This window comes from Mesorhizobium sp. M0500 (assembly GCF_040321165.1).
Lineage (GTDB): Bacteria > Pseudomonadota > Alphaproteobacteria > Rhizobiales > Rhizobiaceae > Mesorhizobium.
Window position 1 is genome coordinate 614,695 of sequence record NZ_JAMYRB010000002.1, and the last position, 57,671, is coordinate 672,365.

Here is a 57,671-nt window from a genome sequence, read left to right on the forward strand (position 1 = left end):
GACGGTAAGTCCGCAGCGAGCCGGTAATGCGCGTTTCCCGCCTGCACCTCAATCCTCCGATCGCTTTGTCAGGAAGCGCACCAAATCCGTCTCCTCCCGGCCGGCACAAGGCGCAACACCGGAAACCTGAAATCGAACGCCGTCCGAAAACCTAATCTGGCGCAGCCGCGGCCCACCGCAAGCCCGCGCGACAAAACAGTCTGCGCCGGCTCAGGAAAACAGCAGCGACGACAGTTTGCGCCGTGCCGACAGCGTTGCTTCGTCGGTCATGCCCCATGCCTCGAAGAGCTGCAGCAACTGGGTTCTGGCGCCGTCGTCGTTCCACGAGCGGTCGGCCTTGATGATCGCCAGCAGATTGTCGGCCGCCGCCATGCGATCACCCTTGGCGTTCTGGATCATGGCAAGCTCGAACCGTGCCTGGTGATCCCCGGGATTTTCGGCCAGCCGCCGTTCCAGTTCCGCCGGATTGCCGAGCACTGCTGCTTGCGCGGCGAGCGCCATCTTGGCCCGCAGCGCGGCGAGCTGGGGCGCATCCTTCTTTGCTTCCGGCGCCCGCGCCAGCACCGCCTCGGCACCTTCGGCATCGCCGGCCTCGAACAGCAGGTCGCCCAAGCCAGCGATCGCCTCGATCGTCTCCGGCGCCTGTTCCAGGATGGCATCGTAAATGTCGGCCGCCGTCTGCACGTCCCCGGTGTCGCGCGCTTCGGCGGCCGCGGCCAGCGCCTCGGCAACTTGCGGCGCACCGCCGTTCTTGCCGCCGACCTTCTGGATGAATTGCGTGATCTGGCTCTCGGGAATGGCGCCCATGAAGCCGTCGACCGGCTGGCCGTCCTTGAAGGCAATGACCGCCGGTATCGACTGGATGCCAAGCTGGCCGGCGATCGATGGATGGTCGTCGATATTCATCTTGACCAGCTTGACCTTGCCACCGGCGGCTTTCACCGCCTTCTCCAGCAGCGGCGTCAATTGCTTGCAAGGGCCGCACCACGGCGCCCAGAAATCGACCAGCACCGGCTGGTGACGCGATTCCTGGATCACGTCGGCGGCAAATCCAGCGGTCGTTGTGTCCTTGATTACGTCGGCCGGCGCCTCCGCAAGCGCGACCTTCTCACGCGCGGCATCGGTGCCGCCATATTGCACGGTGGTGGCATACCGGCCGCCATTGCTGCCAAATGGGCCGCCAAAGGGGTTGCTATCACTCATCTCGTCGCCTTTCGGTCGCGCCGCCGGCCAAGGGACGGGCGCAACATCCTTCTTTAGAACCCGGTTTCAGTCACCCATGTGGCGATCATGCCGAGACTTTCAAGATAACAGCATCATGTCCGGTTGCCTCGACGAATTTGACCAGGTCCGCGGCAGCGATGGAAGTCGTCGCTTCGTTGGTCAGCGGGTGGGCATTGACCACCGCATGGCTCATCAGCACCTCGTCCAACACGACCTTGATCCTTCGCTCGGTGTCGTTGATCAGCCCGAACACCGTGACCGCGCCCGGGACGACGCCGAGAAGCTCCATCAGCATCTCCGGCCGGCCGAAGGACACGCGCCCGGCAGCGCCGATCAGATGGTGTATATGCTTGAGATCGACCACCGCCTCCTCGCCGACGCTGACCAGGAAGAAATTGTCCTTCTTGTCCTTGAGGAACAGGTTCTTGGTATGGCCGCCGGCAATCTCGCCGCGCAGCGCCTGCGAATCGGCGACCGTGAACAGCGGCGGATGCCGCCGCGTCGATACTTCGATCCCGAGTCCGGCGAGAAAGGCGAAAAGTTCGGCTTCGGTCTTCGGCATCGGTCTTTCTTCTGATGGCCCGCTTTCAACTGCTTGTTCGACTAACGCCGTTTACGGCCAATGATGCTGCCAAGACAAGCCCGTCGCGCAACGCGGGGGCGATTGCCTTGCGACGTCTCGCAGGAGGCTTGTTCGCATTGCCGACGAAGCAAAAAGCCTGCGAATTCCCTGTTGCAATCGCCGCGCTCTTCAGCCATATAGGCGCGGCTTGCGGCCCAAAAGCCGCGCGAGCGGGTGTAGCTCAGGGGTAGAGCACAACCTTGCCAAGGTTGGGGTCGAGCGTTCGAATCGCTTCACCCGCTCCAGTTTCCTTGAGGGGAACCAAGCGATTAAGAGGCGCCTTTCGGGGCGCCTTTTGCTTACGTGGCGAAAAGAGTGTCCCTGCCATGGGCGATGCGCGGAAAGCCGCACTGTGACCAGCAGGTGTCGCAGCTTTTCTATTCCGTTGTGCTAGCTTTTTTTCTGCGCCGAATAGTGTGCGACTGCGCGACGGCCATTTTCAACTCGGGCGTGATCTCCAACGGTGCATTCTCTGCCCCATGTTGGTTCTGTAGCCCCTGGACCTGGACGGTCGGAAATGGGAGTTCGATTCCCTGCTCCTTGAAGACCTGGCGGAGGCGTACATAGAATTTGCGTTTCATACCGAAGGCGCCTCCCGGCTTGGTTGTGGCCTTGACCCTCAATACGATGCCGTATTCGCCGAACTCCTGTACGCCCTGCATCTTGATCGGGTCGAGCACCCAGTGTTTGAACTCGGGATCTTCCGCCAGTTCGAGGCCGATCCGCTTGATCAGCTTGCGAGCGAAGTCGATATCAGTGTCATAACCAACGGTGATGTTGAATTTGTCGATAACCCAGTCACGGCTCTGGTTCTGGACTGCCCCGAGTTCACCGAAAGGTATCGTGAACAGCGGACCACGATGGTGGCGCAGCTTCACCGAGCGCAGCGAAAAGCTTTCCACAGTACCCTTGTAATTGCCCGATGAAATGTATTCGCCAACACGGAACGCATCATCGAGCAGAAAAAACACGCCTGAAATGACGTCCTTGACAATGGTTTGTGCCCCAAAGCCCACGGCGACGCCGACGACGCCAGCGCCGGCGATCAATGGGCCGATCTGGATACCCAGCGAGGCGAGCATCATAAGCACCGCCATCACGATGATCGATGCGAGCAGAATATTCTGGAGGATCGGCAAGAGCGTGTGCAGCCGCGCCTGCTGCGGATCGAGGATCGGGACGTCCTCGTCGCTGATCACAGGGTGCGGTGTTTCGATGCCCAGCTTTCGTTCGATCAAAGCTTTGATGATCGACCAGCCGAAGTCGGCGGCGAGGGCAATGACCACGACATTGATCAAGCCGCGCAATATGAACGTCGTCGTCGTATCGCTGTCCCGCATGGATTGCATGTCCAGACCCCAGACACGTGCGAGAAGGTAAGCCGCCGCCAGGATGAAAATCATTCGGATTCCGCGATCGATGACAGCGATCGTCACCGCCGGGATCGTGGGCCGGCCGACATCTTCCGAACCTGGCCGCAGAACGAAATTAACCCCGCGCTGCGTCACCACGATTGCCAAAGGCAGGAAGAATGCGGCGAAGGTGAACCAGAAGTATGTATAAAGGCCGGCGATACGCTGCAGGAACAGGACGACGAAATAAGCAGTCAATAGCCATGTCGCTTCCGTGTGACCGATGTGGCGCGCACCGTCTCGCTGCGTTCTTGGCCGACGCCAAATGGCGAGCAGCAGGAGCAACAGCAGCACGAAATCGGCGCCCAGTGACAGGACCATCATTCCGTCCTGATCGATGCCGAGACCTGGCAAGAGGATAAACGCGGCGCCGAAGAAGGCGAAGACGCCGACGATCCGGGGTAGCCAATAGGACCAATGGTCAGCCGCTTCGTTGGTGATCGGCAAAGCACGAACCTCGACGGCGTTCTCGACGTTCATGAAGGAAGGGACGAGCATCGCCATGACGTACATGCGCACACCCCATGTAACGACTGCCGCCATCAGAAATGTCAGTACAATCTCGCGGATAAGCATCGGCCAGTCGAACAACATGAACGCGCCGGCGCTGCCCAGTGCGAAAGAGACTATCAGCATGCTGGAATAAAGCAGGCGGCCACCAATCTTCTTGGCTCGCCCAACGGGCGTATCCTTCGGTTGCGCGATAATCCAAAGACGAAATGGACGGGTGAGCTTGAACGTTGCCCAAGTGAGTGCCAGGCCGGCAGCGATGAACATTGCAATCAGCACAAATACGCCGGCAGGCCCCTTGCTGGACATATCCTCCATCGTCTCTGCCCGAACGCGCGCGAACTGGCCTGGCAGCAAGGGCAAAGTTCGCACGATTCTTTCGATATGATGCCTGATTCCATCGAGCGTCGAGGATGCCATCGTATTCATCTGGCCTGGTGCGGCCACGGCGCCGGACGATGCGTCGGTCGGCGAAGCCCCTCTCTCGGCGGGCGCTCCCGTTGACCCGGCGTCCTGATTTCGCTGTTCGGCCACCCAGGCCTTCACTGACGGATCGTCGAGAAGCTCGAACAACTGTTTGACCCTTTCAGGCGGGACGGTCGCCGGCGCCTGCGCCTGCGCCTGACCAGCCAACAAAAGGGCGATCCCAAAGACGAGCGGCCTGGCAATCAGGGCAAACATCGCAGTCAGGTCTCCGAGACGCCGTGCCGGGCGCGCCAGGTTCCTGGCTCCCAATCGTCGAGTCATGAGTGGCATCGTGCTGTTAACCTTCCGGTCAGATTGGCGAGCAACGACATCTATGTCCGTTGTTGCCCTACCTTGAAGAAACCGATGTTGCGGTGCAAGACGTCATCGTTCCGAGCCAGACCGTTGCGCCGGGTACTTGGCGGTGTTTATTTAGCCGCGGGGGCAGGGCATTCCGACCTCGGCCCAGGCCTCCGGCCAGTTCTATGAACTGGGCATCGACGTTAAATCTCAGGAACTGATTTCCTGAGTTGACCAGGACAGACCTTTGGCGGTCGCTCGGTGGTCAACTGCTTCGCGCACCGCTGCGGACATTCGAAACCATGATGTTGCTTGAGATGCAATGCGCTTCCGGGTCGGCACTGCCATGCGGCAAATCAGGCCGGGAGCCGCCACATTCGCACACGACCTGTACCACGCAATTCCGTTTCCTCGAGCGGGTCGCAAGCAAAATTTGGTCCAAGCAGTTGATGAGTTGCATCCGAAATACGGATTTCATCGGGCTCCGCGGACGTTTGGATACGTGCGGCGAGATTAACGGTGTCGCCCCATAGGTCATAGGCAAACCGCCTTTTGCCTATGACGCCCGCCACGATTGGTCCTGAGTGAATTCCAATTCTGAGTCTTATCGGTTCTCCTGCGAAGCGTTCGAGCTTAACCGCCTTCCGCAGTTCAAGCGCATAGTGCGCAAGGGCTTCCGCATGATCGGATCGCGCGGCGGGCAGGCCAGCGACCACCATCACACAATCGCCGATTGTCTTGATCTTTTCGCAGCCGTATCGCTCCGAGAGCAGATCCGCCGCTTTGAAGAAGTAATTTAAAATAGCGAGCGTCGTCACGGCTCCGACGTTCCGCGCTCTTTCCGTAAAACCGACGATGTCGGCAAAAAGCACACTCACCTCTGCGTAGTTGTCTGCAATTTCTTCGTGCGCTTTTAGCCGCTCCGCGATAGACGCCGGAAGAATGTTGAGGAGCAGGGCTTCGGCGCGCTGGTATTCACGCGACAATCCCTCTTGGCTCGCCCTCAACGCCTCGTTCATCGATTGTAATTTCTCGTTGAGTTGACGCTCCCTCTCTTGCAGGAGCGTCATTTCATAAGCCTTCTGTTGAAGCCGCTGCCTATTGTCGCGTTCGGCATTGGCGTCAAGAAAGAGCAGCCACACGCAGGCATTGTCAGCAAAAAGATGGAGGTCCGCGACACGCCCGCTGGGAAGTTCGACCATGGCCATATCATATGGAAGCTCCGGGCAGGGCAACAAACCTTCCATGAATTCAAGCTGCTCGGCAACAGGCTTACCTATGCGAACTGACGAGAGTCCGTAATGTTTAACGTTACCGCCCTTCGCAGCTATGCAAAGCTGGGCGTCGATTTTCAGATATGCGACCGAGCGCTCGTTGTAGAAGAAATCGTAAATCCAGCTTCTAACTTCTCTTGGCAAGACATGCATGGTTTATTTGCTGACCATCGAAGCAAGTTGACGAAACGCATCATCAACATGTTCACCCGAAAGCGCACTTGTTAGATAGATTTGCCATCCAAGTTGCCTCAGTTCGTCAATTTCACTATCCGATATTGCCCACCGATCGGCCAGATCGGATTTGTTGAACAGCAATACAAACGGCATAGCGCCGAATTCAGCCTCGGCCCGCTCGCGCAACGTGAGCGCCACGGCAAGAGTAGCAGCGCGTGTTCCATCGACGACAAGCACGAGCCCACTCGCACCTCGCACATAGCTGACGCGGAATGAGCCGATATCGTCTTCGCCGGCCAAATCCCACAAAATCAGATCCACGGTTTTGTCCGGGAATGCGACACTCTTCTTGTCGATTTTCACTCCCACCGTGGTCAAGTAGGTTTCTGAAAAGATGCTTTGCACAAACCTGCGAACCAGACTCGTCTTTCCGACAGCGAACCCGCCCAACATGCAGATCTTCTTTTGCAATATCCTGGGCTCCGCCTAGTGGAAGTTTACCGTAACCGAAACTCTGCGGTTGGCGGAGTTCCCGGTTCGGCTATTTTCAATCTCCGCTGGCTCAAAGGTGCCCGCGCCGCGAACCAAGAGCAACTCCGGATCGACGCCGCGCTTCTTGAGAAGCGCACGAACTGTTTCCGCGCGCGCGGCGCTGATTGACAACTTGGCCGTTTCACGGCCCGTCTCGTCCGAATGGCCGGTCAACATGAACTGTGCTGTTACGCCTGCCTTGCGGGCGTCCTTGGCCAATTCCTTCAACTGATTCGCCAATTTGTCGAGAACCGGCAGTTGCTCCGGTCCCGGTACAGCCTTGCCAGAATCGAACAAAATGTCGACCGCTTGAATAGCCTCCCTCAAATGCGTGAGTTGCGGAGGGGTCAACTCACGCAGCTCGGAGATTTCTAGAGAGAGTCCGTCCGCGGACAGCTGTTGGGCGGCGACCCGCGCCCGATCTATCCAGGCGGCAGGAGCCTCACCCTGGGCAACGATGCGATCCTTGATGATCGAAAGCCGTACTGAATCCGGCGGAGTCAGCGACGCCATCAGCCGCTTCACCACGAACTTCGGATCAAGGCTTTGATAGAATTGCCACTGTGAATGAACGCGAGCAGGATCGACCCCTGTTCCGGACAGCAGAGCCTTCGGGTCGGCGGCCTGCGGGTCTCTCAGGCCGGAAATATAGAAATGTCCGCCCCTCGCCGTTTGTTGGCCGATGATGATTCCCGCTTGGGCCTCCAGTCGCGACACATAAGTCTGCCAGTGCTCCGCCGCGCGTGCTTCGGGGCTCACATCACGAACCTTGGAGATGTCGAATTCCGGTCCGCCTGCCGAAAGCTGTCGGGCCGCTGCGCGTGCGCGATCTATCCAGGTGTCGGGAGCCTCACCCTCGGCAACGATGCGATCATTGACGATCGAAAGTCGTACTGAATCCGGCGGAACCAGCGACACCATCAGCCGCTTCAGGACGAACTTCGGATCAAGGCTCTGATAGAATTGCCACTGCGAATGAACGCGGGCGGGATCTACCTCCGTTCCGGACAGCAGAGCCTGCGGGTCGGCGGCAAGCGGGTCTCTCAGGCCGGAAATATAGAAATGTCCGCCCCTCACCGTTTGTTGGGCGACGATGATTCCCGCTTGGGCCTCCAGTCGCGACACATAGGCCTGCCAGCGCTCCGCCGCGCGTGCTTCGGGGCTCACGTCACGAACCTTGGAGATATCGAATTCCGGTCCGCCTGCCGAAAGTTGTTGGGCCGCTGCGCGCGCCCGATCTATCCAGGTGTCGGGAGCCTCCCCCTCGGCAACGATGCGATCATTGACGATCGAAAGTCGTACTGAATCCGGCGGAACCAGCGACGCCGTTAGCCGCTTCAACACGAACTCCGGATCAAGACTCTGATAGAATTGCCACTGCGAATGAACGCGAGCAGGATCGACCTGCGTTCCGGCCAACAGAGCCTGCGGGTCGGCGGCAAGCGGGTCTCTCAGGCCGGCAATATAGAATTGGCCATCGCGCACCTTTTGTTCGGCAACGATGATGCCCGTCTGGGTCCCCAGTCGCGACACATAGGCCTGCCAGCGCTGCCCGGATTGCCAGGAAAGAAAGAACCAACCGCCTGCCGGAATCAAAACCAGCAGGACTGCAGCGACTACCAGCCACGGAAATCCCTGGTTTGATTCCTCCTGCTTCAGTTCAACGCAGGTCTGCAACTGCGTCTCTACGCCGGCCAACTGCGAACTGTCGCCGTCAAACTGCTCTAGAGCCTGTGAGCATTCATCATGGATGCGAAGCAATACATCGCGAATTATTTCATGTAATTCCTCCGGCGGATTTCCCCGGATCACCGCAACCAAGGTCGCAAACGGTCCAACTTCCGACCAGAGACGAAGCTCTCCGAAACGAATAGTGTCCAGGCCACTCTGTTCTTTCTCGTTAAATGAGTCTTTTACAAAATCTTGAATTGCACTAAGCATAGACGAAATGAGTTGAGGATCTTCGCTAGTTGCATTATCGGCAGTTACATGCGCTATCAAAAGCCCGGAATTGCGATTGATGAGAAACACATGCTCCACACGATAGACAAGAGAATGCTTAAGAACAACTTCTGAGAAACTTGCACCTGTTCTCCAAGCTTCAAATCTCCACTTGAGTCCATGCCAGGTAAATATATGTCTTAAAGTTTCATTCAGCGATTGAAAGGTCTGGTCGATCTTTTCGCCGATCGACTTGCGAATAGCCGGCAGAAACACCGGGTACAATATATCCGTCAGCGTACGCGGGCTCTTCTGGATGGACCGTTGCACGGCCCTCTCGACAGCTGGCGCAAGGGCCTCTCCGAGTTGCGCATGAGGCGCACGTGTGGCTGCACTGGGGAGAACGCTCCCCACTGCAGCCGCAAGCTGCTCGGGTTCGTCGAGCAGGTGCGTAACTCGTGAAAGCTCCGAAATTTCGCGGCCGACCAGCAACTGGCGCAGCGTTTCCATGCGAGGGTCGGCGGTTGGGATTCCGTCGAGACGCGCACGATAGTCCGGATCAACGTTCCGGGCAATTTCGATCAAAAGGCGAGCCAGAGCCTCGCGATCAATCTCTGTATCGTTCGAAGCTGCTCTTTGAGGGAGGCTGATTGGGTCGACAGTCGACGTCAAGTTCCGATCAACTCACTTTCCAGGTACGCTCCGAGTTGTTCTTGCTGCCGACGGGATCCTGATTTAGACATTTTGCAACCTCGACAAACAGGCCAGCCAAAAGATTTCGGTCGGTCTTGACATTGCCGAGATCGGAAAACATCTTCTCCATCAGCATCTGAATGCTTTCATTCTTTTGCTTGATTTCCTCACGCAGCAAATGATCATTTCGATTTATCCGGTCCGCAACTTCCCGCTCAAGCTCGCTCAACTGATCCGACAACGCGCGCACCTGCTTTTCGAGCGCCTGATTTTGCTCGCGAAGATTCCGGTCAATCTCCTTGTCGGCGTCGGCTCGCGCGTCTTTTTCGTTCCGCAATTGCGCCGCAAGCGAGTCGACCTGCTTCTTTGCATTTGACTCGTACATTTCAAGATTGCGCTTGGCCTCGGATTCGACATCCTTGAAGCGCTGCAAGACCCGTTCTTCAAGCTTGGAAAAGCGGCGGTCATAGTCCTGCATCTGGTTGCCGAACAGCAGATCACGTATCTTGTCGACACCTACAGCGTCGCCGGGGGCCCCGCTCTCGCGAGCCTGGCCCGCCATGAAGGTCAGCCCGCTTCCGTCTGCATTACTTATCAGATTTGCGTCCGCTTTATTTGCTGAAGAAGCGGTATTCGAAGATTCCTTGGCCATCTTTATGCCCCCTTCTTTGAACAATTGCCACAGTGCACCACTCAGAAACCAGCAAGCATGCCAGCAAAATACCCGGCTAGCAAGCCGGAATCTTCTTGGCTTAAGCCAATTCGTGCCTCCCTTTTACATCTCTTGGACTAGCAGCAAATGCACGAGTTCCGATTGATGTCGCTCTCGCATCTCTTTGTGATAGCAGCCATAACCGGCTAATCTAATCGATCATTGGACGCAATCTACTATCGAAATGAGTAATACAATGTCAGGCTATAGCTACTGGAGCGCAATTAAGTAGCGCAGATTCATTAGACGTGTCTAAAGTAGCTGGTCTGGCGGTGCACGTACCGTCTCGCACCCGACTGTATACTGCGACGATCAGCTTCCGATGCGGGCCCAACGGTAGAAGGAAGGTCTTCTTTCGCACGGAGAATGGCTGTTCGAGAATGCACCTCGGAATCGAGGCGTTTCGGTCGATAGGAGGGGGGCGACGGTCCCAATAACTGCAGTCATTCACACCAAAGCTTCAGTGGGCGGCATTTGTTGCGCCCCCAATTGCAAAAGACGTCAGGTTGCCATAGCTATTGCACTCATACGGTGCCCGGGACCGCCGCCTGTGGTCATGGCGCCGACTCCGGGGATCGACATGAGTATGCGGCATGCTTGGCTTTGACGTGCATCTGCGACAGCTGGCGCCCAAGCTCGGCGGCACGGATGCGAATGCTGTGCCAGGCTTCCAACTTCGGTAGCACGACAGGAGCAAGCTCGCTCTGCAGCCAAATGGCGGCGTCGCGGCGGCTCGGAAGAGGTCGCAGGAGACTGTTTGGACGCAGCGTCCCTGAGGACCGTTTCCTTTGGCAGGAAATCGCCGGCTATGTTTCGGGACTCTTGTTCTACCTTCGAACCAACGCGCGGGTTACACGGCGTGGCGCATAATCCCTTGGTTTCAATCGTGGTTCCTGCGCACAACGCGGAGGTAACGCTGGCGCGCGCACTCGATTGCCTTCTCGATCAGGAAATAGTGGATTGGGAGGCGATCATCGTCGACGACGCCTCCACGGACCGCACCCCCGCGATCATCGCCGGTTATGTGGAGCACGATGCCCGGTTTCGGACGTTGAGCTCTTGCGCGTATAGCGCCGCCGGCGCGCGCAATATCGGGATGTCGACAGCGCGCGGCCACTGGCTCATGTTTCTGGATGCGGACGATTGGGTGGATGCCAGCTTCCTTGCCAAAATGCTGGCCGCACTGAAATCCGCTCCCGATGCAGTGGCTGCCTATTGCGGTTCCCGACGCGTGATGCCCGATGGCGAACTCACGGCGTCGAGCATCGCGATGGAGGTTGCGATCCAGCCCTTCGAAACATTCGCCCGCCGGTGTGCCGTCCGCACTCACGCGCTGCTGGTCGATCGGGAGATAATTGTCGAGTTGGGCGGTTTCGACGTGTCGCTGCGCACCTGCGAGGACTGGGATCTGTGGCAGCGCCTCGCACGTCTAGGCAAAAATTGGGTGATGGTCGACGAGCCGCTCGCTTTTTATCGGGTCAGCCCCAACTCGCTCAGCCGCAATTCGACGCAGGTGCTGGCAGATGCGGAAATCGTGATCGCCCGCGGCTTTTCCGCCGATCCCAGGGTCAAACACCCGGCATCGGCTCACGCCAATGGAGCGACCGACGCGAACGGCCACACCGCTTCAGAAGCACTCGCGTGGTTCGCGTTGTGGAACGCCGCATCGGATTGCGGCTGCGGCTCGCGCTCGATCAACCCGCAGTCCCTGCGCACGCTCCCGGCAGGACGTAAGTGGGCGCGTGAGATCGCCAAGGTGGCCGTCGATGGCCTTATGGTAGGAAGCCTGTCGGTGCCAGCGCAATTGGCTGCCAGGTGGGACAGGTTCGGCGGCTCCCTCACCGAGTTGATCATCGAACTCGGCAAGGTCTGGAATAATCCCGACGCGGCTCGCCGCGTGCAGTATCACTTTGAGCAAATGCTGCTCGATGTCGACGATCTTGCCGCGCCGCGCAGGCTGGCGCGGACACTTGGAATTCGTGTCGACGCGCGAAATCCGGCCTCGATCGAAGTACCGGAAGGAATCGATCAAATCTATGCCCATCTGATAATGGATGGCCAGATCGAGGCTCTCGTGCAGTTCGGCGTACTCGGGAGAGTGACAAGGCGTCATTGGATTGAATTGATCCTGAATTTCGTGCCCCCTGAGCGGCCTATGCACAGTGCCGCGCGACTTGCGAGGCGATCGCCTGTAGATGCACCGCAAAAGGGCGCCGGTGCCGACAAGTCAAACATGTTTGCAGCCGAGGCATTGTTGTCCATGGCGGGACGCCGGTCTGATCGGGACAGCCATTTCGGCAAACTCGCGGGATTGGCCGCGGAAGCGCAGGCGCTGGTTCGGTCGAGCGCCGAAACTAAAGAGCCTTTTACAGCGCCGCGCCGTGCACGGGCCGCGGATGGGCGCGACAATGATCGCACATCTTTTTGGAATCGCCATTTCGCGACCGAGGATCCCTGGAACTACGGTTCGCCCTATGAGCAGGAAAAATATGAGCGGCAGCTCGAAATTCTGCCTGCCGGTCCCATCGGACGGGCGCTTGAGCTGGCCTGCGCGGAGGGCCACTTCACGCGGCAGCTGGCGCCGCGCGTGGGCCATTTGACCGCAACTGACATCTCCGCCGTAGCCGTCGGACGGGCGCGCGCGCGATGCAGCGATCAGCCGAATGTTGAGTTCGGCGTACTGGATTTCTCTGCGGACACGCTGCCGGGCGAAATGGATCTGATTGTGTGTTCGGAAGTGCTCTACTACCTGGATGATCTCGCCGATGTGCGGCGCATCGCCAAAAAACTCATTGAGGCGTTGGCGCCTGGCGGCAGTTTCATCAGCGCACACGCATTCGTGCTACGAGACAATGTTGGAAGGACGGGCTTCGACTGGAACACATTCGGTGCACAAGCGATCTCAGAGACGCTGGCAGCGACCGACGGCCTCGTCCTCGAGCAATCGATCCAGACCGAGCTCTATCGCATAGACCGCTTCCGCCGCCTGTCACCAGGCGACGTGGCGACGGAACCGATGGTAGATCATATGCCAATCCGCGCACCCGTTGAAATCGGGGTAGCGCGAAATATCGTCTGGGGCGGGGCGCGGGCCTTGCGCCGCGACGTGGCACGTAGCGAGCGGCGGCAGCGTATCCCCGTCCTCATGTATCACAGCGTCGCCGATGATGGTCCGGCCGCGCTCGCCCGTTTTCGGCTCGCGCCCGCCGCATTCGCCAGCCAAATGGCATGGCTGCGCGCCAATGGCTTTCACGCGATTAGGTCCGAGCAGCTGGAATGGTTCATCGTCAACCGTCAGCCTTTCGTTGGCCGCCCAGTGCTCATCACGTTCGATGACGGCTTCCAGAACTTTGCCGACCATGCCTGGCCGGCCTTGCGCACGAACGATCTGACCGCGGAAGTGTTCCTGGTGACGGACCTGGTGGGTGAAAGTGCACAATGGGACGCCTACAGCGGCCCGCCGACGCAGCTTATGGACGCCGGGACGGTGCGACGCCTCGCCGGCGAAGGTGCGTTCTTCGGAAGCCATCTGGCGACGCATCGCGCGATCGATGGTCTGTCGAGCTCTGACTTGGCCGCCGAGCTCCTGCGCTCTCGTATGTTCATCGAACGATGGACCGGTCGGCCAACCACGGCGTTCGCGGCACCCTTCTCTGTCACCGACCGACGGCTTGGCAGGCTGGCCAAGGAGTGCGGCTATCGAATCGGCTTCGGCGGCAGACACGGGCCGGCGGACCTCGATTGCAATCCCATCGACCTTCCGCGCATCGAGATTCGCGGAGATCACTCGCTCGATGACTTTGTTGGCAAAGTCGAGGCCGTGCTCGCATGAACGGTGAACTTGTCAGTATCTAGATTTGTAACAAATTGGTTCCGCTTTTTATTCGGTGTCCCGCCCGCTTACCTCGTTCGCAAGTCTATTGGGCGACTTGGGATACGGCTGACATCAGCTCCTGCGGGCTTGGCGCCCCAAACATGTATCGCCCACCCTCTGGAACCTCCGTGAAGCTCCAGCGGACGATCCCCTGCCGGTCCAGCAGGAACTGACCGACCAATTGTCCGTGTCCCGTTGCTAGCATCTGCTCGTCGGCTTCGGTCAGCTCGTAATGGTCCCTCTTGTTAAGGATTTCGCTGGCCGCAAGAGGATCCATAGGACCGGGCAACTCGCCTGGTATGTCGACCCGCATATCCTTTGCCGCTGCCATCGAGACCTTGTATGGCCAGTTCGTCTCGTTTTGGGTGAATTCGAGATTGGGCAGTCCAAAAGCACGATGTGAAGCGCGTTCAGGATCGGAGGCCGCAAGCAGATTCGGCATCGGATGGTAGCGGAAATAGAGACGCGCCCGTTCGATCGGCGTGTTGACCACCGTCAGGCTCTCCACGCCCTTTTCGCGCAGCTCCGGATCAAGCCGCGCCTGGGCGGCGATATGGCGCCGGCAAAACGCGCAATGCAGACCTCGAAACAGGCCGACCAGCACCGGTTTTTGGCCGCGAAAATCGTCAAGCGCGATCTTGCCTTCCTGGGTAATGGCGTCGAGTACCACGTTTGGCGCACGGTCGCCCGGTTGAAGCGGCACCAAGTCACTACGCGCGGACATTTCCAACCTCCAACCCCGGCTAGTCGAGAAAAGGCAGCACCACAAGCGCTTCCGGGTCGAGCCCGTGCTGGGCGCATATACCCTGCGCCAGGGAAAAGTAGCGTTCGGCCTCGGCCAGATTGTCGAGGTCGAGATTAAGCGTTGCAAGACCATCATAACACGGAAACAGCAGTTGGGGTTCGCCCGTTTCGCGAGCTACGTCCAGTGCTTCGTGGAACAACCCAACCGCCAGGTCCGGACGGCCGTTGCACTGATGGATCTGCCCAAGCACGATCAACGGCACCGGCAGGTGCTCGCGCTGGTCGAGCGCCCGGTCGATCTCGATGGCCTTCTCGGCAGCAGGCACGCCCTCCGTTGGACAGCGATCCGTGAAAGTACAACAAGCGACCGCCAGATTGGCGAGGAGGCGCGCCTGGAAACCCAAATCACCAATACGGCGCGCCACTTCAAGACCGCGCCGACAGACCTCCATCGCCTTTGCGGGATCGATGGTCGTGTAAAGCACGCCGAGATTGGTGTAGCCGCGGCAGGCCGCGCCCAGCAGACCGGCGGCTTCGGCCAATTCAATGCTACGCTCAACCTGACGCACGGCCTCACGGTTTCGCCCAAGGCGAGCCAGCGCGACAGCCTTGGTATTGAGTGCCTCGGCGGTCACAAGAGTGGCATCACACCTTACCTCGGAGACATGCTCCGTTGTCAGTGTGCCTACGCAATCCAGCGCCGCGTCTGCCCATTTTGCCGCGAGAGCGTGATCTCCGCTACGGAACGCCTGTCGGCCACGTTCTTGCCACAGATGCGCCTGCTCGATCGGGGCATCCGCTCCATCGAGGAGCGCTGCCGCCTCAGCATAGCGGGGTTCTGCCTTGTCCCGCTTGCCGACATCCCAGAGTAGCCGACCGATCTTACGCAAAACTCGCGCCGAGGCGACGCGATTGGCCGACTCGCGGTATGCCTGCAACACCGTCTCGTAGTGGTGGTGCGCGATCTCGCGGCGGCCTGCCGGGCCGCTCAAATCGGCAATGCGCTCTGCAATTGCCAGTTTGAGCGGTGTTTGCCCGATCGCGCCCAACGCAGTCAGTGCTCGCTCGTAGAAACGAAGGGCGTCGTCGTTGGCATATATCATGCGAGCGCGATCGCCTGCCGCCTGCAGGTAATGCGCGCCCTTCTCCCGCTCGGCGCTCTGTGCAAAATGATGACCGAGCACGGTCAAATCCTCGAGCCGTTCCGGCTCGTCGCCGCACAGTTGCTCCAAGGCAGCACCGATCCGCCCGTGGATTTCGGTCCGGCGTTGCAGGAGCAGATTCTGGTAGATCACGTCCTGCAGCAATGTTTGCGTAAAGCGGTAGCTTTGAGACGAGACCGAGCCTGATCCAGCAACTTCCTCGATGATTTCCGCATCGCAAAGCAGTTCGCAGCCGGCTTCGAGCCGGCCGGGGTCGGCTGTCACGGTTTTCAGAAGTGTGGCATCGAAGCGCGGGCCGATTACCGCGGCCTCCTGGGCCAACCGGCGCACCTCTTGGGGCAGCCGGTCGACGCGGGCAAGCAACATTGCCTGGATAGTGGCGGGGATGCCGGTTGCGACTTCGCCTGCCACAGTCCGCCATCGCTGGCCCTCTCGCATCAGTACACCGCGATCGATAAGCCCGCGAACGATTTCCTCTACAAAAAGGGGGTTGCCGCCCGCGCGCTCGAGGATCTGGTCGAGAAGCCCTCCCGCGGAGCTTACCCAGCTCTCGCCGAAAAGCGCTGCCAGCAGGCTGCGTCCGTCATCATTGTTGAGTGGCGGAAGCCTGAGCGCTGTGTGACTGACCCGACTTGAGTCGAGCTGGTCGTTGTCCGGCGCCGGACGATGCGTGACCAGCAACATCAACCGCGTGCGTTCCAACCTGTCCATCACGAAACGTAGTGCCTCGAGCGACACGGCGTCGGCCCAGTGTAGGTCTTCGACGACAATCAATAGCGGCGACAACGCAAGCCGCCGTTCGATGATTGTGCGGACTGCGTAGAGAATTTGCCGCCGCAGCTGCTCGGGCTCGACATGCTGCAAGGTGGCATCGGGGTCGCCAAGGCCAAGCACATGGTAGAGCAAAGGCATCAGCCGCTTCGCCTCCTCGCCCTGCAGGCCGAGATCGGCAAGCAAGCCTGCGAGCTTCCCCCGCATTTCGTCCCCATTGTCGTTTTGCATCATCCCGGCAGCGCTGCGCACCACTGCGCCCAAGGCGCCAAAAGATTGTTCACCCAGCGGTGAGCACGTGGCCTGCCGCACGGCGACGTTGCGAAAACGCTCCTCGTCGCCGACGCGGGCGACGAACTCACTCACCAGCCGCGATTTCCCGATGCCGGCTTCTCCGACGAGGCGGACAAGTTGGGCCGAGCCGCCACACGCCTGGTCAAGGCTCGCCATCATTCTATTGAGCTCCGCACCACGACCTATTAGCGGCGCACTGAGGCCGAGCGCCTCGAGCCCGCGCGCTGCACGCGGCACCGCTAGCGGTGCGTCCAGTCGATGAACGAGCACGCTGCCAGCCTTGCCGCGAAACACGACATCACCCAGCGACTCGTAAGAGAAGGCATGCCGGGTCAGCCTGTGAGTGAGCTCGCCTACCAGCACCTCACCCGGTGCGGCCAGCGATTGCAGGCGTTGCGCCGTATTCACTGTGTCGCCGGTCACGGAATAGGATCTGGCGGTGCCGATGCCCAATCCGCCAGTAACGACCGGACCAGTGTTTATGCCGATGTGGAGTAACAGAGGCGAGCCGGAGTGGGGGGTGCTTTCGCCGAGCCGCGCCGTCCGGGCGATCATGTCGAGAGCGGCGCGAAGCGCACGTTCCGGATCGTCCTCATGCGCGACCGGCGCACCGAACAAAGCGAGCAGTGCATCGCCGATGAATTTGTCGACGAAACCACCAAAGTTTCGCACGGCCGCCGTCAATTCCTTGAACAGTTTGTTCTGCAGCGCTTGCATGACCTCGGGGTCGAGCTGCTCGCTGAGTGTCGTAAAGCCGCAAAGGTCGGCGAACAGGACCGTTACCGTCCGGCGATCGGCGTCAGAGACGGGATGCAGCCCTTCTTCGCTTTCGATGTTCGGAAGCAGCGACGGAGTTCGAGAAGGCGGCACAATGGTCCGGCTTGGTGCCGGAGCAGGCCGTTCGACGGCTCTTGCGGGCGCACCGACGCTTGCCCCACATTTCGGACAGAACTCGAAATCAGGTGCGCAGGTGTAGCCGCAACTGGCGCATGGCACGGGCTGGCGCCTGCCACACCTCGGACAGAAGGCGTAACCGCCCTCAATCTCGAAACCGCAGCCCGAGCAGTCCATCGAACAAGACCTCACTAGTGGCCGTGACGGCGTGATCTCGCCCGCACTTCACGGCCAGACTATTCACAAGGATGCACCGATAGTCGTCGACGGGCAAGCGGCAGCGAGCGATCCGTGTGGGTCCGGTGGCAGAGCGCTGCCCTGCGTGGCCGTCGTCTGCGAAAGTTCCCTCTTACCCTCCGTCTTCCTGCTATCATGAAGATGAGGAGGCCGTTGACCTCTTGATGCAACGGGCTGACTCGCAACGCTGTCACCGACGTCTCGCGCGCTTCCGGCCCGCAGCTACGGCCATCTGGGCCGTTTCGCCGAAGCCAGCGCGGCATGGCAGGAGGCGCTTCGCGTCAATCCCGACTATTCGTTGGAATACCGTCGCAAAGTCTTGCCCTACAAGAACCGGTCGATTTCGAACACGTGGTGGATGGGCTCCGCAAGGGGCGGTGCGGTGCAATGACAGGTGAGGCCTATGCGGCCGGATCAGACGCCAGAGGCTCCCCGATAGATCGCCGTCGCTTGCGGTTGCGCACTAGTCTCAGGTCGGCTTGATCTCTGCCTGGCCGATCTTGCGCCATCTGGCGTTTTCGCGAACCAGTTTCAGGTCGTCGGTCGTCTCGGCAAATGTCCGCAATCGGTATTGCCGGAGCAGGTTTGGGAAGAGCGCCACTTCCGGCAGGCCGGCAAGCTGCTCGCGGACTGAGATCTTTTCATCGATGACCCGCATGCCCCAGGCATTTTCCCGAACCTGCAGCTCCGCGGCCAGATCGCGCTCTTCCGGCGCGTTTTCGTCCAGCACGGCCAGAAGGATCGAGTGGAAAAGCGCTACGTAGCCAATCTGTCTCAGGCCGCCCACGACCCGCACGCGCGGCAATATGGCAAGGACGAGGAACGTCAGGAACAAGTTCGGCAGCAGCACGCCTTCCAGCAGCGCCCGCCTGAGATGTGGCCGCTCGAACGGGATGGAAAGACCTTGCGGCCTGTCAGGCTCGATCAGGTGCCCGTTCTCGAGAACGAGCTTGCGCACGCGCTCCTCGCGGATGCCCCAAAAATAGTCCGTGGCATTGGGCAGGAATCTGCCAAATGGGCTCGATGCGGCCTCTTGCCAGGCATGTTCGAGACGCTGGCGTCTTGCGGGTTCAATGAGCAGCCTGGAAAGAAGGCTGCCGTCATATTCCAGATGCCGCGCCATGGCAGCCGCGGCGGCCCGATCATCGGTGAAAACCGGCAGGGCCATGCCGGCACGATCCCAATTGGCGACCAGATCCTGGTTCATGGCAGTCAGCGCATCGGCGGCGGTTTCAAACACCTTGTCCTGGCTGGCAAGCAGTGTGCCCAGCCAGCGGCTGCCATCCGTTTCGTCGCCCACCGCTTCGAGCGCGCGCTTGTTGAGTGAGACGGGACCGGCCACGCAGGCGCTTTTGCGGCACAGTTTGTGGCGCCCCATGCCAAAGAGGTTGATCTTGTCGTCGCCGACGTCGAGCCATCCCGGCCCCTCCCGGCCAACTGTCTCCATGGTCATCGTCGTTCCCATGAAGCCGACGAAGGCCGACAGCCCGTTTTCGACCGCGCCGAGCCAGGCAAGCAGGAGGGCATCGAAGGTGATCCGGTCCATCAGAAGCAGGCAGTGCAGGCCGGACTGAATCACCGGTCTGTGCTCGAACTCGTCGAGGGCTTTGCCGATCTTCTCAGGCTGCATGATCATACCGAGGCGCTGATGCAGGATTTCGCGCAGGATCGAGCGGGCAGCGATCGCCGGGCCCGATGCAGGCCTTGCCACCGGCCGCCAAAGATGGCGGGCGTAGTCGGAAACCGGTGCATTCCAGTTCTGCTCGATGTCGCGCACGACCTCCGGGCAGAGCAGCGACAGCACAGCCAGAATTTCCAGCGGAGGGGTAGGGGTTGGATCAAAGACGGCGGTCATTGGTCCCGTCTAGCCGCTTGCGGTGTAAACGCCAAGCGAGACCAGACTTGCTGGATGCGGCCGGCCCACACATAGATCGTCAACTCGATTAAGATGGCGTGAGACGAAATGGCCGTATCCTACGCAGCTCTCCATGAGCAATCACCTGTTCGCTCGGCACGAATTGTCAGACTGGCTAAACAGCTAACGCCAAACAGCGGATCTTAGAACCGCAGCCGGGCCATGCTCAGGAGGTCGTGGTACTGCCCGTCGGTAAAGCCGGCCTTCACATGCCGGCCTTCGACCTCAAAGCCGTGGCTCTTGTAGAGACGGAGGGCCGCTTCGTTGTCGGCATAGACGGTCAATTCGACCCGCTTCAGGGCGCGCCAGTTGTCGGCCACGTCAAGCAGCGCGCCAAGTATGGCAGAGCCGATACCTTTGCCGACAAAGGCATCGTCAAGGCCAATATTGATCTCGCCGATATGCGAACGGCGCGGTGAACCCTGCACGACCAGGCTGCCATGGCCGACGACCTTGCCGTCCAGTTCGGCAACGATCCAGGTGGTTTCCTGGCCGGACTTGGCGATGCGCCGCTCCACCTGCTCCACCATCTCGAAAGGCATCCTGAGCGTGCCCCAGCGGAAGCCCGGCATGTTGAAGATAGCGCAAAGCGCCTCCGCATCGCTTGGCCGGACGGACCGGAGCAGCGGCTGGATTTTCTCGGAGGGTGGCGAGGTCGTGCTGGTCATGGCGTTCCCCGGCGATGGCAATCGGGCCGGTACGATGCACCGGACGTGACCTGAAAATCCAGCGGTCTCTGCAACCTATGATACCGATTGCGAGCTAAAATACCGGGAGGCGGCGTAGAGTTTGAACACGCCGCTGATGCCTATCCAGCCGAAAAGGGCGAGCCAGCACAATGTCCCGGTCGCCGTCCAGTCGATCCGGTGCACCGCAGCGTCGGTGATGACGACGCCGAGGATGGCAAGCAGGCCAACCAGAAACTGCGCCAGCCCGAGCACCAGCAGTTCCTCGCGCGGCGCGCTTCTCCAGACGAGATATATGCCGCCCGCACCGGCGAGGAAGATGGCGCTGTAGACCTGAGCGTGGAAGGCATCGATCGGCCATGGCCAGATGCCACTGAATGTCAGGGGAAACAGCAACAGGCCGACGCCATAGAGTCCAAGGATCGCGGATTCCGCCGGCATGTAGCCGCGCCATGCGGTATTTAAGGTCACGCCTTTTGCAGAAGGACGGGCCCTGGCCCGCCACAGGAACAGCCCGGATACCGCGACCGAAGCAAGATAGACCAAAAACCACAGCCAGGGCGCTTTGCGCTCGAAGTTGAAATAGCCGAGATTGATGAACGAAGCCACCGACACGATGACGGTGAAGATGAAGGCCATGACGAGCACGAGCCTGCCGGGCGACCAGCGATTCCAGACCAGCAGTGCCGCCATCACGACCATTTCGGCGGTGTAGAAGCCACCGAGGAAGCGCGCATTGAACGGCGTGACGGCCCAAGGCCAGCCCGGTTTCACCAGCGCAGGCATGAAAAACAGGCCGGCGCCTACGATCAGGACGATGATGACCACCGCAGAAAAAAGGCGCAGGGCCGCGGGAAATGGCGGATTGTCGGATGTCGGCATGGGAGAAAATCCCAAAGATGAATGCTCCATGGACCATCATAGTGCTGCTTGCGGCCGGTTAAAATCCGCCGAATGGAAATTGAACGGTCACCAGGCTTATCCATTCGAATGGCCGTACGGTCCGTTTCGAAGTAAGATGGAGCACTCGGACCAAAGACCGGTCCGGTCAAAACGCCTCGGGGTGCATTTTCCGGAGCCTGCACGATGAACGAAGCTCAGGATCTGTTCTCACTTCTGCGACAATCGGCCGATGTCGATCCGCAGGCGATCGACGCGATCAAGCGAACCATCGCGGAGGGCGAGGACCACGAACTTTGCCGCATCAATGCGCCAGCCTTCGCCAGCAAGCATGGCCTCGACGAGGAGCGCGCAATAAGCGCCTTTCTCCATGCGGCGCGGGTGGGCATCTTCGACATTTCCTGGAATGTTCTGTGCCCCGGCTGCGGCGGCGTGCTCGACACCAACGCCACGCTGAAAACCCTGCAAAAGGACGAATACACCTGCGCGCTGTGCTCCGAGGGCTATTCACCGACCCTCGACGAGATGGTCGAGGTGACATTCACCGTCAGTCCCCGCGTGCGCAGGATTGCCGCCCACAATCCACACGAACTGCCGGTGGCGGAATATTTCCGCCAGATCTACTGGGCGTCCGGCGTCGATCTGCCGGAAGAGGATTTCGCGAAAAAGCTGGAAGCGTTCTCGCTGGAGGATATCGAGCTTGCGCCCGGTGAAAAGGCGGTTCTGCCCATACAGCTTCCGTCCGAATTCATCATCGTCTTCGAGCCGGTCACCCATTCAGCGCAGTTCATCGACGGGAAGGGCGAACCAACAAAGGAGCGCCGGAGCCTCTCTTTGGCCTTCGACCGCGACCATGTCCAGAACCAGACGCTGGAGATGCAACCCGGCCCGTTGCGCATTTCGCTGGAAAACCGGACCGACACCCGCGTGCTGCCGACGGTCTTCATCGCCGGCCAGGCATTGCATGATTTCCTGGGAAAACGCCGGCCCTTCCTGACCGCCAAGCGCCTGCTCACCAACCAGACGTTCCGCGATCTCTATCGCACGGATACACTCGACATCAACCAGCGCCTGAAGATCACCAGCCTGACGTTCCTGTTCACCGACCTGCGCGGATCGACCGAGCTTTACGAGCGGGTGGGCGACCTTTCAGCCTTCGATCTCGTGCGCGAGCATTTCCAGGTTCTGCACGAGATCGTCACGGCGGAGGCAGGCGCGGTGGTGAAGACGATCGGTGATGCGGTGATGGCGACCTTCGCGACGCCTGATCGTGCGATTGCTGCAGCCCTCAGGATGCGCGATGCCATGCGTACGCTCAACGACAAGAGCGGGCGCGAGGATCTGCTGCTCAAGATCGGAGTCCATGCCGGCCCCTGCATCGCCGTGTCTATGAATGAGCGACAGGACTATTTCGGCCAGACGGTCAACATTGCTTCGCGGGTCCAGAACCTTGCCAACGCACAGGCGATCTTCGCCACTCGGGCGGTGGTCGACGACAATCTCACCGCCGATCTCTTGCACAGGAACGCGCTGACGCCCGTGCCCCACGAGGTCTCGCTGCGCGGCATTGACCGGGAGATAGCAGTATATACGATCCCCTGAAGGCTTGGCCCCTGAAGATTTGGCTCATCCCGGCCCCTCACACGCGCCTACAGATAAAATAACGATCGGCGGGAACCGAAGGTGGCGGCGGGAGGCGTTGCAACTGCGGGTGATCGAGCGGCGTGCCGCTGACCGCGATGCCGCCGACGCGAAGCAGGCGCGCGGTCAGATCGGGAAGCCAGGTAGAGGTCACTGCATCGCGATCTTCATAGCCGGTGCCGATGTCGGCATGAACAAGAGCGGCGTCGATGCCAATGAACCTGCTCGCCGTCTCGCGTATTTCGCCGAGCACGAGGTTTTCAGCTTCGGGAATTGAGCTGGCGTGTGCGGCAAGTGCGCGGTCGAACGCTACGATCCGGCGTCCGGGCAGGCGCTCGCGCAGATGGTGGAACGTCCGGCCATTGCCGAGGCCGAGCTCGAGCACGGGCCCCTCCATCTTTGCCACCTCGGCGCAGACATGATCAAGTATGTCGCGCTGTGCGGTCATCCTCCGGATGAAACTGTCAAGGCGACTCATGTGCGATTGTATGTCCAGAACCAGTTCACGAAATCAACTGCCCCCGACCAGAGCGTTTCGCGGCTGAAACCCGAGGCCGACGTGTTAAACCCCGATCGAGTCTTGCCGCGTGTAGAGGCGGACGATGAACACTGCAACAAGCGAACAGTTGCCAACAAGGATCATACGGGTGGAGTCGGCGGCACTGCGCGCGGCGGAATAGCGCTGTCACTTGTAGGGGTCCGCGGCGTCCCGCAACCCGTCGCCGAGGAAGTTGAACGCCAAGATGACGAGAACGACGGGGAGCATCGGCAAAAGCAGCCATGGATAGAACGCGATCACGCTGACGCTGCGCGCCTCGGTGAGCAGGATGCCCCAGCTGGTTATCGGTGCCCTCAGCCCGAGCCCGAGGAAGCTCAGCGCCGTCTCGCCCAGGATCATGCCAGGTATGGAGATCGTCGCCGTCGCGATCAGATGCGACATGAAGCCGGGAATGAGATGCCGCCCGATGATGCGGCTGCTTCTGGCGCCCATCAATTGCGCGGCCAGAACGTAATCCTCCTCGCGCAAGGCCAGAAGCTTTGAACGCACGGCCCGCGCCAGTCCGGTCCAGTCGAGCAGCCCGAGGATGACGGTGATGCCGAAATAGATCAGGATCGGACTCCAGGTTATCGGCATAATCGCCGCCAGAGCCAGCCATAGCGGAATGCTGGGGATCGATTGCAGAACTTCGATTATCCGTTGGACGATCAGGTCGAAGATACCGCCGTGATAGCCGGCCAGTCCGCCGATGACAATGCCGAGCAGGAAGCTGAAACTGATGCCGACGAGGCCGATTGTCAGTGAAATGCGTGCGCCATAGATGATGCGCGAGAGCACATCGCGCCCCAGCCTGTCAGTGCCGGCCAGAAAGAGCTGGCCGTTTTCGGCGGGGCAGACAAAATGCCTGTCACCTTCGATAAGGCCCCAGAACCGGTAACTGTCGCCCTTGCAGAAGAAACGGATCCGCTGAACATCATCCTGTTTCTCGACGTAGTTCCGCTTGAGCGTGTCCATATCCAGCGTCATCTGGCGGCCATAGACGAACGGCCCGACGAACTGGCCGTTGTGGAACAGGTGCACTCGCTGCGGCGGCGAATAGATGTAGTCCATGTTGCGCGTGTGCAGATCGTAGGGCGCCAGGAACTCGCAGATCAGTATCCCGAAATAGAGCGCTGCCAGGAATATGCCGGATACAAGGGCAAGCCGGTGCCGACGGAATTTCCACCACATCAGCCGCAGCTGCGACGCCTGAAAGACCTTCGACTGCTCCGGCGTCATCGCCTCGACCGACTGCAGGTCAAAGGGCGCAATGGAAACGTAGTGTTGCAGCGGGGCGCCCGGAGCGGGCAGCGGCGATTGCGTGTTCATTTGGTGCTGCCGCCTTGCAAACGAATTCGCGGATCAAGTAGCGCCAGCGCCAAGTCGGAAATCAGGACGCCGATGACCGTCAGGAAGGCGAGGAACATCAGGAACGACCCTGCCAGATACATGTCCTGGCTTTGCAGCGCCTTGATCAGCATCGGCCCGGTCGTCTCCAAAGACAGCACGATTGCCGTGATTTCGGCGCCGGAGATGATGGCCGGCAGGATAGAGCCGATATCTGAAATGAAGAAATTGAGCGCCATGCGCAGCGGATATTTGACCAGCGCCCTGAAGGGATGAAGGCCTTTGGCGTGCGCGGTCACGACATATTGCTTATGTAGCTCATCGAGCAGATTGGCGCGCAGCCGCCGGATCATGCTTGCCGTGCCCCCGGTGCCGATGATCAAGACCGGAATCCAGAGATGGGCGAGGATCGATTTCGCCTTGGCCCAGCTCATCGGCTCGCCGAGATATTGCTGGTCCATGAGATGGCCGATAGACGTGCCGAACCAGATGTTGGCGAAATACATCAGGATCAGCGCCAGCATGAAGTTCGGAATCGCAAGGCCGAGAAGGCCGAAGAAAGTCAGGCCGTAGTCGCCCCAGCTGTATTGATGCGTGGCGGAGTACATGCCGATCGGAAAGGCGATGAGCCAGGTAAAGATGATCGTGACGAAGGAAACCAGCACCGTCAGCCACATTCGGTCCCCGACGACGTCGCGAACCGGCAGCTCATATTCGAAGGAATAGCCGAAATCGCCGTGCAGCATCCCGCCGACCCAGTAGAAGTAGCGAATGACCGGTGGCTTGTCGAAACCATATTCCTTGCGCATCATCTCGATGCGATCGGAATCCACCGCTTCGCCTTGAGCCCGAAGCTCGGCAACATAGCTGTCGAAATAGTCGCCTGGGGGAAGTTCGATGATCGTGAACACCAGTGCCGATATGACCAGCAGCGTTGGAACCATCACGGCGATACGCCAGACAAAATATCGAAGCACGCTCAGGACTCTCCAAGCCAGAATGTATCCGGCATATAGACACCGAAATAGGCGGTCGGGTCGTAGCCGTAGAGCGCCTTGTCAGGCAGATTGCGCAGCCGCGAGGATGCCAGAATCGGCTGATGCGTTCCGTTTACCGTGCCGATCGAAAACACCTGATCGGTATAGATCGACAGCATTGAATTCCAGATCTCGGCGCGCTCCGTGGCTTCGGTCGATGCGTTCCAGCGCTTGAGTAAAGCCATCAACTCGACCACGGGCGGAAGATCGGGCGCTTCGCCGACCTTGCCACGGGACAAGTAGTGAGCACCCCAGAGCGGCCATTGCAGCTGGTCATCGACGGTGGGGGCGAGTTGGTAGGGGTTCATGTCGGCGGTCGGCACGCCATTGTCGATGCCCGACCACATCGACATCATGATCTGGCCACCAAGCGCGCGGCTGCGGAAGATGTCGCGCTGCGAAGTCCGGATGAACAGGGCGATGCCGATCTTGCGCCAGTGATCGGTGATGAGCTCGAGCGCGTCGGTTTCCAGCGTGCTTTCGCCGGCCGTTTCCACTACGAGCTGCGCCGGGCGTCCGTCGGGGAGTATCCGCAGGCCGTCATCGTCACGCGCCTGAAGCCCGACCTCGTCGAGCAGGGCATTGGCCTGGTCGGGATCATGGGCGACCCAGGCTTTCGCGAATTCCGGCCGGTAGAGCGGGCTCTCCGGCAGGACCGTATCGGCACTTTCCTGCGCCAATCCGTAGAACACAGCCAAATTGATCTCGCGCCTGTCCACAGCGAGCGAAAGTGCGCGGCGCACGCGCACGTCACGAAAAAGGCCACGCCACACCTGGTCGGCACAATTCAGATTGGGCAGCAGCGCCAGCCGCGAACCTTGTGTGCGTTTCCAGAGATGCATCTTCACCGGGTAGCGCTTCTCCGCATCCTTCAGGAAGGAGTAATCGGTGAAGTCAATTCCCATGCCTTGCAGGTCGCTCTCGCCCGCACCGGTCTTGGCGGAAATGATCGCCGACGAGCTGACATTCATGACAATCCGGTCGACATAAGGCAGTTGCCGGCCATTCTCGTCTATTCGATGAAAGAACGGGTTCCGCTCGAAGACGAACTGCTCAGCCGGCGGCTTGGTCCGGTTCTGCCAGGGATCGAGCGTCGGCAGTTCCGGGTTCTCCGGGCGATACTGCCGCGACATGCGGATATGCAAGAGCGTCCATTTCTGGGCCCGGTTCTCCTTCATTAGGCCGGCGAGCCGGAATGGATCTTGGTATTTCTTGTGGAACTGCTTGAGATAGGCGGCCGGCAGAACAAGCGATAGGGGCGAAGCAGCGGCGAGCTTGGGCAGGAAGTCGGGATTGGGCGCATCCCAACTATAGCGGACCGTCAACGGATCGACGATCTCGAAGCGTGGCGGCTTGCCGTCCGCCAGCAGGGCCGGGGCGAGCCCGCCTTGCGAAAGCTCATCGTTCAGCCAGACATCTTCCCAGCAATAGCGAAAATCCTCCGACGTCAGCAGGCTACCGTCAGACCATTTATGTCCTTCTCGTATCTTGAAAGTGAAGACACGATCATCCGCTACATCGAAACTTTCGAGAATGTCGGCTTGCAGGTTAAGCTTTTCGTCATAGCCGACCAGGCGAGCGTACCCGTAGATTGTCATCATCCGGATGTCTTTCTGGCTGCCGATGATCGTGCGCAGCGTGCCGCCATATTGGCCGGGCTGCCGGCCCATCGCGGCGAGATTCAACGCGCGAGGGCGCTTGGGCAGGCGTTCGGCGAGTGCCGGCAGCGCTCTGGCCTTCAGCTGCGGCTCAAGAAATTCCGGCTCCAGGTCGCCGGCGCGCAACGTGCCCGGCAGAAATGCCGAAGCCATGAGTCCAAGGACGGTGCGCCGGCTGATCAATGGCGTAGCTCGCTGAAATCGGCCGAACGTCGGGCCAGCACGAGGTGGCCGCCGCCAAGATCGAGCGGCGACAGCATATCCTCGTCGCCCTCGTCGCGGAATTGCGGTCCCCATGCGCTGGTGTCGGAAGCGCCGCTGAGTTTCAGCGTCTTGAAATCCATCGGCCTGTCGAGATCGGGGAAAGGTACTGCGGCGACCAATGAGCGCGTGTAGGGGTGGACCGGTTTCCTAAGCAGAATTTCGCGCGGCGCGAGCTCGACGATACGCCCGCCGCACATCACCGCGATACGGTCTGCCATGTAGTCCACCACCGCGAGGTTGTGGGATATGAACAGGTAGGTCAGGCCCAGTTCCTTCTGCAGGTCCTTCAGAAGGTTCAGGATCTGCGCCTGGACAGAGACATCGAGTGCCGAAACCGGCTCGTCGCAGATCAGGAGTTCAGGCCCCAGCGCCAACGCGCGCGCGATGCCGATACGCTGACGCTGCCCGCCGGAGAAACTATGCGGATAACGCTTTATGAAGCGCGGGTCGAGCCCGATTGCCTGCATCAGGCTCTTGACCGTGGCGAGTCGGGACGCGGCATTGCCACGTCGATGGATTTCCAGCGGCTCGCTCAAAATGTTCTCCACCGTCATGCGGGGTGAAAGCGACGAAACCGGATCCTGGAATACCATCTGGATTTTCGCGCGCAGCATGCGCAGGGCGTCTCCCTCGGCTTCCAAGACGTCGATCGGACCATCGCGGCCATTGAAGATCACAGAGCCGCCGGTAGGGGTGACAGCCCGCATGAGGATCTTGCTGACGGTGGTTTTGCCGGAGCCGCTTTCGCCGACAAGACCCAGGCACTCACCCCGCCTGATATCAAAGCTCACGCCGTCCACGGCGCGAACAGAGGTTTGATGATCTCCGCCGAACCATCCGGACTTGCGGATCGTGAAGGTCTTTGTCAGATCCCTGACCGACAGCAGGATGTCGTCCGGCCCCTTCGATGCCGGCGCCGTCTGCTTGCCGAGCAGGTTCCCGACATTCACCGGCACCTCGCGGAGCGCCTTTAGCCTTTCGCCGGGCTTCAGGTCGAAATGCGGAACGGCTGCCATCAGGCCCTTCAGGTAAGGGTGGCCCGGCCGGCGGAATATCGCCTCCACAGGTCCCGCTTCCATGATCTCGCCATGGTACATGACCACCACCTCGTCGGCGACGTTGGCGACTACGCCAAGGTCGTGCGTGATCAGCAGCATCGCCATGTTCAGCTTCGTCTGAAGCTCGCGCAGCAATTGCAGGATTTGCGCCTGGATGGTGACGTCCAACGCCGTCGTCGGCTCGTCGGCGATCAACAGCGCGGGCCGGCAGATAAGCGCCATGGCGATCATGGCGCGTTGACGCAATCCTCCCGAAAGTTCAAAGGGATACATGTCATAGGCGCGCTTGGGGTTGGGAAAGCCGACAAGTCCGAGCATTTCCTTGGTCCGCGCCTTGCGCTCCACCCAAGCCATGGGCGTATGAATCTGCAGGGATTCGCTCACCTGATTGCCGATCGTATGCAGCGGCGACAGTGATGTCATCGGCTCCTGAAATATTTTGCCTATGCGGCTGCCTCTCAACGCCCGGATTTCGGGTCCGTCACGCGGCATCTGCAGGATATCCTGCGTCGTGCCGGGCTTTTCAGGATCGGAAAACAGGATACGCCCGCGAACATGGGCTGTGTTCGGCAAAATGCCCATCACTGCCTGGCTAAGAACCGATTTTCCGGAACCGGACTCGCCCACAAGCGCAGTAACCTTGCCGGGCAGGACGCGAAGATTTGCACGCCTGACGGCATGCAACGGTCCCCCTATAATGGCAAAAGAGATGCCAACATCCTCGATCCGCAGCAGATCAACGCCCAAATTCATTCTCACACCAGCCCCCACTCTGGCAGGTCCAGAAGGCGAGACTAGCGCATTGCCAGCCTAGAGCAACTTGGATTCGAACAGTCCCCAGTTCCCTGGCGGAACCGGCGACCGGACTGCATACCAAACGCGTTCGGATCAGATCGTGGCGGTTACTGGAGCTTCCTCGGGTCGCCCGCGGACGGCCGCGCGGCATTGCGATGAAGCAGCATGACCTGCTCGGCGTCCGATATTCGGTCGTAAATCGGCTCCAGCGCACCGTCTTCGTCGAGCGAGAGAGCACCCGACAAATCGGGTGAAAGCACCGTTAGCTTCTGCCTGATGCCCGCCAGTTCCTCCATGCCGAGCGCCAGCCAGTTGTTGGCGCCGCAATAGCCGGCGAAGTCTTTGCTGGCGAGAACGCTGTGCGGATATTTCTTGGTCAGGGTCTGGAGGCGCTGGACCTCGTTTACAGCCGAACCGAAGACAGAGAATGTGAGCCGGTCGGTAAGCCCGACATTGCCGAACATCACATTGCCGACATGCAGGCCGATACCATAGTTTATGTCGCTCAATCCCTGCTGCTTTCTGCGCAGATTGAGATCCATCATGCGCGCGGTGGCCTTGTGCGCTGCTGCAAGAGCAGCCTGGCAGGCGATCTCGGACTGTGAACGGTGCCTTGCGCAAGGGTAGACGGCAATGAAGCCATCACCTATGAAACTCATGATCTGCCCGCCCTTGCGATTGAAAGGTGCAGCAGCGGCGTCGAAAAACTGGTTCAGCGTATCGATATAGACTTCGCGGCCGGAGGTTTCGGCAAGTCTTGACGACCCGCGCATGTCGCCCATGACCAGTGCCGCCCGGATTGTATCACCCTCGCCGCGCTTGATCTGGCCGTCGAGCACGCGCCTGCCGGCGTCGCCGCCGAGATAAGTGGTCATCATGTTGTCGGCAAGCTTGGTGAGCACCGCCATCTTGGTTGCGATAGCGAGATGGTTCTGGATGCGCAGCAGCGCCGAAATCATGCTGTCGCTGAAGCCTGCAGCACTGTCGGTGGACCAAGACCCGATCATGCCCTGACTGGTGTTGCCGCTGAAGGGATGGACGAAAGCCATGTAATCGGTGACGCCCATCAGCTTGAGGTCATCGAAAACAGGAAATTCCGACGGCACCGACGGGTCGAGCCGGCGCCGCAGATGGTCGAGCTTGTGGCTGAGCAGATGGTAGTATGGGCTGGTCAGGAATCTGTCGGAATGAACGCCGTTCTCCTTGCGGAAGCCTTCCACTTCCAGGCCCTGGCCGCGGAGCCAGGTGAAGCCGAGCGCGTCATAAAGCGGATGAAGCATCGAAAAGCTCAAATGCACCCGCTTCAACGGCAGGCCGGCAGCAGCCAGCCGTTCACAAAAGCCCCTTACCAATGTTTCCAGGTCGTCGCCCGCCAACGCCGATTGGGTCAGCCAATCGGCAACCTTATCCATGAGAATGGCAGAAATTTCTGCTTGCGCTGTGCTCATGCTATCTCGAAATCTCCTTGCACAAATTCGCCGGCTCGGACGCCGTCAGGCCTTCACCACCGTCTCTCGGGCTAGCCCGAGGCGGCCAAAAATATTGCGTGTGTCGACGATCAGTAGAGCGTGATCCGCGATCGCCTGATAGTCGATCGCGTCGTGGTCGGTCGCAACGACGACAGCGTCGAAATCCTTCAAGGCCACCTCGGTCAATTCGACCGAGCGACGCCCCTTGATCGCCATATGCTCCCGTGTGCCCGGGATTTCGGCAACATGCGGATCGTGGAATTCCGCCTTGCCGCCCCATTCCTCGATGAGTTCAATGAGCCGCAATGAGGGGCTTTCGCGGATGTCGGGCACATTCTTCTTATAGGCGAGCCCGATGATGAGAATGCGCGAGCGGCTGAGCGCCTTGCCGCAGCGCCGGTCCAGCGCCTTCGCCAGTTCATCGACCACATGACGCGGCATGGCCGTGTTGATCTCTGCCGCCAGCTCGATGAAGCGGGTCGGCAGTTCGTATTCGCGAGCCTTCCACGTCAGGTAGAAGGGATCGATCGGAACGCAGTGCCCACCAAGTCCAGGGCCAGGATAGAAAGGCATGTAGCCGAAGGGCTTGGTCTTTGCCGCCTCGATCACCTCCCAGATGTCGATTCCCATCGCCCCGAGCACGACCTTCAACTCGTTGACGAGGGCTATGTTGACCGAGCGGAAGATGTTTTCCGTCAGCTTGACCGCCTCGGCGGTCGCCGTGGTGGAAACTGGAACGACGGTCTTGACCACGCCCTGGTAGAAAGCCTGCACGAGCGTTGCCGCTTCAATGCCGTCCCCTGCCACGACCTTGGGGATTGTCGCGACCTCAAAGCTGCGGTTGCCGGGATCCTCGCGTTCGGGCGAGAAGCCGAGGAAGAAGTCTGTCCTCGACTGCAAGCCGGTTTTTTCCAGGATGGGCTTGATCACGTCGTCGGTGGTGCCGGGATAGGTGGTCGATTCCAGCACGATCAGCTGGCCGAGACGCAGATGCTTCGCGATGTTGCCTGCCGTGTTCCTGACAAAGGAGAGATCCGGCTCGCGGTGTTTCGTCAGTGGCGTCGGAACGCAGATGATGATGACATCGCAGACGGCCAGTTCGGCAAAATCCGCAGTGGCGCGGAACCGTCCGCTTGCCACCTGGCCGGCAAGGGCTGTCGACGTCACCGCCTCGATGTAGGATTGGCCGTTGTTCAGGCTCTCGACCTTCTGGCCTTCGATGTCGAAGCCGGAAACCGGGAAGCCGGCGCGAGCGATCGCGACCGCCAGCGGCAACCCGACATAGCCCAGTCCGATCACGCCGACTTGCGCGGCGCGCGTCGAAATCCGGTTCAGAAGACGGTCATATGTCGATCGTGAGGCGTCCAAAAATCTGCTTCCCGTCAATTCGGACAGGCCGTCCGCTTCCATGGTGAGGCTCACCGCTCCCAAGAACCCCGAGGCATATTGCGGAAAATCGATGTCCGCAAGCCGTCAGATCGGCACCTTCGCCTTCAGGCTTGCGGCAGCCATCGCATAGCCGCCGGCGGCGCCATCGATGAAATGAACGTGATCGCGCTGCAGCGGCGATGCGACGAGGCATGTCATCAAGGCCGATTTCTGGCGGTGCAGGCCATAGTTGCAGATGCCCGCCTCTTCCGCCTGTTTCAGCCGGTTCTCGATCCGTTGCAACACATCCGCGTCAACGTCGATGGTCATCTTCAAGCCATCGTCGAACTTCCGGAAATCCGAATTGCTGGCCACTTCGCGTTTGTAGATCTTCGGATCGAATCTGCCGATCGTCCAGCCAAATCTATCCGCAACAGCCGTAAGCGTCATCAGGAACACTATCCACAGCTTCGACAGCCACCGCCGTCCTGCCGGCGCCGTGGCCCGCGCCTCGACATCGAGGCCGGCGGGCAGCAAACTATAGTCCGGCCCGTTCACCGGCACCGGGTGGCCATCGCGTTCCTGCCTGCCGGCAAGGGCGATGATGTCGGAAACCAGAAACTGAAAACCGCGCAAGTCGCGCGACGCCCCCGGTATGGCTATGATCGAGACGATTTCGCCATGCCGGGCTTCGATCGGGTTCCAGCGGCACGAGAGGCCAGTCAGATCCGGTCGCGTGCCGGCCGGCGCAGGATCGATGCGGTAGCGCCCCGCTTTCATCTCGGCTTCCGCCCAACTGCCGCCACCTCCGGCGAACATGGCATAGAAGACCGCATCAGAGGCCTGGAACCTCGCCACGCGAACATCGAGGCCTTGCGCTCTTATATCCTTTATCGGCACGATTGCGGCACGCAAGGTCAGATCCAGTTCGTCCGCCACCCATCTCTGGACAGCCGCCAGCGCGTTACGGGTGATCTCCAGCGCCGAGCCAGGAAACGCCACGAGCGCGCCGTCGCCGCCGAAGACAAAGGGAAGATCTTGCCTACCCAGCGCATTGAGCAGCGCCGAAATGACGCTGGCACCGGCCATATTGACGGTTTTATAGCGCCCCGCCTCGATCGCCTTGGTCGAGCCGACGATGTCTGCGGTGGCCAGCGCCCAGCCATCGGGGAGAGGCCGATAGTTATCGATATCGGCAACGCTTTCAAACTTTGCGAAGACCGGCAGAGAAGCAACAAACGGATCGGACGCGGCAGCTGTTTCCATGAGCATCAGATAGCACATTCCAGTGCTTGAGGGTGAAGTCGATCATGCTTCGAAATTGACTTGCGCAGGCTTTCCGATGATAGGGTCCGGGGATGCGAATTGCCTTCTATGCGCCGCTGAAGTCGCCCAATCATCCCGTTGCCTCCGGCGACCGCCAGATGGCACGGATGCTGGTCAAGGCGCTGGAGCATGGAGGACATAGCGTCGAACTGGCATCCGAATTGCGCTTCTATCTACGCGAACCGGATTCGAAAAGTTTCGATGCGCTCAAGATCGAGGCCCGGGAGGAAGCCGCGCGGCTGGCAAGGCTTTGGGATCGTGACGGCAAGCCCGATCTGTGGTTCACCTATCATCCCTATTACAAGGCGCCCGACCTGATCGGGCCCGAACTGGCGTTGGCCTTTGGTGTCCCCTATGTGACAACGGAAGCCTCCTATTCGAGGCGGCGCAACACCGGTTTGTGGGCCGATACGCAAGCGTTGGTGGCGCGAGCCGTCGAACAGGCGGCGCTGAACATCTGCTTCACGCAAAGGGATCGTCAGGGACTGGCAGATGCGGTACCCGACGCCGCTTTCGGCATGCTTTCGCCCTTCATCGACACATCGCTATTCCGGGAAACGCCGGCACGAGGTTGTCCGACGCGCCTCGTTACCGTCGCCATGATGCGCCCGGGCGACAAACTCGAAAGCTATCGCATGCTGGCGCAGGCGCTCGGTTCGATCGGTCACCTGCCCTGGACCATGTCGGTCGTCGGGGACGGACCTGCCCGCGAGGAGATCAAAGCGCAATTCGCCGGCTTGCCCGCCGAGCGTATCGAATGGCTTGGCGCGATTGAGCCAGCCGCCGTGCCGGATGTCCTCTACAGTGGGGGAATTTACGTCTGGCCGGGTTTCGGCGAGGCCTATGGCGTTGCCTATCTTGAAGCACAGGCCGCCGGCCTTCCGGTTGTGGCTCAGGACGTCGCCGGCGTGCCGGAGGTCGTCCGGAATGGCCAGGCCGGGTTTCTCACCCCGCCGGACGATGTGGCGGCGTTCGCTTCTGCCATTGAAAGGCTTCTGGCCCGTAACGACGAAAGATCCATCATGGCCGCAGAAGCCAGACGTTTCATCCTCGAAGAACGTTCTCTCGGTGCTGCAGCGGCGCGTCTGGCCGAACTTCTTGCGAAGATCCCGGTCTCATGACATCCGATCAAATCTGGCAACCCTTGGTGGAGGAACTGGCGAGCCGGCAACGGGCGGACCGTAAGGCAGAGTTCTGGCTGCGCGACGATGACGCCGTGGATCCGACGCCTGCGCTTGATCGGTTGCTCGACCTCACCGGTGAATTCGCGGTTCCGGTGACTCTGGCCGTCATTCCCGCCCTGACTGACGAGAAGCTTGTCGTTCGGCTTGACGAGGCGCCGCATGCCACGGTCGCCATCCATGGCTGGGCGCACCGAAATCATGCGCCCGAGGGCCAGAAGAAGCAGGAGCTCGGCGCGCATCGGCCACGCGAGGCGGTGCTCGATGATCTGGCTCGCGGGCTGGCGCACATAACCGGCCTGCACGGCGCACGTGCCGTTCCGATGCTGGTGCCACCCTGGAACAGGATCGACGCCGGCTTGGTATCCGACCTTGGATCGATAGGATTTTCGGCATTGTCGGTCTATGGGCCGCCAAGGCCGGCTTCACTTGCGGTCATCAACAGCAATGTCGACATCATGGATTGGCATGGCACGCGCGGCTGCCGCGATCATGGCCTATTGGTTCAGGCTATCATTGCGCAATTGCAGCATGCATTCGATGGGGGCGAACCGGTGGGCCTGCTCACCCACCATCTCGTACATGATGAATCGGCCTGGCTCTTCCTCGAACGGCTGTTCACAGTCGCCGCACAGACTGAAGCCTGCGCATGGCTTCCGATCAGGACATTGATCGGGCGCAGCGCCGGTAGAACAATTCCAGGAAGGTATGAACGGTTTCCGTCCGGAATTGCGTCAAAACAAAGAGATAGAGGAAAATAGCTCAGCGCTTTTTGCGCAATGAGACTGGAAGTTTGAGCGTCTGGCCATCCCGCGCGACAAAAGCGCCGGTAAACCTGTCCTTGGCCAGTTTCTGGATCTTGTCCAGTTCCTTGTCGGTGCGTGTCGGATCGTGGTGAAACAGTGCAAGCCTCCGCGCACCGGCCGCCTCACAGAGCTTGACGCCCTGTTGCCAAGTCGAGTGCCCGTAACCGCGGCGGCGTTCCATTTCCTCCTCGGTGTAGGTGCAATCGTAAATGACGAGGTCGGCATCTTCGATCAGGCCGAGCACCGCCTGATCGAGTTTGTCCGGCTCGTGCTCAGTGTCTGTGATCACCGCCACGACGCCGCCGCCCCATTCGACCCGGTAGCCTATGCAGCCGCCCGGATGCATAAGACTGCCGGTTCGGACCACCACCCCTTCGCGCGGGCGAAGCACGTCTCCAGATACGAAATCGCGATAGTCGAGGCTTGCCTTGCAGGCCTCCAGTTTCACCGGAAACCACGGCGGCCGCATGAACTCATCGACCATCTGCCGGGTCGTCATGTGTCCTGCAAGATGCCCGGACCAAAGCGTAACCTTGGCGCCCCGGTCATAGATCGGCGCAAAAGACGGCAGCCCGATGATGTGATCGTAATGGCAATGGGTGAAAAGCAGGTCGAAATCGGTCACGCCCAACGCCTGAAGCGCCGCGCCGGCAGGCCGTAGGCCAGAGCCTGCGTCGAACAGAAGCGTATGCTTACCGCATCGCATCTCGACACAGATTGAGTTGCCGCCATAGCGAGAGAATTCTGGCCCTGATACCGAAATGCTGCCGCGGACACCCCAAAACCTGACCAGGAAAACGTTGTCGTCCATGCTACCCCTTCGCCCATCATATCCAAACAACTGCTGCTAGGCGAGACAGGCTTTCTCCGGGTGATCTTCTCAGCGAGAGGACAGTGCCGTCACGACGGCGAGGATCGAGCGCACGTCCTTCGTTATTTGGCGCTTCGTGCGTCGATCAGATCCGCGGTCGTATGGCTTAGGCGATCGGCAAGAACCCGCAATATCTCGATGGTCATTTCCGGGAACTCCCTCATAAGCCTCAGGAAATGATCCTTGCGGATTCTCAGGGCTTCCAGCGGACTTGCCGCTCTGACGGTGGCAGTGCGGGAGCTGTTGCACAATATGGCGATCTCGCCAACGATCGAATTTGGCTCCAGTTCGGCAACTTTTATCGGTCCGCTGTCGGAATCGACAAGAATATCCGCCCTGCCTGAAAGGATGACATAGGCGGCGTCTCCCTCGTCGCCCTGCCGGAAAAGGATCTGGCCGGCGCTGTAGCTCACACGATCGGATGTGAACGCAAGCAGCTTGAGCTTTGTCGGCTCGATGGCAGAGAACAAGGGAACGCGTTGCAGCATTCCAACTTCATCCTTGAGCAGCATTGTCGCAAACCTTCCAAAATTCGCGTTTGCCAGACTAGAGCAACGGACGCCCAGATGGAATCAATTCTCTTTCCGGGATGGCGAGACAAACCACGCGAAAGGTGGCGAGCCCGATGTCCGGCACCGGCAGAATGATCCCATCTGAATGTCCGTTGCTCTATGACAACAGTTCCTTGAAGATACCGTTCCCTGCCAAAAGTGTCTCGTGTGTTCCGTCTTCCGCCAATTGACCCGAGTCGAAGACGATAACGCGATCGAACATCATCGCCATTGCCGGATTCGTCACGACCCACACAATTGCCGGCGAATGGCCGTCGCGCCTGGCTTCCTCGAGCACATTTCGCAGCACCTTATCCTGCATGCGCTGGTCGAGCGCCGACAGCGGCCGGTTGAGAATGAGAAAATCGGGACGCTTGAGCAAGGCCCGGGCAACATCGAGCTTCTGTCGCTGTCCACCGGTCAGCCGCCTGCCGCCGGAGCCGACGTTGAAGTCCAGGCCGACATCCAGAAGTTCGCCATAAAGCCCCAGTTCGTCAAGAATGTCATAGACGATGGAGCGTATGCGGTCGGGCGCGTCGGGATGATTGTTGCCCACACGCCCGAACAGGACATTATCCATGACGGTGGCCGCGGCAATGTATTTGGCAGGATCATACCGTTCGACCGCATTGTGCAGCTCGGGCGGCAGGTCTTCATAGAACCGGTTGCGTGCAGCGACGATCTTGCTCATCAGCTCGTCGCTCAGCAGGCCGAAGCGGTGCCGGGGCTCGATGTAGGCAAAGCTCAAGGTGACGATCATGGCGCGATCGTTCTCCGAAACCGCCTCGTAGGGACGGTTCTTGAGCCGTTGCAGCAAGGTTTCGTAGGCGGGTATCTCCTCCGCGCTCATGAAGGCGAGCTGCTGGAAGAACTGGTGATCGGGCGGCAGGTCGGCAAACAGCTCGATCGCCTGTTTGGCGATCTCCAAGCCCATTTCGTAGAGCGTGCGGTCGAGGCCGGCTTGCCTCAGCACGGAAGCAAAATAGGGATTGGCCGCCAGGGCCCTGTCGGCCAGTTCGGGGCCGGCGGCAGCGCCGAAGAGCAGGTTTTGGCCGATCGTTGCTTCCTTGTTGTAGGCGCCCGGTTCGAAAGGAACCACCAGTCCGCTCAGCCCCTCTTGTTCCAGCCGGGTCCGCAGCGCCGCACGCAGTTCGACGATCCGCCTGGCAAGCTCCGTGTGACGCGTGAGGTCGGCCGAAGAGCGCAAGCCGAGATCCAGAATGTCACGCGACAGAACAACCGCGTCGAGCACCCGGCGCACGGCTTCAAAGAGGTCGTGCGGGCCGGTAGCGCCAGCGGAAGCATAGTTGATCCAGTCGCTGTGGATATCAAGATCCGGATTGCCCGACCGGCGCGCCTCGTGAATGTTCCAGCGGTGCTGATCTGCCGCAGCACCGTCATAAGGCACCGATGTCAGCGGCGCATGCTTCAACCCGTAGAGCAGGTTGTCGCGGAGGCTTGCCTGGAACAGGAAAACATCCGACGAGGCATACGACATGCGCCGGCCGGTTACTGCTTCGGGGAGTTCAAGCAGGTCGTCGGTGCCCGAAGCGACCCTTCCGCTGTCCGGCCAGTTCAGCCGCGCGAAGGCTTCTGCAAGCGCCTCCGCTCCACCTGTTGCGGTACTGACCAGTGCCACCGTCTCACCCGGCTTGACCTGGAGGGAGATACGGTTAAGGAGCATTGCACCGCCATCGTCTGCTACGGACAGATTGATCGCCGACAGCGGCTTGGTCATCGGATCGGGATCGTCGATCGTCAATACCCCGATTTTCGGCGCGATGAGACCTTCGACGGTGAACTGTTCAACGACCTGTTGATATTTGACCTGGACATCCTGCCGATCCTGATCCCAGTCGATCAGTTCCTTCATCGGTCCGGGCAGGTCCTTGTAGGCGCCGATCACGGCCACGAGCTGGCCGACGTCCAGCCGCCCCTGGAGGACCAGATACCCGCCGATCATGTAGAACAGAAAGGGCGTGAGCTGCGCGAGAAAATTGTTGAGGAACTTCACCATGAATTTCCATTGGTAAAGATCGAAGCGGATCTTGAAGATGAGCCCGAGCCGGGCAGCTATGTCGGCGCGCTCGTAGTTTGATGTATCGTGGACGTGAACCGCGCCGATGCCGTCGACGATTTCGCCAACCCGGCCCGAAAGCGCGCGCGCCGTCAACTGCCGTTGGCGTCCGAGCACGATCAGCCGCCGCCGCATTCGCGGGATGAGCACGATCTGGATCGCCACGATCACGACCGCTATCATTCCGAGCCAGACGTTCTGGATCATGATGAACAGCATGGCCGTCAGCGCTTGGCCGCCGAGCAGTACCGGCTGCAGGAAGGCGTCGCCGATGAAGCCGCCCAGCGGCTCCACCTCGTCCTTCACCATGGTCGCCACTTCGGCGGATTTCACCCGCTTGAAGTAAACCGGCGGAAAACGCAGCACACGGTCGACCAGATCGAAGCGGATACGCCGCAGCATGCGTTCGCCGAGGCGGCCCTTGTAGGTGTTGATGTAGAATTTGAACAGGCCGTTGATGACGACTAGCAAGAGGAACACAAGGCTCAGGGCAAACAGGGTCTCCTCGCGGTCGAGCTGAAAACCGGAGAAGAACTGGACCTCTCCAATGAACGGCAGGTTATAATGTAGCCTCATGAATGGCTGGGTCGCGCCCGGTTGCTCGAAGCCGCGACCTTGGATCGGTCCGTTGACGATCAGCTTCGGCAGGTCGAAGGACATGAAATACGGGATCATCGAAAGCACGACGATCATCAATATCCAGAGCTGCTGCTTCTTGGTGTGCGTCCAGATATAGCGGGCTAGGCTGGCTTCCATATGCGACTGTGGACCCTTCAGTTGGAAGGATGCAGGATGTAAAAGCACCTGCTGGCGAATGGCGTATCGGCAATTTCTTCATCGCCAACGACAAGCTCGAAGCTGCTGTGCACGGACATTGTCCTGCGCTCAACGATGCAAGGAACCTGCGAGGCGGCGCGATCCAGTTCCGGCGCATGGTCGATGGCAACGACATGGGCATTGTTGATCGGCGAAGAAAGCAGCTGGCCAAACGGTCCGCGGCTTTCGTAGGGCTTTGGCGAACAGCCGAGCAGCACGAGGCCGCAGCTGCGCGGCTGGTGCTGGCGGATGGACGCCGATGATCCGGACAGATGCAACAGGCTCTCTCCGGCACCGGGCAATAGCCAAGCGGCTTGCAGCATGATCACGTCCGCGGAATCAAACAGTCTTGCGGGAGGCAAGATTGCGTTGTGTCGCCCAAAATCCCAACATACAAGACGAATTATGATGGATGTCACGCAACCACGCAATGCCATGGACTGGCACGAGCAAGCCTTGGACCTCACGCGGGGAATTGCTGCTTATGTCAACTGCCCTCTCGTGGCAGGGCTGGCGCGCGTCGTCGCCAAGCATCCGAAGGCCGATATCGCCAACGCCTTCAACCACAAGCAGGTCGCCTGCAAGATGTGGGCGCTCGACAGGCTGTTCGAAAGCGGCGGCGGCCGCTTCGGGCGCATATGGGTTCTGGGTGGATGGTACGGCGTATTGCCGGCAATGCTTTTCAACGACGCCCGCTTCGACATCGCGGCGGTCGATAGCATCGACATCGATCCCGAAGTCGCGCCGGTCGCCCGGACCCTCAACCGGGAAGCCGGCGACCGGTTCCGGGCGCTGACGGCAGATATGTACGCACTCGACTATGCGGCCGGGCGGCCCGATCTGATGATCAATACGAGCTGCGAACACATAGCCGATCTGCGCGCCTGGCTTGCTCTGCTTCCGCCGGGCACGAATGTACTGCTGCAATCGAACGATTATTTCAGCGAGCCGACGCACATCAACTGCGTGGCTTCGCTTGCAGCCTTCGAGGAAATGGCGGGGCTACGGGAGGTGCGGTTCTCCGGCGAACTGCCGACAAAAAATTATACGCGCTTCATGCTGATTGGAACTGTTTAATGCATTTCGCCCAAAAGCGCGTAGCGGTTTTGGGACAACGACACGCATAAAAACAGGACTTGAAGCGCGTCGCACGAATCTCACCAGACGCGACGCGCGTTAGAGCATTTGCAGGAAAGTGTGGAAACGGCTTTCCGTCCGGAATTGCGTCAAAACAAAGAGACAGAGCGGTTCTGCGTGAAACGATGAACCGCTCTAGGATCTATCGTCTGTTTAATCATGAACTTTTCCGAAACCGGGCCCCACATTTAGGGACCATGTTCGATGCCGCTCGCGCAGGATTTGCGCGGAGCGACGCGCGCCTTCCAGATCGAGACGATGCGCGGATGGCGTCGGTTCCACAAGCGCTTGTTCGATCGCTTGCGCCAAACCTTCAGGCGTCAGGTCCTTTTCCATCAGCACCGTTGCAAGACCGAGTTCTTCGAGCATCAGGGCGCGAACCGTCTGTTCGGTTTCCCCGCCGGCTGCAAATGGGACGAGCAGGGAGCGACAGCCCGCGCGCAGGACATCGCAGACCGTGTTGTAACCCGCCTGCGAGACTGACAGGCGGGCGCCGGTCAGCAGGCTGGCGAAATCCTCGCGGAACCGGAAGATGGACAGGCCCGGCGTGGCATCGCGTGCGATCGCGTCAAACTCGTCTTTCGGCAGGTTTGGGCCGGTGATCAAACACCATTTCCAAGCGTTGTTGGCATTCCGCGCCGCTGCGATGGTGGATCTGACGAGGCTCTTTCCGGCAGCCCCGCCGCCAACCGACACCAGAACGTCGAAGCGCTCGGAGGCCGCGGGCGATGGCGGCGCGGCAACGAGCCCCGTGTAGGTGACCTCGGCCCTGATCGCCCCAGCCAGTGGAAATGTCTTGTCGATGGTTGCGAAAGCCGGATCGCCGTGGACCATAACAAGATCGAAATGCCTGTTGATGAGATCGACCGTTTCCTCGTTTCGGCCCAGCTTGACGCGCTCCTGGAGGATATCACGGACGGACGTCGCCAGCAGCGGTCTGGGCGACGTCGCGTCGATGGCCTCGATCAGCGGCAAGAGTTCGAAACGCATCTGCCGGCGTCCAAATGGAAACGCCTCGACAATGACGATATCAGGCCTGCAATCCCGGAATGCCTGCAGCAGCATCTCTGAACGCCATTTCTTGAAATCATCGTCGATCGGGTTGCCTTGCAGGTCGACAAGTCCCGAAAATCCTTCATCACCGGAGGTGACAGGTGGCAGGGTTACAGATTGTACACCCAGTCCCGGAAACCCGGCGATCGGCGCTCCGCCGGTCACGACGGTAACGTCAAACCCGTCATCGACCAGAGCCGCCGCAATGCGGCTGGCGCGGGCGAGATGGCCGATGCCGAGCAGGTGCTGGACATAGAAGAAAGCGCGCAGCCGCTTCATTCGGCGGCCCGCCACTCCCGCTCGAACAGTTCCTTGAGCTGTCCAATGCTTGCCATATGATCGAAATTGCCGCGCACGCGCCGCTCTGCGGCGTCGCCGAGGCGGTCGCGGAGCACGGGATCACGGATCAGGCGCTCCAGCGCCTGTGCCAGGGCAATCGGGTTTTCCGTCGGAACCAGCAACCCGGTTTCATCCGGCGATAAAAGCTCCGGCACGCCGGAAATATCGGTCGACACGCAGGCAAGCCGCTGGCTAGCCGCCTCCACCAGAACGTTCGGCAGACCGTCGCGGTCGCCATTTGCGGTGATCCTGCAGGCCAGGGCGAAGATGTCGGCGCGGCGGTAGTGCTCAAGCACCTCCTCCTGCGCAAGCGCGCCTTTCCAAGAGACGCGACCATCCAGGCCGAGCTTTTGCGCCAGCGCCTTGAACCGTTCCAGTTCTTCGCCGCCGCCGATATGCTCGAAACGCCACGCCAAATCGCCGGGCAACAGGGCAAGGGCCTCCAGCAACGTATCGTAACCTTTCTTTTCAACGGCGCGCCCGACACTCAGAACGACAACCGGTTCGTCCGGAGCCGAGCCGTCATGCTGCTTTCGCGCCTCGCCGAAACTGCCGAAGCGATCAAGGTCGAGCCCATGATAGCTCAGATGCACAGACGAGTTGCCGTTAGCGAGTTTTTTCAGACGGTCGAAGCCGGTTTTCGTGCAAGTGACCGTCCAGCGCGCCGAGGAAAGCTTGCCGGCCAGGTCCCAGTCCGCCGAAGTCCAGATGTCCTTGGCATGGGCCGAGCAGGTCCAGGGCAGGCCACGAAGCTGGCTGGCATAGCGCGTCACCGATGCAGGCGTGTGCGCGAAATGTGCATGCAGCCAGCCCGCGTTTTCCGGCCATTCGGCCGCCAGCACGAGCGCTTGCCCGAAGCGGCGCGCGCGATTGCGCGTAAAGTCGTGGGGGAGATCGGCAGCCAGCGATCCGAGCGCGCGCCAGAAGCACGGCCGCAGCAGATAAGCAAACAGCGAGCGAAGCACGCGCAACGGCTCTTCATGCAGATATTCCGGCAGATAATGGACGGGCGCTTTGATCTCGTCATGCACGGGGTGGCGTTTTTCGTCGGTCGGCCGCCTGAGCGCGACGAGTATCAGGTCGAACCCCGCACGCTCAAGACCGAGCAGTTCCTGCGCGATGAAGGTTTCGGACAGCCGCGGGTAACCCTTCAGAACCACGACGATCTTGCGATGTTGCAACTCAGGTCATTCCTTCAATGACCGAAAGGTGATGGCCGGCCCGCCGGTCGAGCAGTTCCGCGACGATTTCGGAAATATGAGGCAGCCCCTCCAGCGTCAGATGCGGATTGCTCTGCGATGGGCGGGGCCGGTCCGGCAGCACCTTCAGTGCATCAGCAAACCGCCGGGAATCCTCGGCTTCTTCCGGCAAAAGCATCTCGATGAGGCCGAGTTCGGCTGCGCGCCGTGCGCGGATCAGTTGTTCCTGGCGGGGCTCGACGCGCGGCACGATCAGCGCCGGCTTGTCGAAAGACAGTATCTCGCAATAGGTGTTGTAGCCGCCCATCGCCACTACCGCCTTGGCGCCGGCAATCAGGTCTTCCATGCGGTTGTCGAACTCGATGATCTTGATGTAGGGGATCTTGGACCCCTTCTTGAGCAGCTTGTTGCGCTTGCGCGCCGGCATGTAAGGCCCAAGCACGATCAGGGCTCTATGCTGCAATTGCGGATCCTGCTGATAGGCATCGATGACGTCGTGGATCAGATCGGCGCCGTCACCGCCGCCACCGGTAGTAACGAGGATATAGTCGCCCTCGGGCCGGTGGCCGGGCAACTCGTTCCGCTGCAGGCTCCGTTGCAGGAAACCGACGAACCTCATCTTTGCCCTGACAGCCGGGGGCACATCCAAGCCGGTCAACGGATCGTAGAAATCCGGCGGACCATAGGCCCAGACCTTGTCGTAGAAGACGCCTATCTTGCGCATCACGTCTCTGCGTGCCCACTCTGCTTCGAGCAGATGCGGCGCATCCATCACCTCGCGCAGGCCAAGCACCAGCGTGGTGCCCCGCGTCTTGAGGTAGGACAGCGTGTCCTCAATCTCACCGCGCAGGCCGAGCGGTTCCTTGTCGACGATGAAGATATCCGGCCGGAAGGTCTCAGCTGTATGGCGGATGATCGACTGGCGCATCCTTAGCGTCTCATGCAGATCGATGTCCTTTTCCAGCGAGGTGTATTCGCCGTTGCGCAGCTTGATGACGCTGGGGATCTTCACGAAGTCGACACGGGCGCGGTAGTCGAAGGCGCCAGCGATAGTCGCACCCGAAATGATAAGCACCTGAAGTCCGCGGAAATCCTCGACCAGCGAATGCGCGATAGTCCGGCAGCGCTGCAAATGGCCGAGCCCGAACGTGTCGTGGCTGTACATGAGAATTCGAGCGTTTTCTGCGTGCTGGGTCATTGTTGAACGTCTCTTAGAATTCTCGCCTTGAGGACCGTGAGCGACCCGCAGGATTCGAAACCATCCTCGCGGGTCTACCGACCTGTTCTGAAACATGAGGGCGCAATTTTCAATTCGTATTACAAAGAGGGTCCATATGCTGAAACCAGGAAGCTACGTCTGCTCAGCGGCCTGCTTGCCACGTGGTCCAGAAGAACCTGCATCATTTCACTGGTATTGACCATCTCGGATTCTCGGCGGCCTTGACCGCTGCGAAAAACGTGGAAACTCCAGAATGGAATAAGGTATGGGCTGGGTACTTCACTCCGAGCGTCTAAGCCAAGCTCCTAAACCATGATGTGCCTTGGCGGTGGGAAGCCGGAGCGTTGACGGAGTAGGGGACACGTTCGAACCGCCTAGATCTTGACTTCTCAGACCAGAATCTAGGGGTCAGGAGTTCGACTCTTTTCGGGCGAGCCAATTGAACTCACTAGCTTTTTGGACGCCATGGGCGCATGAACTCGCCGATTGCAGGCGTGTCAAAGCTGACCTGTTTGCCGCCAACGACAGCGCCGGCCTTCGGGCCAGCATCCGAGTCTTCGATCCCTTTTCCGGTTGTACCGCGCAGGTAATATTCGGCTTCCATATATATTCGAGATTGAGGGCGAACCGGAAAAAATGTCTTCGTCTTTGACCTCATCCTGCGCATAGGCCCGGGAAACCGGGCAAGGCCGGTGGCCGAAGCGAGCGTTGCTCCCAGGCCAAACTGCAACGCGCGGCGGCGCGAAACACGAAATGCAGGCGTGACGCGGATCATGGCTTCCTCCCAAAAGCCCGCCGGCATCAAACATTTTGGCACCTCAAAAGCGCGCCTGCGCTCCCAACTTCACGAAATGTGGAATGTTCCTCAATCACCTTGAATGATCTCACCGATGGCCGAGCAGCTAGGTTTCCTCGACCCTAGCCTGATGTCAGCCGACGCACACTGCGCTGTAGCGGCGCCGGATCTGCCGGCAGCAAAAATCCCGCCGCTGCGGTCGTCCGAAGTACGCTGTCGATAAAATTCAGGACTTTTGCGTATCGATTTCGGACCAAGGTCCGTCTTGTAGAATACTGTATTTGAACAAAGCTAGGTAACAGCCGACTTTCGGATTCGAAAGTCCTGACGTTTTTCATCTGAAACCCATCCTGGCGGGAGGGCGACTCGAAGGAGGAACTATGAAAACGCGCACCTGTCTATTCGCGACTGTAGCCGCTCTCACCCTTGTCGCATCTCCGGTACTCGCTGCTCCCGGGGGCAATGGCAATGGCAACGGCAATGGCGGCAGCAACGGTAACGGCGGAAACTCGGCTGGGGCCGGCTCGCAGGGACACGGAGCCGCCACTTCCGCCGCGGCCAAGGACAAGTCGACGACCGGCGTTGCTCATGCAATGGCGGTCGTTGCCACGACACCGGCCTCACCGCAGGCTACGCTGGCCTTGCAGGCAGCGCTGGATAGGAAGGCCGCGAAAGACGCGGCAGACACTGCCGACGACACTTCCGACGAAACCGAGTAAGCATTCGAAACAGACCACTCGTCGCGTTGAAAGCCGTGGTTCGCCGCGGCTTTTTTCGTTTCCCGACGACGAACTCTCAAGGTGAACAGCGCTTCCAGAAAAAAGCTGCTCCACGGCGGCACTGAAGCTACGCTAAGGCCAAACGCCGCCGCATCGGCGTCGGATTCGAGTGCATTCGAGGAGATCCCATGACCGGCTTTGTCGACCGCGAGCGCGCAACTGACCTGATGCAGCGCGCCGGCATCGAGGCGCTGGTGCTTTGCGAGCCCGAGGCGTTCCAATATGCCACCGGTGCCTGGATCGGCCCGGCCGGCCTGTTCCGGCGGGCCGGCGCCGGTTTCGTCGTTATTCCCAAGCGAGGCGACCTGCCGATCGGCGTCGTGGTGGCGGATTTCCAGGCTGCCCGGCTCCGGGCGGCGATGGCCGGCGCCGTGCTGCGCACGCATGCGATCTGGATCGAATCGGCGTCGCTCGAGCCGGCGACGGCTGACCGGCCTGTTGCGCAGCGCATCGAGGCCGGCCTGGTTGGCCGCGCTCCCGGTTTTTCACGTCCGGCGACCTTTGAGCTTGCCCGCTCCGTCCGCGAGCTGAAAACGATCTTTACAGAATTCGGGCTGGAGCGTGCGACGCTCGGCATCGAGCTGGATTTCGTCTCGGCCAGCGATTTTTCCGCGCTGCAGGCGATGTTGCCGGGCACTGCCCTGGTCAACGGCTCACCGGTTCTCGACAGGCTGCGGGCAATCAAATCGCAGAGCGAGATCGACCTTCTGCAGCAGGGCATCGCCCTGTCGGAAGCCGGCCTGTCGCGGCTGCAGCAGCATGCGACGACCGGCATGCGTCAGTCTGAGCTGGTCGCGCTTTACCGGCAAGGCGTCGCGGATGCAGCCGCCGGGTCGTCGCAGCAAATCTCGACGGCGGAATACGTCACGCTGGGCGCTCGCCCAAAAGGCGCCGACGCCGTCGCCGCCGCCGGCGATCCGCTGAAGGCCGACATGGTGTGCAGCGTGAACGGCTATGCCTCGGATATGTCGCGGAATTTCACCTTCGGGCCGCCGTCGCCCGAACAGGCCGAATTGCATGCGATAGCCGAACGCGCCTTCGCCGACGGGCTTGTCGCGCTTATGCCCGGAAAGCCGTTAGCCGCCGTGCATCGCGCCGCCAGCGAAAGCCTGGCGCGCCAGGGCCTGCGTTCCTATCGCCGCGGCCATTTCGGCCACGGCGTCGGCCATTCCGTGTTTTCCGAGCAATGGCCGTTCATCTCGGCCGACAGCAATGTCGTGATCGAGGCCGGCATGGTGCTGGCATTCGAGATCCCGCTCTACATCGACGGTCTCGCCAGCTTCAATCTCGAGGACCAGTTCCTGATCACCGCCAACGGGCCGTCGCCGATGAACCGCCTGCCGAGGCGCCTGGATATTATCGGCTGAATCCAGCCGTTATCTGGCGCCGGCCACGCCCCTGCGGAAATCCGACGGCGACATGCCGGAAAGCTTGCGGAACGACTTGTTGAAGGCACTGAGCGAGCCGAAGCCCGATTCCATGGCGACGCGCAGCACATTGGCATCCTGATGCATCAGCAGCGCCTGCGCGTAGCTGAGGCGCAGCAAATTCACATATTCATTGAGCGTCATGCCGGTCGATTTCTTGAAGATGCTCATGGCGTATTTGGGATGGATATCGGCCGCCGCGGCGATGTCGACGCAATCGATCTCGTAGAGGAAATTCTCGGCGATGAAGTCGCACATGCGCCCGACATTGCGCAGCGATTGCTGATCGAAGGGACTGCCTATCTCCTGTTCGACCGGGGTTTCGGGCACCAGCCGGTAAGGCTCGAAGCGCACCCGCTCCAGCCGCAGCAAAAGCTCGTTGACGGCATGCTCGGCCTTGACCGGGTCGCCGGAGCGGGCATAGCGGTTCCAGCGCTCGAAATTGTGGTCGTCGGACGGGTCGGTGGCGTCGGTCACCAGCGTCGCGCCGGTCATCAGCCTGTTGCGGACATCGACGGGCAAATGCAGCCGGAAGAAATGCACCAGCGGCAGATGCGCGCCGGCGTAGATGGCATCGTCGGAGGCTTCGTCCATCTGGTGCGGCAGGCCGCCCCAGAACAGGCACATGTCGCCCGCAGAAAGCGAAATCCCGTGCCCGTCCATGCGGTAATGCACGGCGCCGCGCACGATGAAATTCACCTCGACCTGGGCGTGCCAATGCGGCTTGAGCATCACGAGGGGCTGGGTGTGGAACATCTGCAGCAGCAGCGGCAGGCCCTCCACGCTGCTGGCGCCAGGCTGGTAAAACGGCCTTTCCGGCATCTTACTTTCCGCTCATTTCTTATTCCCTTTGTCGCGGACAAGGCTTTCCCGAGGCCTAGTCTAGCCACGCTCACAAACAGAGAGCAACTGAAATGGGAGGATTTCAATGCGCATAAAATTGACCTGCGCCGCGCTCGCGCTTGCCTTGGGCTCCAGCCCGGCCTTTGCGCAGTCCGGTGAAATCACGATCTGGAGCTGGAATATCGCCGCTTCGTCGCTGAAGGCCACCATAGCGGGCTTCAACAAGCAGTATCCCGACATCAAGGTGACGGTCGAGGACCTTGGCAACCAGCCGACCTACGACAAATCGATCGCCGGCTGTGCCGCCGGCGGCGAGGGGCTGCCTGACATCGTTACGATCGAGAACGGCGAAGCCGAAAACTACTGGAGCCAGTTCCCGGATTGCTTCGTTGACCTGCATACGCTCGGCTACACCGCGGAAGACCAGGCAAAATTCCCCGACTTCAAGCGTACCGAGCTCGAGGTTGACGACAAGGCCTATGCGATGCCCTGGGATTCCGGTCCAGTGGCGATGTTCTACCGCCGCGACTTCTACGAGAAGGCTGGCGTCGATCCGTCCTCGATCAAGACCTGGGACGATTTCATCGCCGCCGCCAAGAAAATCCAGGCCGCCAATCCCGGCGTCACGATGACCAACGCCGATTTCAACGGCGATTCCGAATTCTTCCGCATGATCTCCAACGAGCAGGGTTGCGCCTACTTCTCCGCCGACGGGCAATCGATCACGGTCAACCAGCCCAAATGCGTCGATGCCATGACCAAGATCAAGGAGATGAAGGACGCCGGCATCATTTCCTCTGCCGACTGGAGCACCAAGATCACCAACAACACCGCCGGCAAGGTCGCCACGCAGATGTATGGCGGCTGGTATGAAGGCACCGTGCGCACCGAATCGCCCGATGGGGCAGGCAAATGGGGCGTCTATCTGATGCCGAGCCTGACCGCCGACGGTCCGCGCGCCGCCAATCTCGGCGGCTCCTCGCTCGCCATCACCTCGGTGTCGAAGAACAAGGAAGCCGCCTACGCCTATCTGAAATACACGCTTGCGACGAATGAGGGCCAGATCACCATGCTGAAAGGCTTCGGCCTGGTGCCGTCGCTGATCTCGGCGCTCAACGACCCTTATGTCTCCGAAGGCCTGCCCTATTGGGGTGGCCAAGCCGTGTGGAAGGACATCCTCGGCACCTTGCCCAAGGTCGTCCCCAGCCGCGGCACGCCGTTCCAGAGCGACGCCGAAATCATCATCCGCGCGGTGCAGACCAAATATCTGGCCGGCGGCTATCCCGACGCCAAGGCAGCGCTCGACGATGCCGCAAGCCAGATCGCCGCGGCGACCGGCCTGCCGGTCAAGTCGTGATCTAGACGAGGCGGCTCCGAGCGCGCGGCTCCCCTTCTCCCCTTGTGGGAGAAGGTATCGCCGAAGGCGACGGATGAGGGGTGCTCCAGCTTGGCGCCGGCGGCACTCCGGCCATCACCCCTCAACCGTCTCGGCGCTACGCGCCGATCCACCTTCTCCCACAAGGGGAGAAGGCAAGAACTTGAAACCAGAAAGGAGGAAAACGATGCGCTACCAGAACGCCACGGCGTATCGCTTCCTCGCGCCGTATCTGCTGATTTTTTCGATCTTCTGGCTGTGGCCGATCATCGATTCCTTCCTGATCTCGTTCCAGGCGACGCGCACCGTGCCGTGGCGCTTCGCGCCGACCTTCAACTGGGGCCGGCTGATCGGCGATCCGGCCTTCTTCAATGCCTTGAAGAACACATTGCTGATCCTTGTCATCCAGGTGCCGGTGATGATTTCGCTGGCGATTGTGATGGCGGTGCTTTTGAATTCGCCACTGCTCAAGGCCCGTGGCCTGTTCCGCTTTGCCTTCTTCGCGCCGGTCGTGGTCGGCGAGGTCGCCTATTCGGCGGTTTTCCGGCTGATGTTCAATCTCGACTACGGCATCATCAACAAATTGCTGAACAGCATCGGCCTGCCCAGTGTCGACTGGTTTACCAACGTCACCCCGGCGATGGCGGTGATCATGATGGCGGTGACGTGGCGCTGGGCCGGCTACAACGCCATCATCCTGCTCGCCGGCCTGCAGTCGATTCCCGAGGATGTCTACGAGGCGGCGACCCTGGACCGGGTCAGCAAGGTCAAACAGTTCTTCTACATCACGCTGCCGCTGCTCGAGCCGATCATCGTGTTCTGCGCCGTGCTGTCGATCATCGGCACCATGCAGCTGTTCACCGAGCCCTTCCTGATCACCGAGCGCGGCGGGCCGGGCGGCGGCACCGAAACGCTCGGGCTGCTGCTTTACCGCCAGGGCTTCCGGTCGCTCAATTTCGGCTACGCTTCGGCCGTCGCCTACACCATGGCCGGGCTGGCGATTGCCATTTCGCTGGTGCAGATATGGCTGACGAGGGAACCGAAATGACCTCGCACTCAAGAGTCAGCCGTTCCCAGGCCAGATTGGGACGCAGCATCGCGCTGCATCTGTTCCTGACGCCGCTGGCGCTGGTCTGGCTGTTTCCGCTGTGGATGATGGTGGTTTTTTCGACGATGCCCGACAACGGCATCTTCAGCCCCGACATCGAGCTTTTGCCGCATGGCAATTTCCTCGACAATGTCAGCAATCTGCAGCGCGGCACCAATTTCATCGGCGCCATCGGCATCTCCGTCTCGGTGGCGGTGACCTATACCTTCCTGTCGGTGATGCTGACCTCGATGGCCGGCTGGGCGCTGGCGCGTTACAACTTCTTCGGCAAGGGCATGGTCGTCGCCATCATCTTCGGCACCATCACGCTGCCCTATGCGGTCGTGCTGATCCCGCAATTCATCATGGTGGCGCGCGACTTCAAGCTCGCCAACACTTGGGTGGCGCTGATCGTGCCGCCGCTGTTCAATTCGCTGGGCGTGCTCTTCATGCGGCAGAGTTTTTCGATGATGCCGCACGAGCTGTTCGACGCCGCCAAGGTCGAGGGCGTCAAGGAATGGCGGATATTCCTGTTCGTCGCACTGCCTCTGGCGCGGCCGATGCTGGCGGCGCTCGCCATCATCCTCTTCCTTGCCTCCTGGAACAACTATCTCTGGCCGCTGCTGATCAATTCCAAGCCGGGCGCAATGACCGCGCCCGTGGCGCTCGGCACGCTGATCGGTCTCACCAAGGTGTCCTGGGGCGGCATCATGGCGGGCGCGGTGATGCTGACGGCGCCAATGCTCGTCGTGTTCGTGCTTCTGCAGCGCCATTTCGTTGCCGGCATCGCCGCCGGCGCCATCAAGTAAGGATCAGCATGGCGGCAGTCACACTCAAAAACGTCATCAAGCGCTTCGGCGTCTTCGAGATCGTCCACGGCGCCAATATCGACATCGATGACGGCGAATTCATCGTCTTCGTCGGCCCTTCCGGCTGCGGCAAGTCCACGCTGCTTCGGATGATCGCCGGGCTCGAGGACATCAGCGACGGCGAGATCGCCATTGGCGGCAAGGTGGTGAACGACGTCGAGGCGGCCGATCGCGGCATCGCCATGGTGTTCCAGTCCTACGCGCTCTATCCGCACATGACGGTCGAGCAGAATCTGAGCTTCGGCCTGAGAATGACCGGCAACCCCAAGGCAGATACCGAGCGGCGGGTGAAGCGGGCTTCCGAAATCCTGCGCATCGCCGAGCTGATGAAGCGGCGGCCGCGGCAATTGTCGGGCGGCCAGCGCCAGCGCGTCGCCATCGGCCGCGCCATCGTGCGTGAGCCGCAAGTGTTCCTGTTCGACGAACCGCTCAGCAATCTCGATGCCGAGCTCCGGGTGCAGATGCGCGTCGAGATATCGCGCCTTCATAAGGAACTCGGCGTTACCATGGTCTATGTGACGCACGACCAGACCGAGGCGATGACGCTGGCCGACAGGATCGTCGTGCTCAACGCCGGCAATATCGAGCAGATCGGCGCGCCGCTCGATCTCTACGACGACCCCGCCAACCGCTTCGTTGCCGGCTTCGTCGGCTCGCCGAAAATGAACTTCCTGGCGGCAAAAATGGTCGGGGCCGACAACGGTGCGGCGGTCGTCGAACTGGTCAATCATCGCGGCGCGCGACTGCGCAAGCCGCTTTCGGATGCCTTGCCTGCAACAGGCGGCGATGTCGTGCTTGGCGTGCGGCCGGAGCATTTCTTCGATGCCGGCCAGGGCGATTGCGACCTTACCCTCAAGGCCGACGTCGCCGAGCACTTGGGATCGGTGAGCTATGTCTATGCCAATTCCGGTACCGAGGGCGGACGCGAGGAACTGATCATCGAGCGCGAGGCCTCGCGGCATCGCGCGAACGGCGACGACCTGGTGGTGTCGATCAAAGCCGACCGCTCGCTTCTCTTCGACGCCACCGGCGCACGCATTCGCTAACCCATCTTTCTTTTGTCCGATCGCGATTGCTCGCGGCCACCCACGGAGATTTGACATGACGTCCAAACCAGAAAAAGTTCGCTGGGGCATTCTCGGGCCCGGCAACATCGCCAAGGCTTTTGCCGGGGGCGTCGCCCATTCGCGCACCGGCACATTGGTCGCCTTAGGGGCGCGCAATCCCGGCAAGGCGGGGCTCACCGAGGCTTTCCCCGGCGCTCGCATCCTGGACGGCTACGAGGCTTTGGTTGGCGATCCGGATGTCGACGCGATCTATATTTCGACGCCGCATCCGAGCCATGCCGAATGGGCGATCAAGGCGGCCGAGGCCGGAAAGCACGTGCTTTGCGAAAAGCCGCTTGGCCTGACCGCATTCGAAGCCGACGCCATGATCCATGCCGCGCGCAAGGCCGGCACCTTTCTCGGCGAAGCCTTCATGTACCGGCTGCATCCGCAGACGGCCAAGCTGGTCGAGCTGATCAGGGCCGACGCGATCGGCGACATCAAGATGATCAAATCCAGCTTCGGCTTCGCCATGCCGGGCTTCATGCCGGAGCACCGTCTCTACGCCAAGGATCTCGCCGGCGGCGGCATTCTCGATGTCGGCGGTTATCCCGTCTCGATGGCGCGGCTGATTGCCGGCGCCGCGGCGGGAAAGCCCTTCGCCGAGCCGGACAAAGTCGTCGGCGCTGCGCATCTCGGCCAATCCGGCGTCGACGAATGGGCGTCGGCGCTGTTGCATTTTCCGGGCGGCATCGTCGCGGAAGTGTCCTGCAGCATCTCGCTCGCTCAGGACAATGTCTTGCGTATTCTCGGCAGCAAAGGCCGCATCGAGGTGGCGGATTTCTGGTATGCCGGCGGCCAGCAAGGCGGCACCGGCGAAATCCGCATCATCCGTCCGGGTGACACCGAGGTGGTCGAGGTCACGGAGGACGGCTGGCTGTACGCATTTGAGGTCGACGCCGCCGGCGAGGCCATTCTCGGCGGAAGGCAGGAGTTCGTCTGGCCCGGCATGGGCTGGGCCGACAGTCTCGGCAATCTGCGCGTGCTCGACAAATGGCGGGCCGCAATCGGGCTCGAATACGACATCGAGAAACCGGCAAAGCGGGTCAACACGATCTCCGGACGGAAGCTGCGCTCCGGCGGAACCGCCATCCCCAAGCGCAGCATTCCGGGCCTGCCGCGGCCGGCCTCGTGCCTGGCGCTCGGCTTCGAGGATTTCCGCACCTTTTCGTCGGGCGCCATCCTGCTCGATGCCTATTTCGAGGCCGGCGGCAATCTGTTCGACACCGCCTTCGTCTACGGTTCCGGCTATACCGAGACGCTGCTCGGCCAGTGGCTGAAGAACCGCGGCGTGCGCGAGCAGTCGGTGGTCATCGGCAAGGGCGCGCACTCGCCGCTCTGCTATCCCGACGTCATCGGCAAGCAGCTCACCCAGTCGCTCGAACGGCTGCAGACCGACCATATCGACGTCTATTTCATGCACCGCGACAATCCGGACGTGCCGGTCGACGAATTCGTCGATGCGATGGACCGCGAGGTCAAGGCCGGCCGCATTCGCGGTCCGTTCGGCGGCTCGAACTGGACGATGGAACGCATGGACAAGGCGATTGCCTATGCCGAGCGCACCGGCAAGCAGAAGCCCGGCGCGCTTTCCAACAATTTCTCGCTGGCCGAAATGCTGGAGCCGATCTGGGCAGGCTGCGTCACCTCCTCCAGCGACGAATGGAAGGCCTGGCTCGCCGCCCGGCAGATGCCGAATTTCGCCTGGTCGAGCCAGGGCCGCGGCTTCTTCACCGACCGCGCCGGCCGCGACCGGCGCGACAATGAGGAGCTGGTCCGGGTCTGGTATTCGGAGAGGAATTTCGGCCGTCGCGACCGCGCCATCGAGCTCGCCAGACGGCTGGGCAAGAGCCCGATCCACGTCGCGCTCGCCTATGTCCTGGCGCAGCCGTTTCCGTCCGTCCCGCTGATCGGGCCGCGCACGCTCGACGAATTGGAAGACAGCCTCCAGGCGCTCGACATTTCACTTTCGCCGGACGATCTTGCATGGCTGGATAGCGGTTCGGATCAGGCCCGCGCGCGGGCCTGACGGCAGCGGCGATCGCTTCGGCCTACGTTGGCCCCTTAGCTTCCGGACTGTCTGCACGGCCCTTACCCCCTCCCGCAAAGAACCGGGAAAGGGTAAGAATGAGGGCAGCGCAAAGGTCACTGGAAGTTAGGGAAGACAGATGCTCGACATCGCACCGACGAAACAGGCGGCCACCTGGCTTGGTTCTTTTGCGCGAGCACTCGAGGCCGGCGACGTCGAGGCCGCAACCAATTTGTTCGTCGAGGACTGCTACTGGCGCGATCTGCTGACCTTCACCTGGAACATCAAGACGATGGAGGGCCGCGCCGCGATCCGCGACATGCTGGCGGCGACGCTGGCAACGACAAAACCTGCCCGGTGGCAGCTCAGCGGCGAAGCGACTTCGGACGAGGGCACGATCGAAGCCTGGTTCGCCTTCGAGACGTCATCGGCGTGGGGGCAAGGCGTCATGCGCCTCAGGGAGGGCAAATGCCGGACGCTGTTTACGGCGATGAGCGATCTCAAGGGGTTGGAGGAGCGCAAGGGCCCGGCGCGGCCGCTGGGCGTCCGCCACAAGGCGGATCCGGAACGCGAGACCTGGCTGGAGGCGAGGCGCCGCGAGGCGCGTGACCTCGGCGTTAGCCAACAGCCCTACTGCCTGGTTATCGGCGGCGGCCAGGGCGGCATCATGCTGGGGGCGCGGCTCAGGCAATTGGGCGTGCCGGCCATCGTCATCGAGAAGAACACCCAGGCCGGCGATTCCTGGCGCAATCGCTACCGCTCGCTCGTGCTGCACGACCCGGTCTGGTACGACCATCTGCCCTACATCCCGTTTCCCGAGAACTGGCCTGTGTTCACGCCCAAGGACAAGATGGGTGACTGGCTGGAGATGTATACGCGCGTCATGGAGCTCAATTACTGGACCTCCACGACATGCGTCAGCGCGTCCTATGACGACGCCGAAAAAATCTGGACGGTCGAGCTCGATCGCGCCGGCGAGCGCATCACGCTGAAGCCCAGGCACATCGTCTTTGCAACCGGTGCTTATGGCCCGCCCAGGCGCATCGACCTGCCGGGCGCCGAGGTCTTCGACGGCGAAATCCTGCATTCCAGCCAGTATTCCAGCGGCGAAAAATTCCGCGGCAAGAAGGTCGCCGTCATCGGCGCGGCAAGTTCCGGCCATGACGTCAGCGTCGATCTCTGGGAGAGCGGCGCTGAGGTGACCATGGTCCAGCGCTCGCCGACGACGGTGGTCAAGTCGGACACGCTGATGGAAATCGGCTTCGAGATCTTCTCGGAAAAGGCACTGGCGCGCGGCATCACCACTGAAAAGGCGGACATGATCGTCGCCTCGACGCCGTTCGCGCTGCTGCCGCAAGGCCAGCGGGCGCTTTACGACATCATCAAGGCGCGCGACGCGGCCTTCTACGATCGCTTGCGCGGCGCCGGCTTCGCCATCGATTTCGGCGACGACGAGACCGGGCTCTTGATGAAGGCCTACCGCACCGGCTCGGGCTTCTACATCGACGTCGGCGCTTGCGACCTGATCATCGACGGCGAGATCGGCATCCGCAGCGGCGTCGGGATCAAGTCGCTGACGCCGACAGGCATCCTCTTCGACGACGGCACCGAACTGGCGGCCGACGCAATCATCGCCTGCACCGGCTATCTCTCGATGAACGAAACCGTGGCGGCGATCGTCTCGCGCGAAGTCGCCGACAAGGTCGGCCCGTGCTGGGGGATTGGCTCGGGCGTGAAAGGCGACCCGGGTCCGTGGCAAGGCGAATTGCGCAACATGTGGAAGCCGACGGCACAGGAAGCGCTGTGGTTCCACGGCGGCAATCTGGCGCTGTCGCGCTTCTATTCGAAGTACGTCGCGCTGCAGATCAAGGCGCGCATGGAAGGCATTGCGACGCCGGTCTATGGAGCGCCGGGGCGGTGACGGCCGATCTCCCCCCTTGAGGGGGAGATGGCCGGCAGGCCAGAGGGGGGCGCCGCGCGTCGAGCGCCAACCTCCATCCGTTGCAGGAAGACGAGCCCGGTCGAACCGACCCCCTCTGTCGCCTTCGGCGACATCTCCCCCTCAAGGGGGGAGATCACCCACGCCCGAAATGCCGGCTCGCCACCTCGACATGCGTGTCGTGCGCATGCGCTTCGAAGCGTTCGGTCTCGCCGAGATCGTCCACCGCCTCGTTCGGCCACCAGCTGCCGCCGACCACGATTCCGTCCGAGACCAGCCTTTGCTCGGCGACCAGCGAGGCGCCGACCGAATCGACAAAGGTGAAGCGGCCC

43 protein-coding genes, 1 tRNA gene and 3 pseudogenes (2 of these 47 only partly in view) are annotated in these 57,671 nt (G+C 60.8%); 15 read left to right on the top strand and 32 right to left on the bottom strand.

Features of this window, described 5'->3' with window-relative positions:
• From NKI70_RS06840 to NKI70_RS06850, 3 genes are all read right to left on the bottom strand, one after another.
• Positions 1–47: the 5' portion of an LON peptidase substrate-binding domain-containing protein gene (locus NKI70_RS06840; RefSeq protein WP_023675985.1), read on the bottom strand. 625 nt of this gene lie to the left of the window's left edge; the window shows 47 of its 672 coding nt (coding positions 1–47); the start codon lies at positions 45–47; its stop codon lies beyond the left edge, outside the window.
• A gap of 163 nt (positions 48–210) precedes the next feature.
• Positions 211–1,203, bottom strand: a complete 993-nt coding sequence (gene trxA / locus NKI70_RS06845; RefSeq protein WP_023675984.1) for a thioredoxin — start codon at positions 1,201–1,203, stop codon at positions 211–213.
• An 85-nt stretch (positions 1,204–1,288) separates the two neighbouring features.
• Positions 1,289–1,786, bottom strand: a complete 498-nt coding sequence (locus NKI70_RS06850; protein WP_023675983.1) for a prolyl-tRNA synthetase associated domain-containing protein — start codon at positions 1,784–1,786, stop codon at positions 1,289–1,291.
• A gap of 230 nt (positions 1,787–2,016) precedes the next feature.
• On the opposite strand from NKI70_RS06850, the gene NKI70_RS06855 reads away from it, so the two are divergent.
• Positions 2,017–2,091 (top strand) — tRNA-Gly (locus tag NKI70_RS06855).
• A gap of 132 nt (positions 2,092–2,223) precedes the next feature.
• Here NKI70_RS06855 and NKI70_RS06860 read toward each other — a convergent pair.
• The 6 genes and pseudogenes from NKI70_RS06860 to NKI70_RS06885 form a co-directional block, all read right to left on the bottom strand.
• Positions 2,224–4,449, bottom strand: a complete 2,226-nt coding sequence (locus tag NKI70_RS06860; protein WP_023675982.1) for a mechanosensitive ion channel family protein — start codon at positions 4,447–4,449, stop codon at positions 2,224–2,226.
• Positions 4,450–4,889: 440 nt separating this feature from the next.
• Positions 4,890–5,960, bottom strand: coding sequence for an adenylate/guanylate cyclase domain-containing protein (locus NKI70_RS06865; RefSeq protein ID WP_352697027.1), 1,071 nt, complete (start codon positions 5,958–5,960; stop codon positions 4,890–4,892).
• A gap of 3 nt (positions 5,961–5,963) precedes the next feature.
• A complete protein-coding gene (locus tag NKI70_RS06870) occupies positions 5,964–6,455 on the bottom strand; it encodes a Rab family GTPase (protein WP_254818889.1) in 492 nt (163 codons plus the stop codon).
• A gap of 15 nt (positions 6,456–6,470) precedes the next feature.
• Complete coding sequence (locus tag NKI70_RS06875) at positions 6,471–9,041, bottom strand: OmpA family protein (protein WP_352724398.1); 2,571 nt, start codon at positions 9,039–9,041, stop codon at positions 6,471–6,473.
• A 94-nt stretch (positions 9,042–9,135) separates the two neighbouring features.
• Entirely contained in the window at positions 9,136–9,801 is a 666-nt protein-coding gene (locus NKI70_RS06880) for a DUF3450 domain-containing protein (RefSeq protein WP_031211579.1), read from the bottom strand.
• Between the two features lie 612 nt (positions 9,802–10,413).
• Positions 10,414–10,559, bottom strand: a pseudogene (locus NKI70_RS06885) (IS110 family transposase); the annotation flags it as partial.
• A gap of 161 nt (positions 10,560–10,720) precedes the next feature.
• Here NKI70_RS06885 and NKI70_RS06890 point away from each other — a divergent pair.
• A complete protein-coding gene (locus NKI70_RS06890; RefSeq protein ID WP_352697031.1) occupies positions 10,721–13,693 on the top strand; it encodes a trifunctional glycosyltransferase/class I SAM-dependent methyltransferase/polysaccharide deacetylase in 2,973 nt (990 codons plus the stop codon).
• Positions 13,694–13,778: 85 nt separating this feature from the next.
• Here NKI70_RS06890 and NKI70_RS06895 read toward each other — a convergent pair whose 3' ends face one another.
• Together NKI70_RS06895 and NKI70_RS06900 are read right to left on the bottom strand one after the other, a co-directional pair.
• Complete coding sequence (locus NKI70_RS06895; RefSeq protein WP_023675975.1) at positions 13,779–14,459, bottom strand: redoxin domain-containing protein; 681 nt, start codon at positions 14,457–14,459, stop codon at positions 13,779–13,781.
• Between the two features lie 19 nt (positions 14,460–14,478).
• On the bottom strand, positions 14,479–17,778 hold the full coding sequence (locus NKI70_RS06900) for an adenylate/guanylate cyclase domain-containing protein (RefSeq protein WP_352697033.1): 3,300 nt from the start codon (positions 17,776–17,778) through the stop codon (positions 14,479–14,481).
• Between the two features lie 203 nt (positions 17,779–17,981).
• Between NKI70_RS06900 and NKI70_RS33955 the strand changes: the two are divergent.
• Positions 17,982–18,210: pseudogene (locus tag NKI70_RS33955) on the top strand (adenylate/guanylate cyclase domain-containing protein); the annotation flags it as partial.
• A 97-nt stretch (positions 18,211–18,307) separates the two neighbouring features.
• Here the strand turns inward: NKI70_RS33955 and NKI70_RS06905 are convergent.
• The 3 genes from NKI70_RS06905 to NKI70_RS06915 all read right to left on the bottom strand — a co-directional run bounded on the left by NKI70_RS06905 (position 18,308) and on the right by NKI70_RS06915 (position 21,321).
• Positions 18,308–19,693 (bottom strand): hypothetical protein, encoded by a 1,386-nt coding sequence (locus NKI70_RS06905; RefSeq protein ID WP_352697035.1) that lies wholly within the window; start codon positions 19,691–19,693, stop codon positions 18,308–18,310.
• A gap of 203 nt (positions 19,694–19,896) precedes the next feature.
• Positions 19,897–20,421, bottom strand: a complete 525-nt coding sequence (locus NKI70_RS06910) for a GNAT family N-acetyltransferase (protein WP_352697037.1) — start codon at positions 20,419–20,421, stop codon at positions 19,897–19,899.
• A gap of 75 nt (positions 20,422–20,496) precedes the next feature.
• Complete coding sequence (locus tag NKI70_RS06915) at positions 20,497–21,321, bottom strand: hypothetical protein (RefSeq protein ID WP_352697039.1); 825 nt, start codon at positions 21,319–21,321, stop codon at positions 20,497–20,499.
• Between the two features lie 204 nt (positions 21,322–21,525).
• On the opposite strand from NKI70_RS06915, the gene NKI70_RS06920 reads away from it, so the two are divergent.
• Positions 21,526–22,941: an adenylate/guanylate cyclase domain-containing protein gene (locus NKI70_RS06920; protein WP_352697040.1), complete on the top strand. Its 1,416-nt coding sequence runs from the start codon at positions 21,526–21,528 to the stop codon at positions 22,939–22,941.
• A 37-nt stretch (positions 22,942–22,978) separates the two neighbouring features.
• Here the strand turns inward: NKI70_RS06920 and NKI70_RS06925 are convergent, their stop codons facing one another.
• The 8 genes from NKI70_RS06925 to NKI70_RS06960 form a co-directional block, all read right to left on the bottom strand.
• The gene (locus NKI70_RS06925; protein ID WP_352457162.1) at positions 22,979–23,458 is read right to left on the bottom strand and encodes a class I SAM-dependent methyltransferase; all 480 of its coding nucleotides are present in this window, start codon (positions 23,456–23,458) and stop codon (positions 22,979–22,981) included.
• Between the two features lie 207 nt (positions 23,459–23,665).
• Complete coding sequence (locus NKI70_RS06930; protein ID WP_352697042.1) at positions 23,666–24,847, bottom strand: ABC transporter permease; 1,182 nt, start codon at positions 24,845–24,847, stop codon at positions 23,666–23,668.
• Positions 24,844–25,842 carry an ABC transporter permease gene (locus tag NKI70_RS06935; protein WP_023675966.1) on the bottom strand — a complete coding sequence of 333 codons (999 nt, stop codon included), beginning with the start codon at positions 25,840–25,842 and terminating at the stop codon, positions 24,844–24,846. Before NKI70_RS06935 ends, NKI70_RS06930 begins: the two co-directional genes overlap by 4 nt.
• Positions 25,843–25,844: 2 nt before the next feature.
• Positions 25,845–27,743, bottom strand: coding sequence for an ABC transporter substrate-binding protein (locus NKI70_RS06940; RefSeq protein WP_023675965.1), 1,899 nt, complete (start codon positions 27,741–27,743; stop codon positions 25,845–25,847).
• On the bottom strand, positions 27,740–29,635 hold the full coding sequence (locus NKI70_RS06945) for an ABC transporter ATP-binding protein (protein WP_352457165.1): 1,896 nt from the start codon (positions 29,633–29,635) through the stop codon (positions 27,740–27,742). The genes NKI70_RS06940 and NKI70_RS06945 overlap by 4 nt, the downstream gene beginning before the upstream one ends.
• 149 nt (positions 29,636–29,784) lie before the next feature.
• Positions 29,785–31,125: an adenylate/guanylate cyclase domain-containing protein gene (locus tag NKI70_RS06950; protein ID WP_023675963.1), complete on the bottom strand. Its 1,341-nt coding sequence runs from the start codon at positions 31,123–31,125 to the stop codon at positions 29,785–29,787.
• A 45-nt stretch (positions 31,126–31,170) separates the two neighbouring features.
• Positions 31,171–32,514, bottom strand: a complete 1,344-nt coding sequence (locus NKI70_RS06955) for a nucleotide sugar dehydrogenase (protein ID WP_352697044.1) — start codon at positions 32,512–32,514, stop codon at positions 31,171–31,173.
• 105 nt (positions 32,515–32,619) lie between these two features.
• Positions 32,620–33,780 (bottom strand): DUF3095 domain-containing protein, encoded by a 1,161-nt coding sequence (locus NKI70_RS06960; RefSeq protein ID WP_023675961.1) that lies wholly within the window; start codon positions 33,778–33,780, stop codon positions 32,620–32,622.
• 92 nt (positions 33,781–33,872) lie between these two features.
• On the opposite strand from NKI70_RS06960, the gene NKI70_RS06965 reads away from it, so the two are divergent.
• Positions 33,873–34,961, top strand: a complete 1,089-nt coding sequence (locus NKI70_RS06965; RefSeq protein WP_352577341.1) for a glycosyltransferase family 4 protein — start codon at positions 33,873–33,875, stop codon at positions 34,959–34,961.
• Positions 34,958–35,782, top strand: coding sequence for a polysaccharide deacetylase family protein (locus NKI70_RS06970; protein ID WP_352697047.1), 825 nt, complete (start codon positions 34,958–34,960; stop codon positions 35,780–35,782). The genes NKI70_RS06965 and NKI70_RS06970 overlap by 4 nt, the downstream gene beginning before the upstream one ends.
• 1 nt (position 35,783) lies before the next feature.
• Here NKI70_RS06970 and NKI70_RS06975 read toward each other — a convergent pair whose 3' ends face one another.
• The 4 genes from NKI70_RS06975 to NKI70_RS06990 all read right to left on the bottom strand — a co-directional run bounded on the left by NKI70_RS06975 (position 35,784) and on the right by NKI70_RS06990 (position 40,420).
• The gene (locus tag NKI70_RS06975; RefSeq protein WP_352577345.1) at positions 35,784–36,638 is read right to left on the bottom strand and encodes an MBL fold metallo-hydrolase; all 855 of its coding nucleotides are present in this window, start codon (positions 36,636–36,638) and stop codon (positions 35,784–35,786) included.
• A gap of 122 nt (positions 36,639–36,760) precedes the next feature.
• Positions 36,761–37,210, bottom strand: a complete 450-nt coding sequence (locus tag NKI70_RS06980; protein WP_023675957.1) for a cyclic nucleotide-binding domain-containing protein — start codon at positions 37,208–37,210, stop codon at positions 36,761–36,763.
• Between the two features lie 157 nt (positions 37,211–37,367).
• Positions 37,368–40,082: an ABC transporter transmembrane domain-containing protein gene (locus tag NKI70_RS06985; RefSeq protein ID WP_352570088.1), complete on the bottom strand. Its 2,715-nt coding sequence runs from the start codon at positions 40,080–40,082 to the stop codon at positions 37,368–37,370.
• A gap of 17 nt (positions 40,083–40,099) precedes the next feature.
• Positions 40,100–40,420 (bottom strand): hypothetical protein, encoded by a 321-nt coding sequence (locus NKI70_RS06990; RefSeq protein WP_352529896.1) that lies wholly within the window; start codon positions 40,418–40,420, stop codon positions 40,100–40,102.
• A 130-nt stretch (positions 40,421–40,550) separates the two neighbouring features.
• Between NKI70_RS06990 and NKI70_RS06995 the strand changes: the two genes are divergently transcribed.
• Entirely contained in the window at positions 40,551–41,219 is a 669-nt protein-coding gene (locus tag NKI70_RS06995; RefSeq protein ID WP_352697085.1) for a class I SAM-dependent methyltransferase, read from the top strand.
• A gap of 213 nt (positions 41,220–41,432) precedes the next feature.
• On the opposite strand, the gene NKI70_RS07000 is transcribed toward NKI70_RS06995, so the two are convergent.
• The 4 genes and pseudogenes from NKI70_RS07000 to NKI70_RS07015 form a co-directional block, all read right to left on the bottom strand.
• Positions 41,433–42,611, bottom strand: a complete 1,179-nt coding sequence (locus NKI70_RS07000; RefSeq protein ID WP_023675953.1) for a glycosyltransferase family protein — start codon at positions 42,609–42,611, stop codon at positions 41,433–41,435.
• The gene (locus NKI70_RS07005) at positions 42,608–43,852 is read right to left on the bottom strand and encodes a glycosyltransferase (protein WP_352724399.1); all 1,245 of its coding nucleotides are present in this window, start codon (positions 43,850–43,852) and stop codon (positions 42,608–42,610) included. Before NKI70_RS07005 ends, NKI70_RS07000 begins: the two co-directional genes overlap by 4 nt.
• A 1-nt stretch (position 43,853) precedes the next feature.
• On the bottom strand, positions 43,854–45,068 hold the full coding sequence (locus NKI70_RS07010) for a glycosyltransferase family protein (RefSeq protein ID WP_023675951.1): 1,215 nt from the start codon (positions 45,066–45,068) through the stop codon (positions 43,854–43,856).
• A gap of 490 nt (positions 45,069–45,558) precedes the next feature.
• Positions 45,559–45,864: pseudogene (locus NKI70_RS07015) on the bottom strand (ferritin-like domain-containing protein); the annotation flags it as partial.
• Positions 45,865–46,265: 401 nt separating this feature from the next.
• On the opposite strand from NKI70_RS07015, the gene NKI70_RS07020 reads away from it, so the two are divergent.
• Together NKI70_RS07020 and NKI70_RS07025 are read left to right on the top strand one after the other, a co-directional pair.
• Positions 46,266–46,604 (top strand): hypothetical protein, encoded by a 339-nt coding sequence (locus NKI70_RS07020; protein ID WP_023675950.1) that lies wholly within the window; start codon positions 46,266–46,268, stop codon positions 46,602–46,604.
• 188 nt (positions 46,605–46,792) lie between these two features.
• Positions 46,793–48,031, top strand: coding sequence for a M24 family metallopeptidase (locus NKI70_RS07025; RefSeq protein ID WP_352724400.1), 1,239 nt, complete (start codon positions 46,793–46,795; stop codon positions 48,029–48,031).
• A 9-nt stretch (positions 48,032–48,040) separates the two neighbouring features.
• On the opposite strand, the gene NKI70_RS07030 is transcribed toward NKI70_RS07025, so the two are convergent.
• On the bottom strand, positions 48,041–48,913 hold the full coding sequence (locus tag NKI70_RS07030; protein WP_352724401.1) for a helix-turn-helix domain-containing protein: 873 nt from the start codon (positions 48,911–48,913) through the stop codon (positions 48,041–48,043).
• A 106-nt stretch (positions 48,914–49,019) separates the two neighbouring features.
• Between NKI70_RS07030 and NKI70_RS07035 the strand changes: the two genes are divergently transcribed.
• From NKI70_RS07035 to NKI70_RS07060, 6 genes are all read left to right on the top strand, one after another.
• Entirely contained in the window at positions 49,020–50,291 is a 1,272-nt protein-coding gene (locus tag NKI70_RS07035; protein WP_023675947.1) for an extracellular solute-binding protein, read from the top strand.
• 205 nt (positions 50,292–50,496) lie between these two features.
• Positions 50,497–51,357, top strand: coding sequence for a carbohydrate ABC transporter permease (locus NKI70_RS07040; protein ID WP_352724402.1), 861 nt, complete (start codon positions 50,497–50,499; stop codon positions 51,355–51,357).
• Positions 51,354–52,205, top strand: coding sequence for a carbohydrate ABC transporter permease (locus tag NKI70_RS07045; protein WP_023675945.1), 852 nt, complete (start codon positions 51,354–51,356; stop codon positions 52,203–52,205). The genes NKI70_RS07040 and NKI70_RS07045 overlap by 4 nt, the downstream gene beginning before the upstream one ends.
• 8 nt (positions 52,206–52,213) lie before the next feature.
• Positions 52,214–53,311 carry an ABC transporter ATP-binding protein gene (locus NKI70_RS07050; protein WP_352724404.1) on the top strand — a complete coding sequence of 366 codons (1,098 nt, stop codon included), beginning with the start codon at positions 52,214–52,216 and terminating at the stop codon, positions 53,309–53,311.
• 55 nt (positions 53,312–53,366) lie between these two features.
• Positions 53,367–55,400 (top strand): aldo/keto reductase, encoded by a 2,034-nt coding sequence (locus NKI70_RS07055; RefSeq protein ID WP_352724405.1) that lies wholly within the window; start codon positions 53,367–53,369, stop codon positions 55,398–55,400.
• A 139-nt stretch (positions 55,401–55,539) separates the two neighbouring features.
• Positions 55,540–57,321, top strand: a complete 1,782-nt coding sequence (locus NKI70_RS07060; protein WP_352724406.1) for an NAD(P)-binding domain-containing protein — start codon at positions 55,540–55,542, stop codon at positions 57,319–57,321.
• Positions 57,322–57,475: 154 nt separating this feature from the next.
• Here the strand turns inward: NKI70_RS07060 and NKI70_RS07065 are convergent, their stop codons facing one another.
• Positions 57,476–57,671: the end of an amidohydrolase/deacetylase family metallohydrolase gene (locus NKI70_RS07065; protein WP_352724407.1), read on the bottom strand. Its footprint extends 1,034 nt past the window's final position; the window shows 196 of its 1,230 coding nt (coding positions 1,035–1,230); the start codon falls outside the window, past its right edge; the stop codon is at positions 57,476–57,478.

Excerpts from the sequence above, each read along its gene's own strand:
- NKI70_RS06980 (WP_023675957.1), bottom strand. The coding sequence starts at position 37,210 with ATGCTGCTCAAGGATGAAGTTGGAATGCTGCAACGCGTTCCCTTGTTC.
- NKI70_RS06910 (WP_352697037.1), bottom strand. The coding sequence starts at position 20,421 with ATGACCAGCACGACCTCGCCACCCTCCGAGAAAATCCAGCCGCTGCTC.
- NKI70_RS06995 (WP_352697085.1), top strand. The coding sequence starts at position 40,551 with ATGGATGTCACGCAACCACGCAATGCCATGGACTGGCACGAGCAAGCC.
- NKI70_RS06895 (WP_023675975.1), bottom strand. The coding sequence starts at position 14,459 with ATGTCCGCGCGTAGTGACTTGGTGCCGCTTCAACCGGGCGACCGTGCG.
- NKI70_RS06900 (WP_352697033.1), bottom strand. The coding sequence starts at position 17,778 with ATGGACTGCTCGGGCTGCGGTTTCGAGATTGAGGGCGGTTACGCCTTC.
- NKI70_RS07020 (WP_023675950.1), top strand. The coding sequence starts at position 46,266 with ATGAAAACGCGCACCTGTCTATTCGCGACTGTAGCCGCTCTCACCCTT.
- NKI70_RS07025 (WP_352724400.1), top strand. The coding sequence starts at position 46,793 with ATGACCGGCTTTGTCGACCGCGAGCGCGCAACTGACCTGATGCAGCGC.
- NKI70_RS07035 (WP_023675947.1), top strand. The coding sequence starts at position 49,020 with ATGCGCATAAAATTGACCTGCGCCGCGCTCGCGCTTGCCTTGGGCTCC.
- NKI70_RS06865 (WP_352697027.1), bottom strand. The coding sequence starts at position 5,960 with ATGCATGTCTTGCCAAGAGAAGTTAGAAGCTGGATTTACGATTTCTTC.
- NKI70_RS06945 (WP_352457165.1), bottom strand. The coding sequence starts at position 29,635 with ATGAATTTGGGCGTTGATCTGCTGCGGATCGAGGATGTTGGCATCTCT.
- NKI70_RS06925 (WP_352457162.1), bottom strand. The coding sequence starts at position 23,458 with ATGAGTCGCCTTGACAGTTTCATCCGGAGGATGACCGCACAGCGCGAC.
- NKI70_RS06975 (WP_352577345.1), bottom strand. The coding sequence starts at position 36,638 with ATGGACGACAACGTTTTCCTGGTCAGGTTTTGGGGTGTCCGCGGCAGC.
- NKI70_RS06960 (WP_023675961.1), bottom strand. The coding sequence starts at position 33,780 with ATGGAAACAGCTGCCGCGTCCGATCCGTTTGTTGCTTCTCTGCCGGTC.
- NKI70_RS06850 (WP_023675983.1), bottom strand. The coding sequence starts at position 1,786 with ATGCCGAAGACCGAAGCCGAACTTTTCGCCTTTCTCGCCGGACTCGGG.
- NKI70_RS07045 (WP_023675945.1), top strand. The coding sequence starts at position 51,354 with ATGACCTCGCACTCAAGAGTCAGCCGTTCCCAGGCCAGATTGGGACGC.
- NKI70_RS06965 (WP_352577341.1), top strand. The coding sequence starts at position 33,873 with ATGCGAATTGCCTTCTATGCGCCGCTGAAGTCGCCCAATCATCCCGTT.
- NKI70_RS07040 (WP_352724402.1), top strand. The coding sequence starts at position 50,497 with ATGCGCTACCAGAACGCCACGGCGTATCGCTTCCTCGCGCCGTATCTG.
- NKI70_RS06880 (WP_031211579.1), bottom strand. The coding sequence starts at position 9,801 with ATGGCCAAGGAATCTTCGAATACCGCTTCTTCAGCAAATAAAGCGGAC.
- NKI70_RS06905 (WP_352697035.1), bottom strand. The coding sequence starts at position 19,693 with ATGACCGCCGTCTTTGATCCAACCCCTACCCCTCCGCTGGAAATTCTG.
- NKI70_RS07050 (WP_352724404.1), top strand. The coding sequence starts at position 52,214 with ATGGCGGCAGTCACACTCAAAAACGTCATCAAGCGCTTCGGCGTCTTC.
- NKI70_RS07060 (WP_352724406.1), top strand. The coding sequence starts at position 55,540 with ATGCTCGACATCGCACCGACGAAACAGGCGGCCACCTGGCTTGGTTCT.
- NKI70_RS06950 (WP_023675963.1), bottom strand. The coding sequence starts at position 31,125 with ATGAGCACAGCGCAAGCAGAAATTTCTGCCATTCTCATGGATAAGGTT.
- NKI70_RS07000 (WP_023675953.1), bottom strand. The coding sequence starts at position 42,611 with ATGAAGCGGCTGCGCGCTTTCTTCTATGTCCAGCACCTGCTCGGCATC.
- trxA (WP_023675984.1), bottom strand. The coding sequence starts at position 1,203 with ATGAGTGATAGCAACCCCTTTGGCGGCCCATTTGGCAGCAATGGCGGC.
- NKI70_RS06970 (WP_352697047.1), top strand. The coding sequence starts at position 34,958 with ATGACATCCGATCAAATCTGGCAACCCTTGGTGGAGGAACTGGCGAGC.
- NKI70_RS06860 (WP_023675982.1), bottom strand. The coding sequence starts at position 4,449 with ATGTTTGCCCTGATTGCCAGGCCGCTCGTCTTTGGGATCGCCCTTTTG.
- NKI70_RS06985 (WP_352570088.1), bottom strand. The coding sequence starts at position 40,082 with ATGGAAGCCAGCCTAGCCCGCTATATCTGGACGCACACCAAGAAGCAG.
- NKI70_RS06930 (WP_352697042.1), bottom strand. The coding sequence starts at position 24,847 with ATGAACACGCAATCGCCGCTGCCCGCTCCGGGCGCCCCGCTGCAACAC.
- NKI70_RS07030 (WP_352724401.1), bottom strand. The coding sequence starts at position 48,913 with ATGCCGGAAAGGCCGTTTTACCAGCCTGGCGCCAGCAGCGTGGAGGGC.
- NKI70_RS07010 (WP_023675951.1), bottom strand. The coding sequence starts at position 45,068 with ATGACCCAGCACGCAGAAAACGCTCGAATTCTCATGTACAGCCACGAC.
- NKI70_RS07055 (WP_352724405.1), top strand. The coding sequence starts at position 53,367 with ATGACGTCCAAACCAGAAAAAGTTCGCTGGGGCATTCTCGGGCCCGGC.
- NKI70_RS06920 (WP_352697040.1), top strand. The coding sequence starts at position 21,526 with ATGAACGAAGCTCAGGATCTGTTCTCACTTCTGCGACAATCGGCCGAT.
- NKI70_RS06915 (WP_352697039.1), bottom strand. The coding sequence starts at position 21,321 with ATGCCGACATCCGACAATCCGCCATTTCCCGCGGCCCTGCGCCTTTTT.